We start from the raw sequence: 57,671 nt of genomic DNA, 5'->3' as shown, positions 1-57,671 counted from the left end.
GCTGGGAAAAACTTGCGGATTTATTCACCCCTATGAGCAAGTATTATGCTTCCGAAGGTTGTGTTTCCATCGCTTCCGAAGCTTTACAAATTCATGGAGGAAGCGGATATACCGAAGATTACGACGTAGCTCGTATATATAGAGACAGTCGTATTACGACCATCTATGAAGGAACCACCCAATTGCAAATCGTAGCCGCAATCGGAGGAGTAGTTTCCGGGATGTCTCCGACAGGAAGTCTTCGTCAATATATTGAAACCGAACTGGCTAGTTTTAAACCGTCCGAAGATTTGAAAAAACTTTGGGAATATGTGGAAACCACCGTTCAGAAATTCAAAGCGATCACAGACAGTCAGGTGAAAGATACGTTAGCTTTCGAAACGGTAGAGAACGCAGCTCGACTGGTATGCGGACTTCTTTTGGAAAAATCTCTCCTAAAATCAAACGGAGATTCCAAGAAAAAACGGGAAGAAGCATCCAAAGCCTATAATATAGATTCCTTAGCAATTGCCGAAGGAAATTTATTCAAACTAGAGAGAGCTTCTCGTCAGGCAGTCGCCGTTTAAGTCCTTTCATGGGATCATCGGCAGCGTAACAACCTATCGGTGATCCCGTTCTTGCATTGCGCTGCTGTCGGTTTTATTCCGAAAAAAACGATTCGTCACTAACTCGGAGTAAAATCGGCGGTAGTTCGACAGAAGACAAAAAATTCGTATTAAATTTCTTTAATCTTCTTTACTTTCTTTTTTTTCCGTCGGGAGACGGGGTATTTCACCGGTTGTGACCCCGACGACGATTCGATTCAAATTATGCTGATGCAACATCCTGCGGTAAGTCATTTCGGAAGTTAAGGCCGAAAGTCTTGCCGTAATCGATTCGATCCGGCTCGTTCTTCCCGTCCGATAACTCGCGACCTGTGATTGAGCGGTTTCCTGGGCTAAATTATATGCTTTTTCATATATGGTAAGAAGCCTCCGCGAATTCTTATATCCCTCGAACGCATTCCTAATCTCTTGAGACGCGGTCCTTCTAGTTTGAGACACGGTAAGTTTTGCCTGTTTCCGCTGGGAATCCGCGGCTCGATAGTTCTCAAGCTGTGCAAAAGGGGTGAGCGGAACCGTGACTTGGAATTGAGTAACGATATCCTTATTGTAGGTCGTTCCGGGAGTCGGAAAAGAATAATAATTGTTAAACGCAATTGTAGGTAAATATACGTTCGTCAATGCAACCGATTTATTCCATTCGCTCGCTTTGAGGCTTTTGTCCGAAGCAAGAACGTCGAACCGCTTCGTTAGAAATTCTTCCGGTTCCCGATCTACCGGAGCGTCGGGCAGATTATTACCTTGGTATCCGGCGACTTTAAGAGTCGGCTCGCTCCCGGCCATGGTAAACAATGTGATCCGCACCTGCTCCAATTGAAATTTAGTGTCTCCGAGCGAAGCTTCCGCATTCGATAATCTGGTTTCCGCCGAAAGAAGCTCGGACCTCATAATTCTACCTAAGGAATAAAGTCTCCTCCGTTCCTGCACGTCCTCCAATGTCAGATCGAAAGTTTGCTGCGCGAAGCGCAAGTTCTCCTCCAACATTAGAAAATTAAAATATGCTTGAGCTAATTCCAGATACATTCTACCGGCTTCATGTTTCGCTTCCAATCTTCTCTGCTCGGTGGTGAACTTTGCCGATTTAAAACTTAAAAACGAAGTGACCATCGTGTTGATCGGAACACTCAATAGAATACGAGAACCTGCCGTCGCGGTCGGAGAGATCGTGGTAGTAGAACCGCCCGAAGAGGACGGGATTAGCAATGCGCCGGGACCGTACTTGTCCAGATTGGCTTGCAACTGATTATCCGCCGAGATTTGCTGAGCCAAGGAAGCAGTCGGAGTCGGGTGGACTGGCGGCGTCGTATAAAATTTGTTATACACGTACGATAAAGTGGGAAGAAAGCCCGCGAATTGCGCCCATTTTTGAGCTTCCGCCTGTTCAACGGTTTCGTTTCTAAGAGCAATCCGTTCCGTCCTCTCTACGGCGAGAATGTATAAATCTTCCAGAGAGACCGCATAACGTGACGACGCCCTTTCCACATCCTGAGTCGTGACTCCGGTCACTTGCTTTAAATTATCTTCGACAATGCCGTCCTTTAGTTTGACTTCATCCGAAGTTAGCGAAGTCGAGGAGGCGCAAGAAACAAAAAAATGAAGAATGAAGCATATACAGACAGCGAGAAAAAAAAGATTTTTTTTATCTAGTATGGGATAACTTATCATTCGATTCCTTTTCCATAAGAAAATACGCGGCCGGCACCACGATAAAAGTAATAAGAGTCGAGAGAACCAGTCCCCCCAAGATGGTAATCGCCATCGGCACCCGAGTCTCGGAACCCGGTCCCAGCGCTAAAGCAGGCGGGATGGCTGCCGCAATTGACGCAAACGAAGTCATCAACACCGGTCGCAAACGAACAGGGCACCCTTCTCGAATCGCCTCCGCAATGCTTTTTCCTTGCGAACGGACATGGTTTACGAATTCGACTAATAGGATAGAGTTCTTCTTAACAAGCCCGAGTAACATGATTAAACCGATAAAGCTATACATATTGAATGATTGTTTCGTAATATAAAGCGCAATTAAGGCTCCGGAAAAACTGAAAGGCATCGCTAATAAAATATAAAGCGGTTGCTTTAAGCTATTGAACTGACTCGCTAAAATCATGTACGACATCACAATTCCCATAACAAGGGCGAATAACAGACTACTCGCTGACTCTCCGGCAGTCTTCGCGGAACCTGTCACATCCACCGAATACCCTTCAGGAAGCACTTCTTTTGCGATTCGTAGGGATTCTTCCGTCGATTTGTTTTGTCCGACCGCTACGGGAGGATTCCCGAATATTTTAATCGTACGGTCCCGGTTAACGCGAGTAATATTCTTTAGGGTATTCGTGGCTTGAAGTACCAGAACGTCTTTTAAGCGCACGAATTCACCATACGTGTTACGCACGCTTATGTTCGGTATGATATCCGCTTTTTCTCCCTGCTCCTTGTTAATCTTAACACGAACATCGTAACTTCTTCCGTTTTCGGTAAATCTACTGACTTTCTTTCCGCCCATCAGAGGTCCGATCGTGTTTCCTATGTTCGCCATGCTAACGCCTCTCAAGGCGGCCGATTCTCTATTAGGTAAAATACGGACTTCCGGTTGTCCTGAAACGTAATCCGTATCTATGTCCAATAGAACTCCGCTTTGATCCAAGCGATTTCGAATTTCGTCGGAGACTTTGGCTAGATTTGCCCAGTCCGGTCCTGATAGAACTAACTCGACAGGATATCCTCTTCCTGCACTAAAACCCCTTTGCGACAAGTCTTGAACGGAAAATTTACATTCAGGAACCAGAGCCTTTAAATCTTTCCGTAAATCCGCAAAGATTTCGTTCTGAGTTACCTCTCGCCCCGTCTTCTTACTCTTCGGCCGTTGCCCCATGTCTTTAACCGAAACAAAAAACATCGCCCCATTGGATTCCGTTCCGCCCATTCCGCCTATATTGGACATATACTTGGAAATTTCCGGTTTCTTGAGAAGATACTCTTCCACCTTCTTCATGGCTTCGTCCGTCCGGTAGATGGAAGAGCCGATCGGCATCTTTGCCCGAATGATGAAGCGCCCCATATCCTGAGGAGGAATAAATTCCTTTTTGAGTAGCAGTAAAAATCCAAGAGAGAGAGCGAACAAAAGTGTAGCCGCGAAAAGGATCGCTTTCGGATAAGCAATTACGTAATCGAGCACCTTACCATAAATACGCTCCGAAAATTGAAGGAATCTTTCGATAATCGGATCCATCTTTTTAAAGAAGGAAATCGGCGCGATCGCTATCTTAAGTTTGGAGATCGTTTGCTCGAATCGATTCTGACCGGACACGGGCTCGGGAAAGCGTATCGCCGTCTTTCCACCTCGTTTTTTGTGTTCTTGTAGTTTATGTTCCCGATAACGAGAAGCTCTCATCGGAGTAAAACTCAAAGCTTCGAACAAAGAAAGAGCTACGGCAACGGCGACCGTCACTCCGAATTCCAGAAAATATCTACCGATGATTCCGGACATGAAAGCGACTGGAAGAAAAATCGCGATAATCGCCAGAGTGGCGGCTAACGCGGCGAATCTGATTTCAGACGCCCCGTCCAACGCAGCTTGAAACCAAGTCTTCCCCATCTCTCGATGCCGGCTGATATTCTCTAGGACCATAATGGCATCGTCTACGACGATACCTACGGCAAGAGAAAGCCCGAGAAGCGTAAAGGTATTCAGCGTGAATCCCGCAAAATATAATATTAAGAAAGTTCCCATCACCGAAGTGGGAATTGCAAGCAGGACGTTCCAAGTACTGCTCCAACTTCCCAAAAACAATCTGCAGACAAAACCCGTAAGAAGCGCGGAAAGTACCAGCGTAAAGATCAGCTCCTCGACGGAGTCGCGGATAAACGTGGTATTATCATTGGCGATGGATAGATCGTATCCTTTCGGAAGTGTCGGTTTTAATTCCTGCATCTTCTTCTTGATCAAATCGCCGACCTGAACCGCGTTAGCGCCTTTGAGTTTTTTAATCCCTAATCCGACAGCCGAAATTCCGTTAAAGCGCGATATCCTTCGGATTTCATCCAAGCCGTCTTCGACATGGGCGACTTCGCGAAGACGGACGGGGCGAAACATCGCGGCCCCACTTCGTGAGTTTATAAAGATATTCGAAAATTGCTCGACCGTGGGAACGTCACCGACCGCTCTCAACGAAACTTCCGAACTTTTGTTTTCCACTCTTCCGGAAGGTACTTCTATATTCTGTTCGGTTAACGTATTCGTAATATCATTGACGGTCAATTCCGCCCGGGTCAACCGTATCGGATCCAAGAAGACGTTGATAGTCCTATCCACGTATCCGCCTAAAATGATTTCGCCGACTCCCGATATCTCTTGGAATTTATCTTTGAGATGCGATTTCACGAAGATCATTTTCTCTTGGTCCGTTCGGCCGGCGGCAGTCAGCGAAACCCAAATGATAGGCGTATCATCCGGGTTGGACTTCATCAAGATCGGTGGATCCAAGGCATCCGGCAGTTTATTTTGAACTTGAGCGATTTTCGTTTGAATTTCCTGGATCGCTACGTCGACATCCCTCTTCAATTCGAGTTCGACCGTGATTGTTGCGGAGTTATCGGTGGATACGGAGCGAACTTCTACTACGCCCTGAACCGTAAGTAAAACTTCTTCGATCGGATCGACCACGTCGGTTTCCATTACCGAAGCATTGGCGCCCTCTAGATTCAACGTAACGTTTACTATGGGGAAGTCCACGTCCGGCATTTGCGAAAGCCCCATTCGGGAAAAACCGATTGCGCCTAGTAAAATAATGCCGATCATCATCATCCACGCGAAGATCGGGTTACGAATGGAAACTTCTGATAATTGCAAAAGAGCCTCTAATTAATGCGGAATCGGTCCTGAAAAACGAGATTTACGTTCATTTTTCAGACCTCCCTTTTTATCGCCGGTGCCGGATTTTTTCTTGTCCAGAAGGAACATTCCAATATGAAATTCCCATGTCTTTTCGACTTCTCGAACCCGATAAAGGGATACTTCTTTCCGATGCAATCTCGACAAACACGATTCTAAAAGGGAAGGAATTTCCTCCAGGAACTTGGATCCTAGCTGACTTTCAGTCTCAAGGAAGGGGACGCAAAAATCGAGCCTGGGCAATACTAGGTGACGAGCCTTTCGTATTCTCTGGAAAGTTTCGTTCGACCGGAGAACTACCCTCCCCGAATCTTTTTTCCCTTTTCATCGGGGTCTCCGTCGCTAAAGCATTGTTATCAACCTATCCTTCATTACACCAATCGGGCGATCTTAAAATCAAATGGCCGAACGATATATTCGTGAACGGTAAGAAAGTTTGCGGAATTTTAATAGAAACCGAAAAAGAAGGAGAGGACTGGGATTGGATCGTCGGAATCGGGATTAATCTTTTCGGAAAAAGTTTCTCGGAAGAATTGCCCGAAGCCGGATTTGTGACGTCACTTGAGACCGAGTCTGGAAGAAGAAACCGTTTCTTAGAAACGCTCTTACCGTTGTTAAATGACGCGACTTTATCCCTCGCCGACGGAAAAACATATCTTTCATTTATTAATGAACGACTTCTATGGAAAGAAAATACGATCGCCTATACCGAAAACGGAGTTCCACAAACCGCAATATTATTGGGAGTAGATGATTCCGGACGCTTACTCGTTCGATCTCCTTCCGGGGAAATCACCGAATTCATTGACAGTCCGGAAGATTTTAGATCCCTGGGTTAGGAATGATTCTAGTTATAGATGTCGGTAATACGAATACCGTTTTCGGAATTTATAGGGACGGTTCCAAAGAACCTATCTTTCATAGGCGAACCGTAACGAGAAGGGATCGGACCTCCGATGAAATGGGCCTTTTTCTACGAGGGTTTCTACGGGAATTTGAAATCGATAGCTCGCAGATTCGCGGAGGAATATATTCTTCGGTAGTTCCACAATTGAATCCAATCTTAGAAAGAATGATCCAAGATTGGTTTAAGATCGATCCGATCGGAGTTCATTACCAAATGAAGCTCCCGTTCGGAATTAAATATCCGAGACCGTTCGAGATCGGAGCCGACCGTTTGGTGAACGCCGCGGCTGCGGTTGTCGATCATCCGGGAAAAAGTATCATCATCGACTTAGGCACTGCAACGACGTTTTGCGTAGTCGACGAATCTCCGAATTACTTAGGAGGAGTGATTGCACCCGGCTTAAAGGGATCCATGGATGCTCTCACAAGAAATGCCGCCCAGTTGCCGCCGATCATATTCCAGGCGCCGACGAAGATACTAGGCGATTCCACGATCGAATCCATCCAAGCGGGTTTTTTTTACGGATGGATCGGTTTATTGGAAGGTATCATACGAGAAATTAAAAAAAGATACGGACAAGAGTACACCGTGATCGGGACCGGCGGATTGGTTACTACAATTCACGCAGCTCATCCCGGAATTTTCGATAAAATCGAACCTTTGCTAACTTTACGTGGATTACAATTTCTATATGAATTGAATCATTAATGCGATTCGATGAAAGATTAGGATTAAAATGAACGATATCCAAGAATACACTGCCGACCTGCAGATAGACAATTTCAGCGTGGTCGAAACTTCGGCTCTGCATCCGACTCAACTCTGTCTTGGATTCCGCGAAGTTCAATACAGAATCGGACAATTTAAAGAAATGTCTCCGGACGATCTGGATGCATATTTAAAAGAGAATTATCTTCCTATCGTGATCGGCCCGGACAAGCGGCCTTACGTCGTCGATCATCATCATCGCGCTCGTGCGATCGAACTCACCGATATGCGCGATACGGTTTATATTAAAGTTTTAAAAAACTGTTCAGAGTGGCAAGAAAGAGACTTCTGGCTAATGATGCGGGAAAATGCTTGGGTATACTTATTCGACAAGGATGGAAACCCTGCGGAAACGGAGGAGATTCCTTCTCGCTTGGAAGATCTGCAAGACGATAAATATAGAAGTTTAGCCTGGGCGGTGCGTAAAGCAGGCGCTTACGAAAAATCGGACAAACCCTTTCAAGAGTTCCTATGGGGGGATTTTTTTCGACAGCGAATCGATTTTGAAGATACGGAAGACGGATTTCAAACGGCCGTAAATAAGGCGGTCGAACTTTGCAAAACTCATGATGCAAAACATCTCCCAGGGTTCATTAAAAAATAAGCATTCATACTCTATTCCGATCAAACTATACGTCATTCCGCATCCAACCGAAAAGCGATCTCGACTAAACCGACGGATCTATGTCGCTTAGCAAAAAGAAAATCCGGCAAAACGCGATGCATTGATCTGCTGAGAAATCGCCTAACGACCATTCCATCGTTTCAACTAGACCATGTTACAAATCCATTTCGATTTCCTAAATTACTTTTCGATTGAAAGCTCCGATCTTGGACCAGAAAAATATCAAGATTATTTCTAACTTTTTAGATTGCGAACTCGACCCAAAGTCCCTACACTTCACTTTGCAAAACAGGCCTATTATACGGAGGCATTCCGATGCGAAACGCAATTAGGAATAAAGTGGAAAATCTTTTTTCAGGAGCAGGAATTTCCTTTGGAGGAAATTCCCCATGGGATATAAAGATCAGAGACGAAGCATTCTACGAAAGATTAATCGCCAAAGGCTCGTTAGGTTTTGGAGAAGCCTATATGGACGGATGGTTCGAAAGCGAACAGTTGGATCAAACCGTCTATAGAATCGTCAAGGCGGGACTCGAAAATGCAGGCGGAAAATCCTGGAGGGATATTCTCCTACTCGTGCTTTCACGTTTGATCAATCAGCAAAATAAAAGCAGAGCGTTCGAAGTCGGAGAAAGGCATTATGATCTTGGAAACGATCTCTTCCAAGAAATGCTTGATCCGGAGCTAGTATATTCCTGCGCATATTGGAAGAACACGACTAACCTGGCCGACGCACAGAAAAACAAACTGGATTTAATTTGCCGTAAAATAGGATTAAAATCGGGGATGAAGGTGTTGGACATAGGTTGCGGTTGGGGAGGCTTTGCCCGACATGCCGCGCGCAATTATGGAGCGGAAGTTGTGGGAATCAGCGTTTCCAAAGAACAGTTAGCTCTGGCAACCGAACTCTCGAAAGGTTTAAAGATCGAATTTAGATTACAGGATTATAGGGACGTGAACGAACCATTCGATCGTATCGTTTCCATCGGGCAAATGGAGCATGTAGGATTTAAGAATTATAGGACCTATATGAAACTTGTGTTTAAGTGTCTTAAAGACAAGGGGCTCTTCCTATTGCATACGATAGGATCCAACGATACCGCAAGAGTTGGGGATGCCTGGATAGAAAAATATATATTCCCCAATTCCCTTCTCCCTTCATTGGCCCAATTAACGAGCGCGAGCGAAAATTTATTCGTGTTGGAAGATCTACAGAATTTCGGGAGCGATTATGATAAAACATTAATGGCTTGGTATCATAATTTCGAAAAATCCTGGAAGAAGATAGGATCTAAGTACGGAGAAAGATTCTATAAAATGTGGAAATTCTACCTTCTTGCCTGTGCAGGCGCGTTCCGTGCTCGTAAATTACAACTCTGGCAGTTCGTTTTCACTAAAGGAGTGGACGGAGTATACGAGGCTGCAAGATGATTCGATAATCTGGGATCGTTGAACGGTTCGAATTCGTCGATGTTAAATGAAGTGGGATAGGCTTACAAACCGACGGATCCGGCCATCGCCAAACCTACGTATGCGGAAGCCAACGCATCCCAGGAATCGTCATGTCCGGTCAAATCGCGCAATCCGAGCAGCAATCGTATGGCGGACTTTATATCTTTCTTATCCGCAGTTCCGCTTCCGGTAGTCCCTTTTTTAATTTGAGACGCGGTAGGCTCAACGACAGGAACATTATGTTCTCCTAAAGTGAGTAAAACGACTCCTCTAGATTCGTAGACTTTGGCCGCAGTGGATCTATTCTTCGCAAAAAAAAGCTCTTCCACACATGCTAGATCCGGCCGAAATTCGTCCAAAATTGCGTCTAACTGGCGGCGAATCGCGATTAAATTTACAGGACTTTTTGTACCGGGCGGAACTTCGATCGTCCCGTATGTGCGAACGAGAATAACTGACTTTACTTTTTCTAAAACGGCATAACCCATGCGATGGGAGCCCGGGTCGATGCCTAAGACTTTCATTCCGTCGCGAGAATTTTATCGTTCGATACTTTTTCGAACGATAAAAAATCCTTTATGAAGTATCCGCTCATTCATACTCTTTCTCCAATTCCGGAGCCAATTCGAAGTTGGAATTTACGCTTTGGACATCGTCGTGAGATTCCAGATTATCGATTAATTTCATCACTTTATCCGCGGTATCCTTGTCGGCTACTTCGGTGGTGACCAATGGAACGAATCGAATTTCGGATTCATCGGTTTTAATTCCTTTATGATTCAAGGCATTTTGGACCGCCTCATAATCTTCAGGGCTCGAGACTATTCGATAGACCTCGCCTTCATTTTGAACGTCTTCAGCGCCGGCGCCGGCCGCCAAATCAAAAAGTTCCTCCTCGCCGATCTGATCGGAAGGAACGATGATAACCCCTTTCCTTTCAAAAAGACGACTAACGCTTCCGGTTGTAGCGAGAGAACCTCCCAATTTAGTCAGAATGCTTTTGATTTCCGGTGTGGTTCTGGATTTTTTATCCGTTACAGCCTCGACCATAATCGCGATACCGCCAGGACCGAAACATTCATAAAGGCATTCCTCATAAACGATGCCTTCCAATTCTCCGGTTCCTTTTTTAATCGCTCGCTCTATATTGTCCTTAGGCATATTCGCGGATTTAGCCTTCAACACCGCGAGGCGTAAACGAGGATTCCCTTCTTGGTCCGATCCCCCCATTCTTGCCGCTACGGTGATCTCTTTTACCACTTTTGTAAAGATCGCTCCTCGTTTCGAATCGATCGCGTCCTTCTTGCGCTTGATTGTGGCCCATTTACTATGACCGGACATCGGATGTTCCCCTTTTTATCGAATTGAAAATTGATCGTTTGGAATTTTAAGCTCGAACACGAGTTTCAAACACGCTTTTTTCAACAAATCCCTATTTTTCAACCTTGTCCATCTTTTTTGAGGGATCGACTTCGCGCTAAGACTCCGCGGAAAGGCTTGGCAAAGAACCCAAATTCAGTATGATTGTTATGTGAATAAAAATAGATCCTCCTTCTTCCGCAAAATAATCCTCCAAGGGACTGCAATCGCAATTTTAGTCCAATTTTTTGCCGTTTGCGATCGTAATCAAGATTTGGAAAAAAAGGAAATTATTAAGACCCTCTTCGAGGAACTGCAGGCGGATTTGTTAAAAGAACTCCAGGAATCCATAAAGAAGAACGGAATTGCCTCGTCGATCGCAGTGTGTAAAACAATTTCTCCGGCAAAGGAAAGAGAACTTTCCGCAAAATATCCGGGCTTAAAACTGCGAAGAATTTCCGAGAAAAATAGAAACCCTGAACATGCGCCGAACCAGTGGGAAGCGAAGGTAATGGCAGATTGGAAACAATTCGCCAAAACGGGAAATCCCCCGTATATGTTTTTTGAAAGTACTCCGCAGGAACTTCATGCCATGAAGCCGATCCTGTTGGCCAACGAGACCTGCCTAAAATGCCACGGCCCGATGGAAAAGATGGATGCAAAGACTAGAGCCGCGTTAATTCGGCTCTATCCGGATGATAAAGCTACAGGATACAAACTAGGAGAATTGCGAGGCGCGTTTTCCGCTACTTGGAAACGTTTATAAACTAACCGCGCTTGTATTAGGACTCGACTTCCTCAGGCAACGGGAAGAGACGGGACCAAACTAGAGCAATCGTGATACCCGTTAAATACATCCAGATACTGAACACCGCCGACGGTAACGCAACCTTTGGACCGAAGAATTGAACAGCGAGAGTCATTCCTAGCGTGGTATTTTGAATCGCAACTTCGATCGAAATCGTTCGACATTGTCTCTCTCCTATTCGAAGAAATTTAGGAAGGAAATATCCGGCAGCAAATCCGAATGCGTTATGTAAGACGACCGCCGCCCCGACAAGACTAATCATATTCCAAAATTCGCTTCTATTTTTAAAGACGACGAACCCGACTACGAAAAGCAAAAATAGGATCGAAAATATTTTGTAAGGCCTTTCGATCGCGCGAGCGATTTTAGGAAACCGGTAGTTTACGCTCATTCCTATCGTAATCGGGATCACGATAATGATAATTACGGTCTTTAACATTTCTATAAAAGAGATTTCCAAAACTTTTCCCGACGGTGCGTCCAAAAAAGATCCGAAAAACGAAACGATAAACGGAGTCAGAAGCGGACAAAGTAGAGTGGAAACCGAAGTAATTACCACCGCCAAAGCTACATCTCCTTTAGCTAAATAATTGATGAGATTTGAAGTCGTTCCGCTGGGACAGGAGCCTACCAGAATGACGCCGAGCGCCAATTCATACTCTAAACCTAAAATCAAAACGACCGCGTAAGCGGCTAAAGGCATAATCACGAAATGCCCGATCGTTCCGACTAACGTTTGTAGCGGAGTAGTTAAGATTCGTCGAAAATCGCTCAGGCCGAGACCGAATCCCATTCCTAACATTACGATCGCAAGCAAACTAGGAAGTAAAGCTCGTTCGACAACGCCTAATTGCATCGGCAGTCTCCTTAAAATAACAAGTGTTCAAGCAATCGGGCGCTCGTATTCGGCTCCCTTTTATGTGGAGTGATATAAGAAGGATCATCGGAAAAGAAAGTCTTTTTTTATTTAGTTTCGGAATGTAAAAAAATCGGATCGGAATTTTCCGAGTGGACCGATCGATTCTAATCAAATTACGTTAGTCTTCTTTAACACAATACGCAAAAGTGATCAGTTTTTTAATGAAGCCTCTTCCCGCGTTTCAACCGAAAGGCTAGATAGACCGATCGCTTTCTTATTTTCCGGATCGAGTCGTAGTGCCTTCTCAAGAAGTTCGTGCCCTCTATCTCGTACGCCTAAGGATAAGTATATATCCGCCAAAATAATAAGCGTCTTAATATGTTTCGGACTTCTTAACAGCAAACGTTCGGCGACGTCGATTGCCTTACCCATTTCTCCCGCCATCTTATGAGCGTGAGATGCGTAGAAAAAATGATCTAAGGAAGCCGGGGATTCCGCGATAAAATCCTCCAAATACCGGGCCGCCTTGGAAAAATTTTTCTCCTTAAAATGCTGCTCTCCCAAAAGACGCAGTAAATTTTTATCGTTAGGATTGGCTTCTTGAGCTTTCTCTAAAAAATAAAGACCTTCTCGTTTTTCTCCCGTCTTAAGAAGACTTTTGCCCTTGTCATAAAACTCGAAGTATTCTCGACCGGATTGGGATTTATCTTCTTCGGATTCTCCCAAATACTCTGCCCTTAACAGGGTAAAATCGTCGTACAATTCTCCCTTCGTTTGAAGAATTTCAAAAATACGAGTCGGATCTCCCGAACCTTCTTCGACGATACCCAAAATTTGTTCGGTATCTTCGTTGATGATCGATTCGCCCGACGAATTGACCGTCTTCAAATCGTCCTTTCCGTCGGATCCGATGAATAATACGTCTTCAGGAGCAAGCTGAAACGTTTGAATGATTAAATTTTGTTCGTTCTCGGGAATCCCGAACTTGCGACAAGTTAAAGCGTCTTCGATGAACGTCGCCTTTCCGTCCCGATATAAAATCGTCCAAGGATGCTCCGCATTTATGTAATAAAGAAATCCCGACTTTTCGTCCAAAATTCCGATTACGGCGGATATATACATGGACCCGTTAAAGGATTCGTAAACTTGCTGCAATTCCATAAAGACTTGTTTCAACCACAGTTCCGGAGAAATTTCCCTTTCTTTAGTCATTTTGGATCTGCTGAGAATCGCGCGGAACACCACTCCTAACACTAAAGCGCCGCCTGCCCCCTGGATCGATTTTCCCATCGCATCGCCGTTTAAAAAAACGGAATATTTCCTGCCTTTCAATTCCAGATTCCCGGCAACGCAAATGTCTCCGCCGATTTCATAACTCTTAGTTTTGAACTCGAAATTCTTTTTCTGCTTAATGTAAAAATCGATCAGCACGTTGGAACTTTTATTTTCGTTTACCGTAAGCGGATTGATGAGCAATGTCGTAAGGAAATAGTCTCCGTCTTGCTGGACCTTTAAGCGCTGAACCTGTTCGAGAGTATTATTTAACTCTAATGTTCTTTCCTCGATCTTTTTTTCTAGAGAATCGTTCAGCTCCTCGACTTCCTCGTTTAGCCGTACGAATCTATTCGCAAGTATGATCGCCAGGCTTAGAATGAAGAAAACGAACGAGTATCCGACTAATCTAGGAAAAATAAAAATCCCTCGATCGGTAAGAATGTCTACGATCGTCGAAATTAATACCAGTCCCATTCCCGCTGCGACCAATAGAGCGTCCCTATTTTTCTTTCTGATTTCCTTTGCCAACCAATAAAACACAACGGCTACGTAGCCTAACCAGATCGGTTGGACGATATTCTGATTTACGAACATGTAATTTAAAACCTCGCCCGTCGCCAAGATATAGATCGCGATACCTATACAAAGAATATCCAAGACCTGAAAGAAGCGTAATCGGGGAATTCTAAAATAAGCCCGAAGGAAATGGCTAAAAAACGGGATAGTAAAAATAAGGACCAAGTATTCAGTCTTCTTCATAGCAAAGAAGGAAATGTCCAGATCGTATTTGATTTGATTTCTAAAGAATTGATAAGCGACTAAAAGAAGAGTAAACGCGGAAAAATATAAATTCTCCGATTCTTTTCGCCTGCGAATGAATAGGAACGCAAAATAAATTCCGACGGTCAAATAAACCGTTAAGAATAAAAGCTTTAAGTATTCCTCCCGATAAAATCGTGAAATTATTTCCTGGCTTGGTCCGATTTCCGTTCTGTCGTTTGTAATTCCGATATCGTTAGGAAAGTATTTCTCTACTTTCACAAGAAGAAGGTTTAAACTTCCTTTATTCAATAAATCTTCCGGAATCCTATAAATTCGAACCTTATCATAGGCTTGCGGCTTTTCCGCCCCGAAATTCCCCGTCTTTCCGATCAATGAACCGTTCCAATACGCCTCGTCCCTATCCGAAATAACGCCGAGTCTAATCGAGGCTTGTTCCCGAAAATTACGATCGCCGACGCGGATGACTCTGGCAATCCAGATCGTCCTAACGGAGGAATTCGATTCGGTTTTTCGGGTAAAATAATTGCCTGGAGCCGAATAGTCTTCCCATTCGGAAAAGGTTTCGGTTCCGTTCGAAAAAGATTCATAGACGGCCTTAGGATCGATCTTATTCGGAATCGATTTCCAACCTTGTCCATCCAAGGAACGTACCGTGGATAAGTCAGAAATTTCGGCAACGCTGATCTCGCTGGCGATTAACGGAAAGATACTAATGCAGAAGCAAACGCAAGCGAACCTGATAAGGGATTTCATCCCGAAACATCCATGGTTAAATTAGTTACGACGAAGTAAGGATCGCTTTCGATTTTTCGCTTTAATTCTAGTGGATAGATGTATCGGAAGGAACCTTTCGAGTCGACTATAAAACGATTAGAATCGCATAACAATTGCGTTTCGAAGAAATAGAATACTTACTTCGATCTATTTTTATTCGCATTCATGCTTTGGATTTATTCGAAAAAATTAAGATTAGAATGCGATCAAGAAAACTTCGAATCACTTATTCTCTAACGCGACCGACAATTCTTTCAATATTTGATGAATCGTAGCCGTGTGGCCGAAAAAGAAGCGTGAAAGAAAACGGAAGATCGGATTATAGATTTTTCCTTCTTCCCGAATACGAACTCGCGTTAAATAGGGACCGAGCTTTAAAAAATGATACTCCCAAGTTCCTTGGTAAGGTAATCCTTCGCTCAAGATCCTTACGAGTAAGGAGGAAGGACGATTTTCCGATTCAAAGCAATAACGAATATGATGACCGTGAGAATCTTTTTCCAACCAAACAGTGTCGCTCTCTTTTATAACGGAGCGAACTCCGGATCTCCAACGGGGATACTCTTCCGGATTTCGTATAACGGCAAACGCCTCTTCGATCGGCGCGGCGATTTCCCGTTCGCCTTCCGCTTCATGCTCCTGAGGCAGTAATAAGCCGATTACAACGATTATGATAACGATCGTCAGAAAAATTGCCGTTGAAATCGCCAACCAAAACATAAATCGATCCAAATCGTCCGTTTTCGTCCGGCGGATACAATCGATTTTTAGATCAGTTGGTTAATTTATTTTGCATTGTTTCGATGCCTTGGGCTTGAATCGTTTGAAGTTTCGTTTTATTCGTCCAAAGCCTATAGGCGCCGATCCCGGAAGCGAATGATACGCCTAGATATATTGCGGTCTGCATAAGTTCTTTTTTGAGAAGATAACCTGTGCCGAATAACGCCGCGTAGAGAGAAAGACTGGCCAAAATCCAGATCCAACAACGGGAATAAAATTCCTTCCGAACTTCCCGACCGCCCCATTTTCCCCAAAAGCCGAACGGTTGCGTTCTCATTACAAACTTGTTTAAGGTATCGTCTCCGATCGGAGCCGTTAGAAGCGTGACCGTAATGGAAACGACGACACTTCCGATCGAGGTCCAGAACAATAAATATTCGGATCGCACTTCGGGAAAAATGGGATATAAAACCAAGGAAAGGCCTAGCGCAGTCGACATACCCGATAATTCAGTCCAAGCGTTTGCTCTCCACCAAATCCATCTTAGAATTTGCGGGAGCCCAAGTCCGGATGCCATTGCAAGAAAGAATTTCCATGCGGATTCGATGGATCCCATTTGCGTCGCTACCAAAATGGAAATGCCCGCCATCAGTACGACCGCAATTCTGCTCGCTCTCACCGTTTCCTTGTTATTCGCAGACGGCTTTAAGAATCGAAGATACAAATCGTTTACGAGATAGCTAGCTCCCCAATTGATATGCGTATCGGCGGTGGACATGAACGCCGCCATCAAACTCACGAAAACTAGACCTAAAATTCCGGACGGAAGAATAATCTTCATCAATGCGGGATAGCCCATCTCTCGATCGTTTTGAACCATGCTTCCTTCGGGAAAAAGAAGATCCGCCTGGGCAAGAGGAAAAACGACAAGACAAACCAATCCCGTCAGGACCCAAGGCCATGTTCTTAGAATAAAATTCGCGATATTAAACCACAGAGAGCCCAACTCTGCGTCCTTAGGCGTTTTCGCGGTATGCAAACGTTGTGCTAAGTATCCGGATCCGTCCGAGTAGTATTGGATCCACCATTGCACTCCGATGAATATTAGAAATATTGTAAGCGGTAAATGATTCTCGCCCTCTCCGAAAGACGGCCAGAAAGAAAGCATCCCTTCGGATTTTCCGGGATACGTTAATTCCAACTTGGAATAAAGGCCGTCCAACCCGCCTACATAATTTACCGCGTAAAAAGCGAAAATGACTGCACCGCAAATCCCTAATGCAAATTGAAATAGATCGGTAAGAATGACGCCTTGAATTCCCCCCATGCTACTGTAAAACACGACTACGGAAAATAGAAGGAGGACGGTTAGAGTATTATTCAAATCGTCAAAAACCAAAAAGCCGGGCCAAACGGACGCAATGATCCGATATGCATTCTCTCCAAGAAGAATGTTCCAATCTAAAAAGGGTCGAGTGATTTTAGACATTGCCTTAAACACCCAGCCCAAAATAATCGAATTAATTAAGATGCTTAAAAAGAAGGCCTTGCTAGCCCGTAAAATCGCGGCGCCGATTCCCGAATAGCGAATCTCTACGATTTCGATATCCGTAAGAACTTCAACTCTCCTCCAGAGAGAAGCGAAGAATACGGTCATTGCCATATAACCGAGAGCCCAACTCCACCAAAGCCAATTCCCGCTCACTCCGTCTTTGGCAACGACGCCCGTGATTACTAATGGAGTGTCCGCCGCAAACGTAGTCGCAACCATCGAAGTACCTAACCACCACCAAGGAAGTTTTCGATCCGCGACGAAGTAGGAACTCAGACTTTCTCCCGCTTTGGAAGAAAGTAAAATTCCGGCTCCAAAAGCGAATGCAATATATACGCCGATTAATATCCAGTCGATAGTCGAGAAAATGGCGGCCGTCCTTCCTTCCTTGTCGGGAAGTCTTTTTCCTTAAGATCGGCGGGAAAGCTTGGAAAACAAGGATTCTTTCGATCTTAGAAATCGATTTCTCTTGATCCCGTCGGAAGTCGCGTAAACATGGCCACGAGGCTATGGCAACCATCATCGTCCAAAAATACGGAGGCACATCTGTAGGAACTCCGGAAAGAATTCTAAACGTTGCAAAACGCATCAAACGTTATCATGATCGAGGCGATCACGTAGTCGTAGTCGTTTCCGCGATGGGACATACGACGGATGAACTCGTCGACTTAGCCGAACAAATTAGTAAGAATCCTCCCAGACGTGAAATGGATATGCTTTTATCTACGGGAGAGCAGATTTCGATTTCTCTACTGGCAATGGCTCTTTGGGAAATCGGAGTCCCGGCTAAATCATTTACCGGATCGCAAGTAAAGATGATCACGGACGGGAACTTCTCCAATGCCAAAATCGAAACGATAGATAGAACCAGAATCGATTCGGCTTTGTCCGAAGGTAGAGTGGTTATCGTCGCGGGATTCCAAGGAATCGATAAAAACGAAAATATCACGACTCTGGGAAGAGGCGGCTCGGACACTTCTGCAGTCGCGCTTGCCGCCGTATTAGGCGCGAAGGAATGCGAGATCTATACCGATGTAGACGGGGTCTATACCGCCGACCCAAGAGTAGTCAAGCAAGCAACGAAGCACGTACAAATCACGTACGAAGAAATGCTCGAGCTTGCCAGTCTTGGAGCGGGAGTTTTACATTCCCGTAGCGTGGAACTTGGAATGAATTATGACGTCGTCATTCATGTTCGTTCCAGTTTTAACGATAATCCGGGCACTTTGGTAGTGAGCGAGGACAAGATTATGGAAAAATTAAAAGTCAGCGGGGTTACCGCAAAGAACGATCAGGCCCGAATCACTCTCGCGAACGTCCCCGATAAGCCGGGTCTCGCGGCCGATCTATTCGGTAAATTGAGCGGTAAAGACATTCTCGTGGATGTGATCGTACAATCTTCCCCTTATGACGGTCGAAACACTATTTCCTTTACCGTTCCTAAAAAAGATCTGGTCGAGGCGCTACCGATTCTGGAGTCCTTTGCAAATTCGCACGGAACCGCTAAGCCCGAAATTAACGAAAATATCTCCATCGTATCCGCAGTCGGGATCGGAATGAAATCCCACGTAGGAGTTGCCGCACAAATGTTTCAAGCATTGGCCGACACCGGCGTAAATATCGAAATGATTTCCACGTCGGAAATTAAGATTTCCTGCGTCATTCCTAAGGATAAGGCAGAAATCGCGGTAAACAAGATTCACGACACCTTCGGACTATCGAAAAACGGTTGAACGTTCGGCACTAGGCGGGAATTTCTTCTTGTGCCCCATACTTTTGGTCCATTTTTTACGTCTCCTCGGAACCGTCGTCGCCTAGTAGCCTCGACTCTGATAGCCGTTTCTCTTTTTTGGGCTCCGAATTCCTCGGAATCGGCAGAATCCATCAATCGAATCATCGCGACGATCGGCAGCCAATCGATTTCGGAATTGGACTATGACGACGCATTGGACAAATACTTAAAACTTTCCCGATTTCTTAAAAATGAAGATATGCGTAAGTCCCAAAGGACTCGTGTAATCGATTTTCTTATCGATAGAGCGATCGTCGATGCAATTGCCGATGAAGAATCCATTCAAGTGAACCAAAAAAGATTGGAAGGAGAAATCGACAAAAGAATGGAATTGATGGGGATTACGTCTCGAAAGCAGTTCGAACGAGCCATCGAAGCTAGCTCCGGAATGTCCTACGATCTCTGGATCACCGAACTTCCTTATCAAATTAAACGCGGTCAGTTACTCCAATATAAGGTTCCTATGCCTCCTCCGGCGGAAAAGGATGTGCGAAATTGGTACGCTCAAAATAAGGAGAAGGTCGGTTTCGAAATTCAGTATAGATTGATAGCGATCGCACCCAATAACGACAGCATCGCCGAGGAAGCTCGAATTTATAAGGAAGCCACTGAACTTCGTAAAACGTTACAATCCGACACAAATTCATTTTCTCTAATCGCCGGATCTCCTAGAAATAGCGACGTCAAACTGCGTGGTCGAAAAGGTTTGGTGGATTGGATCTCTTCATTCGAATTATATAAAATCAGTAAATCTTCCGCAATCGCCGCTTCGCCGCTCCAAGCGGGCAGCATTTCCGAGGTGTTTCGTGACGAGTACAAACGCTACTGCATCCTTAAAGTGGAAGGGAAGAGAACCACTCCCTTCGACACGATCAAGGCGGGAATTATGAATATTCTGGCTCGCGAAAAAGAGGAAGAAAATTTCCAAAAATGGGTTCGAGAGCAAAGAAGCACTGTCCCAATTCAAATTTTCGACGATGCTTATAAAAAGGAAAATAAGATTCCGGACCAAAAAGAATCCATCCATCTCGATTGATTATCGTTTCCTTGCAGCTTAAGTCAGAAATAAAAATATGAAATTTCCTCCCCAAGCGATCGCATTTTATATTCCTCCGTCGAAATCCCGATTCGTCTCCGCGAGAGCGACTCAAGAAACCGCAGAGCATCTTAGAACTACACTTAGCAAACTGGCTCAGGTGTTTCCTAAGCTACCAATCTATTCCAATACATCGTTTAACGGGAATTTATCCTTGCATGATCTCGCTCATGAATTCGGTTTCTCGGAATTTACGATATTCGAGTCGGAATCGGAGATTCGGTTTTTTTCGACAATCGTCGATCGATTACCATCCTCTAGAACCGGAGATCCGGACTGGGATGAAGCCAGTTTTATCGTTCTGGACGGAATCTTTCCATTATTGGATACGAAACTCAGTTTAGAGATCGCCGAGAGACACGATACTTTCCTCGCACAGTATTCTTATTCTGAAAATCTTCCGATCGGCATCGTTCCTCGTATCCTTTCGCGGGAATTCGTCCGAAGTCTTCCCGCTAATTTTACGGGAAGCACTCAGGATTTCTTGGCGAAGAATATCAATCATTACGATACGGAAATTTTTTATCATTCACCCGACTTGAGACAATGGCGTTTGGATTTTTCTCTTCTCGACCTTCGTTCCGTTTTACTCGCAAACTCTTTCCTGGCAAAAAAGAACGACTGGAAGTACGAGGAAATTTTACCGTTTTTGCTTTCTAATCCGGAAGCGTTTCGAGTCGGACCAAGTTATTTGGAATTGGAACTTTTCGGAGGAAGACTTCGGGAATCCCGGATTTATCCCGCGAGTATACTCAGTGAGAATCGAACGGAGAGCCGAATCGAACCTGCCCTTTTGAATTCGCTGATCGAACAGCAACAATCGAGTTTCGGAACGGAATATAGTGTTTGCTTCGGCGGTTTAGGGGAACCCATACTACATCCTCAATTATCCGAATGCATAGACATTGTCCTAAAATCATCGTCGTTAAAAGAATTATTTATTGAAACGGACTTGGTAGACGATATTCGAAAATTGAAACAAAGTTTCGAGAATAGAACGAAAGAGGAATTGTCAAAAGTCAGTCTTATAGTCAATTTAAGCACCTGGAATAAAAAAACGTATTCGACTTTATACGGGCACGATGGATTCGATGCGGTCATTCGAAACTTAGAAGATATTTCTCAAGTTCTTCCGAAATCCTCCATTTATCTTCAATTCCTAAAATTAAAGGAGATCGATGCCGAAGTCGACTCCTGGTACGAGACTACCGAGAAAGCGGGTTACGGAATCATTCTTCAAAAGTATAATTCTTACGCGGGGAAATTACCGGAACGCAGAGCCGCAGATCTGACACCGCTGGAAAAAGAGTTTTGTTGGCATCTTGCAAGAGATCTCTATATAAATTCGGACGGATCGGTCGCAATATGCAAGCAGCAGCCCGGGTCAAAGTCTAGAACTCTCGGAAATCTAAATTCGCAAACCTTACTTGATATTTGGAAAAAAGGTCACCCATTCTTTGCATTCTCCGCAAACGGAAAGCACGAAGAGATCCCTGCACCTTGCCTTTCTTGCGATGAGTGGTACACTTTTAACGCGTAAAAAACCGGGCTCACTGTATGCGTTCATACAGGCGAGAACGAGTTCGACTCGCTTACCCGGGAAAGTACTAAAGGAACTTCCGAAAGGTTCCGGAAACATCTTACTGGATCACATTCATTTTCGGCTCGGTAAGGTTTTACCGCAATCCCGTATCGTTTATTTGATTCCTGAAGGCGACTCCGAGTTGGAAACCTTTCTCACTTCAAGGAAAAGACAGGTCTTCCCAGGACCGTTGGAAGACGTAAGGGCTCGATACATTCTTGCTGCCTCGAAATTCAACGCCCAAGCCATCCTTCGCTTAACAGGAGACAATCCGTTTTACGACGTTAAGCATCTAAGTTTGCTTTTATTATCCTTCTTAGAAGGAACTTCGCATCTATCTTACGTCAGAGGACTACCTTTAGGAACAGGAGGGGAGGTATTTAGGACGGAAGCTCTTCTCTGGGAACCGGAAAGCGGATTGGAAGAGCGGCATAAAGAACACGTTAGCCTGCATATTAAGGAGAATCCCGAAAAATTTCGAATTACTTCAATCCCTTCGTTGATTGGAGAGAAGGGCAGCGATAGGGTTCCGCATTTCCGTCTGACAGTCGATACAATGGAAGATTTCCGAACAATGGAGGCGATCTTAGAAGGGCCGGCAAAATCGATCCCGAATACGAATACCGATGTTCCCGATTTCGGCGTAGAAGATCTACTCCGATGGGAAACAAATTTTCCAAAGCTATTCCAGGGAAATGCGAATGTTCCCCAGATAAAGTTTTCTCTTCCCACATTAAACCGGAACACGAAAGGGAAAGTCGCTCTCTTAATCGCCCCCTCGAAGGAATTCGGCAGCGGCCATGAAGCAAGATCGCATATTTTATACTCGATGCTTCCGGACCGGGATTGGGAACCGGTATTGGTCTCCGAATTCCCGAAGGACGACGAATACCAGGGATTGATAATCGACTACAGAGATATAAGCATTCCGATAGAATATAAGAAAACGAAACTATTGCTTCTGGACCATTTCGGAATCGAACGGAAAATTCATCCGCACTTCGATTTACTACCCCACCCTCTCAATCGCGGAGACTTTGACTGGAATCATATCCTGCTCCCCCCATCGCTCACGAGCCAATCCCTTAGGCCGAATGAAGATGAAGTGAAACAATATGAATTCTTTTGTTACGCTGGTGCAATCGAAAAGAAAAAATGCGACGATTTGGATGAAATTCTAGTTCGGCAATCCGAATCCGGAAATATCCTGCGAGTTGGCGGAACTCCTCCTGCCGCAAAGAACCCGAGAATCGAATATGTCGACCGACTGTCCGCGAACGATTATTTAACGGCTATTAGGGGATCAAAACGATTCTTTGGATATTTCGGACAGAGTCTATTCGAAGCCTTGTATCTCGGAATTCCTTCCGCCACGTTCGGGATATCCCCCATCCATGAGACGCTTTCGTCCATAATGGAGGAAGACGTCGGAATTCCTTATTATAAAAACAAGGATTCCCTAGAATTTTCCATCGGAACAAAAACGCCGGGAGAAAAAGGATATGAAAATATATTAGAATATATTGATTTTATTTTTCATTCCGAAAAGTGATCAATTTAGGCACTATTTCAAACCTGAATTTTTATTCAAAAGATAGATTATTAATTCATTTTTCCGAAAACGACAGCGCATTTGCGTTAATACGCCGTTTCAACTCGCTAAAACGAAATTCATTTATTCGATCTCTTAAAATATCCGAATCCTGAAAACGACAAAATAAAAACGATGCGGGTGCATTTTAGAATAAGATCCTCGAAAGCTTCATGAAAATAATCTCGCTTCTTTCTTTGAAACATTTCTTACATTAATATAACTGCATACTGGAAGGAATCCGTGAAATTAAATCTGAGGATAGTTGACCGACTAATAGGACTTTGTCAGACTGTCTTCGATTTACATCATTCATTTAGAAAATTATTATAAACCATTACAGCTAACGGTAGTTAGTCGAATCGACTTATCGCCAACTTATGGATAGGTGGAAAAATATTTGTTTCACCTTCCCTATTGGATTTTGAATGATTTTAAACCGACCGTCAGTCCAATTCCAGACAGAAAGGCAGGAAACAATATATCTTACGTTTGTTTCCTATGTACTTTTTTTACGTGCACTTTAGAAAAGAGTTTGACCAAAACTTGTCGAAAGGGCACATTCAAACCGACCGTCGGTCCATACCGACGGTCGGTTTGAATGGAGAACTCTCATGATTCCACCTAAAGTTTCCACAAGAGAAAGAATTCTTAACGAATCCAGAAAACTATTCTTCGCAAAAGGATACGAAACAACATCGATTCAGGATATTCTCTCCGCGCTTGATATCGCGAAGGGTACATTTTATCATCACTTTCAATCAAAGGAAGAATTGTTGGAAGAGATTGCCGTGAAGTTTGCTCAAGAAGCTCATTCCACTATGCAAGCCGAGATCGGCGACCTTGGAAACGAGGGAACCGGTTTGGATAAAATTCGAAGAGCGTTGATCGTTACTCATAATTGGAAGAAAGGAAAAGCGGAAGAAATTCGCTTCTTATTAGAATCTCTCTTTTCGGCAGGCAATCTTCAATTGAGGGATAAGATTCATAGAAAATCGGTCGACCTTAGTTTTCCGCTTTTCGTATCTTTAACGTTAGAAGGCCAACAAGACGGTTCTCTACAAAGCAAATTAAGAGCGGATCATTTAACTTCCATCATCTTCGATCTTTCTGATGCATTAGGAGAAAGAGTCGCTTTCTTCCTTTTAGGAAAGAGCAAAGAGAGCGACGATGAAATCTACGAGCTAATGCTTTCGTATCATAAAACGATCGAAGAATTGCTCGGATGTCCGGAAGGCGGATTGGATTATTTCGATCGAAACGAATGGACGGAGTTATCTAGATTATTCAGAAAACCCGAACCGATGGCTGAAAGTTTCTCGGAACCCGCTCCACTAGTTGCAAATGCCAGTTAACGTGCCAACGGCAATTCGATTGCCGAGGATAGAATATGCTACTCTATGCTCTTGTTCCCACACTCCCAAGAATCGATTGGGAAACTCCGATCGATTCCGGAATTGAAGATTATATTAAGCGATCGTCCGAAATTCGGAAAAGTAGAATGCAAGAATTACTCGATTTTATGCGAGCCGAATATCCCGATCTTCGAGAAAGTTTAAAATACAAGATGCCGACCTTTGAAAGAAACGGAAAAAGTATTTCTTTTGCGAACCAGAAAAACTATCTTTCCATTTACTTTCCGGAAGAATCTTTTATTCGAGCCTTTCGTGCGAAAGCCGGCAGCATCGCCAGCGGAAAAACCTGCATCAACTTAAAGGATAAAGACAAGGTCCCGATGGTATATCTGAAAACTTTAATTAAGAAGGCTCTTGCGGATAAATCGAAGCGAAACTGATATCGATTGTTCCTCAAACCCAAAAATTAAATACGACCTTCGAAGGTGTTCGATCATCTTCAAGGTCGTATTCCATTCAACCGTCTGCATGGTGAGTGAACGAAGAGAATTCGGCCCGAAGGAGGATCGAATCGGATCAATTCCGAAAACAGTGTTTCCATATTGCAGCTCCAGCTTCTATAAAGAAATATGTGACATAATTACGGAGGAATTTACGAGTTCGAATCGAATGGTTTCTATTCACTTGACCTCTCCCTTCCTCGGAAAAATCTATCCGAACGAAGGCCATGAAGAAGCAGATAAGCGATCGTTACGAACCCACGAGCGTCGAGCCAAAATGGATTTCCCTTTGGGAAGAACGTAAAAGCTTCCAGCCAAACCAATCAGCATCTCCTTCCTTTACGATCGCGCTACCTCCTCCGAACGTAACAGGGAGCCTCCATATTGGGCACGCGCTCAACCATACGATCCAAGATATTATCATTCGAATCGAACGGAAAAAAGGAAAATCTGCGCTCTGGATTCCCGGAATGGATCATGCCGGAATTGCAACCCAAGTCGTCGTCGAACGTGAATTAGCGAAGGACGGAAAGAAACGTACCGATTTTACCCGGGAAGAATTCGAAAAAAAAGTTTGGGAATGGAAAGAGCATTCGGGGGGAATGATCCGAAATCAACAGAGACTCTTGGGAGAATCCGTTGATTGGTCTCGCCAAAGATTCACAATGGACGAAGGCTTATCCAAGGCGGTCGTCAAAGTTTTCAAATCCCTGTACGACGAAGGTTTGATTTATCGAGGGGAACGCATCATCAACTGGTGCCCTAAAACTCTAACGGCAATTTCCGATTTAGAAGTCGAATATAAGGAAACAAAAGGGAAATTATACCATCTTCGATATCCGATCGCGGGACAACCGGGAAAATACATCGTCGTCGCCACGACCAGACCAGAAACCATGTTCGGAGATGTCGCGGTAGCCGCGCATCCCGATGACGAACGTTATAAAAATTTAAAAGGAGCTATGGTGGAGCTCCCACTCACGGATCGTACGATCCCGATCGTGTTTGATAGTTTCGTTGATAAGGACTTCGGTTCGGGCTTGGTGAAAATCACTCCTGCGCACGATCCGAACGACTTCGAAGCCGGGCAACGTCTCGGTCTCAAACCGTTGATCGTAATGAACCCGAATGCGACTTTAAACGAACACGCGGGAAAATACGCCGGACTCGATCGCTTTATCGCGAGAAGAAAGATAGTCGCAGATCTGGAAGGGTCAGGATTAGTCGAGAAGATCGAAGATCATATTCATTCCGTCGGACACAACTCCAGAGGCGGAGAAATTATCGAACCATATCTCTCCTTGCAATGGTTTTGCAAAATGAGATCGATTGCGGATCTGGCCATCGAGGCCGTTCGCTCAGGTGAAACCGAATTTGTTCCCAAACTTTGGGAAAAGACTTTTTTCGAATGGATGAACAATATCCGCGACTGGTGCGTTTCAAGACAACTTTGGTGGGGACATAGGATTCCGGCTTACCATTGCAAAAACTGTAAGCATACCGAAGTCTCCGAATCAAAAGTGGAAGTCTGCCCAAACTGCAATTCCGGAGATGTAGAACAAGATCCCGACGTATTAGATACCTGGTTTTCCTCCCAACTCTGGCCGTTTTCGACTTTGGGTTGGCCGGAACTCACTCCCGACTTCGAAAAATTTTATCCTACTCAGGTTCTCGTAACCGGATTCGACATCATATTCTTTTGGGTAGCCAGAATGATTATGATGGGGAAAAAATTCACGGGTAAAGCCCCTTTTGCAAAAGTAATCATTCACGGACTCGTCCGAGATAAGGAAGGAAAGAAATTTTCCAAATCGATCGGAAACGTAATCGATCCTCTCGACATGATGAATAAGTACGGAACCGATTCGTTCCGTTTCTTTTTAGCCGCGACATTGCCCGAAGCAAAAGACGTTCTCTTTGATGAAAGTCGATTGGACGGCTATCGCTCCTTCTGTAATAAAATCTGGAATTCGAGCCGATTTATCCTGATGAACTTGGAAGAAGCGTTTCAAAAGAAGGAATTAGAAACTTCTTACGCCTCCGAATTGGAACCCATGGATAAATGGATTCTTCACAAATTCAACGAAACTCTTGCCAATTACGAACGGGCTTATTCCAAATTTCTTTTCTTTGAAATGGCTTCGGAAATTTACGAATTTGTTTGGGGCGATTTTTGCGATTGGTATATCGAACTTGTAAAACCCAGAATTTACGGTAAATTAGGGCCGGAATCGCAGGAAGTAGCTAAGCAAGTATTAGTGGATATCCTCGTTCAAGCATTAGGATTATTGCATCCTTTTATGCCTTTCTTAACCGAAGAACTCCACGAAGTATTGGGAGAAGGGGAATTCCTAATTGGAACCCCTTTCCCGACCGAATATTCCGTTTCCGCAGATGACGAGGGAGTCGTTAAGACGAATATTATGCAGGAAGCCGTTAAGCAAGTCCGAATTCAAAGGACGGAAAACGGGGTTCCGTTGGACAAAAAATGCCAAGCCATATTAAAATCGGCTAATCCGTTAGTCGCCTCTTCCGTTAAAGATTTCGAAGTTTCGATTTTACAACTTGCTCGACTGGAAAACATTCGCGTAGACGGGGCTTACCCGATCGAAAAAACGGATTCAGTCGGTGCGTTCCGATTCGGCGAAGTGATTCTTCCTTTAGCAGGAATGATCGACTTCGAAAAAGAAAAGGCGAGATTGGAAAAAGAACTCCAAAAAATCGCGCAAGAAGAAGAGAAACTCTCAACTAAGCTCGAAAATGCGAACTTTCTTGCCAAAGCAAACCCCGATGTTATCGAAAAGGAAAAAGAAAAGCTCAGGCTTTTAAAGGAAAAAGTAGAAATTATACGAAAGGGAATTCAAAAGCTTTCTTGAATAAATAAGAGAATCGATTTCGCATGGGGTCCTTAAACCGATCCGCACGGAAATAGGGTTCGACTGGCTTTTCCTAATTCAGCTTATTTCAAATGAAGGACTTCCTGCCCCGCAATGTTTTTTGCTATGGTATTGATATCTTAAAAATCCTGGAACGGTATTTTATTTTATGTCTCGTGTTCTTTTAATCGGCTCCGGAGGTAGGGAAAGCGCCATCGCCTACAAACTGAGGCAATCTTCGAAATTGACATCCCTTCACGTTTTTCCGGGAAACGGCGGCTTTCCCGACGCGGAATTGCTCCCGAAAGACTCTTTCGACTTAAAGCAAAAAATCTCCGTCCAAGAATTCGTTAAAAAAGGAGGTTACGACCTAGTAGTCGTAGGACCTGAGGATCCTTTGGTGGACGGTATCTGCGATTGGCTTCAGGAAATAAACGTGCTGACTTTCGGACCGTCCGCTTATTGCGCTCAAGTGGAAGGATCCAAAGAATTTGCAAAATCTTTAATGAAAGAAGCCGGAGTTCCGACTGCGAAATACGGATCATTTTCCGATTTTGAATCCGCGTTAGATTACACCCGAAGAGAGGGAGTTCCCATCGTAATTAAGGCGGACGGGCTTGCCGCCGGAAAAGGCGTAACCGTTTGCTTCCGGATCGAAGAAACCGAAATTGCACTTAAAGAAATTTTTTTAGACAAGAAATTCGGAGCGAGCGGAAGTAAAGTCGTTATCGAAGAATTTATGGAAGGTCAAGAAGCTTCCATCTTTGCGATCAGTGACGGTGTCCGATATTTTACGTTACCTGCCGCTCAGGATCATAAGCGCGCCTATGACGGTGATAAAGGTCCGAACACCGGAGGAATGGGCGCTTACTGTCCTACGCCTATCGCCACTTCTGATACATTAAAAAAAATTAATGCTACCGTTTTCGACCCGATGTTTGAAGTATTCCGAAAAAAAGGTCATCCTTATAAAGGATTGCTATACGCTGGATTAATGATCACTCCACAAGGAGAACCGAAGGTAGTCGAATTTAATTGTCGCTTCGGCGATCCGGAAACGCAATGCGTGCTTCCGATGCTTGACGGTGATCTATTGGAGATTTTCATAGCAAGCGCCAAAGGAAACCTTTCCGGCGTGCAAACAGGCATCCTACCGGGTGCATCTACCGTGGTCGTTTTGGCCGCAGACGGCTATCCCGAATCTTATGCAAAGAATATTCCTTTGAATCTCCCCGAAACAGGTAGCAAAGATATCGTCGTTTTTCATGCGGGAACTTCAAAAAAGGATGGAAACATAATCTCCACGGGTGGAAGAATTTTAGGAGTTTCGGCCCGAGGAAAGAATCTGAAAGATTCTGTGGAAAAAGCTTATTCTTATTTAAGCAAACTCGCCGCGCCCAAAACCTTTTACCGAAAGGATATTGCTCATAAAGCATTATAGACTATGCCGTTTCTCGTATCTGGAAATATAGATTTAATCGATCAGGCCAGCCTTCGTAAGTTAGAGAAGCACCTGGGGGTCATCTTATCCCCGCATCAATATCCGATCGAACAATACAATTTAATTCGAAATTCCTTACGTTCGAAACTAGATTCGGAAAACTTAATCCGAAGAATGAGCAGGAAAGAATTGCTGTCCTTTATCTATATCCTCACTCAGTTCGGAGACGTCGTTCAAGGGGAGACTCCTCAGGAATATCTTGACGTCGATAATATCCCCGTCGTTTTAGAATGGCAAAAGGGACATTTTATGGTTCCTTACGAAGTCTTGGATTTTCTCGCTCATTCTAGAGTGTTTCGAAATCAAAATTACCTGTTTGCACTGATCCCTCCCCTGCCTTCTAAGGAAAAGAAAGCTTGGATTGAATGGATCGGAGCGGGATACGGGAAAACGTTTCCGAGAGAAATCAATCACGAGCTTTATTTTCAATGCCGACATCTGCAAAAACCCTTTCAAGGAAAGAGTCTAGTCCAGGAAGAAGTCATTCGGATCGACCAGTTATGGGCTCCGGGAAAAAATGAAGTCGCCGACTGGTTTTATAAAGGAATTACTCCGTTCTATACTGCGATGAAGGAACTCCAACGGGTTGAAAGAGATCCTTTCCTATTGCATGTTTTAGATTTAATTCGCTCCGGAAAACTTGTCCTAAAACGCACCCCGGAGGAATTTGGTAGAAGAGAGGAGTTTGATCTCGTCTCGACTGTGGAAGGTAATACTCCGCAACTACGGGACACCGTATTTAGTTGGGAAGTAGAACGGGAAGAACGCGAAGACTTTCTTTTCCGTTGAAGAGCTATCTTTTCCTTCCCTCTTTTTCCCACATCTAAACTATAAAGCAGTAAAAAATCGATCCGTATGGAAGTAAAGAACGCCAAGGAACTCAAACGTCTTTCTAAAGAATTGCAGGAAAATTTCCTGAATCGATGGAAACTCTTGAATCTGGATAAGGATCAAGACCAATTAAAATCCTTTAACGACAGAATATCCGATCCCTCATTTTGGGATAACCCGGATCAGGCAAAATCCATCAGCCAAAGAAAAACCGAATTGGAACGAAAGCTTGCGCCTTGGATTGCGATACGCCAAGACATCAATGATTTTCCCGATTTGGTGGAATTGACCTTCGAAGAAAAAGGGGAAGACGGGGTCGACGAGCTTAGCTCCGAATATTCCCGTCTGAAAGATGAATTTGAAAGATTGGAACTCCTAGGGGCTCTGAACGAACCGGAGGATATGAAACCCGCATTCCTGAATATCCATCCCGGTGCAGGCGGCACGGAGAGCCAGGATTGGGCGGAAATGCTTTTTCGAATGTATCTAAAATACTTCGATAAGAAAGGCTATCAGTATAGTGTCGTTGATTTTCAAGAAGGTGAAGGCGCCGGTATCAAGAATGCGACGATCCATGTGATCGGAGATTTCGCTTACGGCTTTTTGAAATGTGAAAACGGAGTCCATAGACTCGTGAGAATTTCTCCCTTTGACGCAAACAAGAGACGACATACGTCTTTCGTGTCGGTCCACGTCAGTCCGGAGTTAGACGACGATATCGATATAAAAATCGAAGATAAAGATCTGAGAATCGACGTATACCGTTCCTCCGGAGCCGGAGGGCAGCACGTCAATACGACCGACTCTGCAGTCCGGATGACGCATATTCCGACAGGGATCGTCGTTGCCTGTCAAAATGAACGCTCGCAAATTAAAAACCGAGACACCGCGATGAAAATGCTCAAAGCTCGTTTATACGAAATGGAACAAGAGCGATTAAAAGAGGATTTGCAGAAGAAATCCGGTGAGAAGAAAGATATCGCCTGGGGGAATCAAATCCGTTCCTACGTATTCCATCCGTACAATATGGTTAAAGATCATCGGACGGATTATGAAACCGGAAACGTTCAGGCGGTTATGGACGGCGATATAGAACCGTTTATCATGGCTTATTTAAAAACTCTCTGATCGCAGTGCTGTTACGCGGAAGTTTCGATCAATACAAAGGTCGAAGTCAATTTTACTACCGAACATGCATCCATCGAACAAATCGAAAGGCGAGAATCTTTTCGTAAAACAATCGGATTCTCGCTCTAATAAATATATTCTTTAATCGATCGGCAATAAGTACTTCGCATTCTTACTCAGAACCGGTTCATAGATTTCCATTAGATAGCGACTTTTTAAATCGCATCCCCGCTTTTCGCAAGCCTCGAAAAGTTTCGGATATATCTTGTATATTCCGAGAAATATGGAGAAAAAGTTTTTAAACGGAAAATCTACGACTAAGTATTTACGCACCGGGATTGTGCGTTCTTCCAACGTTAGCGAAATCCCTTGAGGTTTAGCTTTTAGCGGCTCCGAAAATAGCGCCCCAACTTCCGATCTAAGTTGTTCCTTCGGCACCTTGTTCGGGTTATCCAAATAAATTGCAAACATCCTATAGTCTTTTACTCCGCTTGCAGGAAGCTCTTTCATAAGAATTTGAAACGTCTCCCCGACCTTTCGATATTCACCGGTTTGCTGATGAGAGACCACATAGAAAGGACCCTGAACTTCTTCCTTGACTTCAACGGTATTAAAGGCGCCTAAATACCCGAGAAACGCAATTAATAGGAGAAGTATAACCCCTGCGATAGATAAACCGATTTTCATAGAAACCTCAAACGAACTACATTTATGCGAACGATCGGAATCCTAGGTCGGCAATAAGATGCCTTTCAACGACTCGGGGTTCCGAAACACATTCTCATAAAGATATTTCTCAGGTTAAAATTAGACTTCGGATCGCTCTTCTTGCAAACAGAATTAACGTTTTCGAATATTCTTAGGCATTGATAAAACTCAATTGGACCGGAATTTATTCGGACAAAAGGAGATAATTTTCTCTAAACTTCGTATCCGATATTCCGTAAGCCACGATTATGAGTTTTGCGGACGGGAACTAACGAACTCCGTATTTTTCTTTTACCCGTTTGATTTTAACTTCCATATCCTTCCACAAAGTCTCTTTCTGCGGATGGAAAGTGGCATAGACTCCTTGCCGAACAAGATCTATGATTTCTTCCAATGAGAAGTCTAGAAAGCGCCAAAGTTTAAAATATTCGTATGTAAGATTGACGTTAAAGATTTCGGGATCATCCGTGTTGATGCAAAGAGGCAGCCCCTGGTCATAATAATAACGAACGGGATGGTTCTGTTCCTTACGGACATATTTCCCGGTGAACACGTTAGACGTTACACAGATTTCGATCGGAATTTTGTTTTCCCGGAGATAATTGACTAATTCGGGATCCTGGATTGCAGAAGTTCCATGCCCGATACGCTCCGCTTTACATTGCTCCACGGCTTCCCAAATCGCCCAAGGGCCGTCGTCTTCGCCTGAATGTGCGACGACTCGAAGTCCCGCTTCCCTGGCTTTTTTAAAGACTTCGGCATAGTCACGCGCAGGGCCCATCAATTCGGCTCCGCCTAATCCGATCCCTATAATTTCCTTTTGTTTGAGCTTGAGAACCCGATTTAGATTATTCATCGCGTTCTCCGGACCGAAAGAACGAGACACGTCGACTAGGATTCGAATTTCAATTCCGTCCTTGGCTTTTTCTTCTCGGATCCCTTCCACAAGCTGACTGACCATCTCGTCGAAGTCTAAACCGTTCTGAATAAACTTGGAGGGTGCAAAGAAAACTTCGGTATATAGGATATTGTTGGTCCTCATATACTCCGCAAGGCTACCTACGAAATAATATAAATCGGAGGGTTCCTTGACTAAACTTTGAATAAAGAAGAATACTTGAATGAATCCGTTCAGATCCTTGAAATTGAACTTAGCTTCGAACTCTTCTTCGCTTAAAGAGATACCGTTCTTAACCATGAGCTTCTTCATGGTTTCCTTGTTTACGCAAGCTTCCAAGTGTAGATGGATTTCGGTCTTCGGAAGTTCGCGAATAAAATTGATGACGTCTTGATCTTGGAGTTTTTGGCCCGAAAGATCTGCGGGTTCCAGCAGCGCCGAAGCGGTCGACCTGCCGGATTCATGCGCTTCCGAATCTCCTAAAAGCCAAGAGGGTGGACGGTCGATTTCTAATTCAAGGAGTCGTATCCGCTCGTTGAGTAGATTATTGATCTGTTTATCGAAGGAAATTTGTAGAGACGATGAATACGGCCTGTCGGCGGGAAGCCGACTTTTTAATCGATTCAGTTCCGTTACGTCACGGTCGAGGATCCGGATTCGATCCAGGATGTCGGCGAAGGTTAAACCCACGGGAGCAGGATAGGGAATCGCCTCTCGGATTTCAATTCAGAAAAAGATTCCTGCGGTTTTCCCCTTATCTTTTCCAAAAATTCGCCGATCTTATAGGAAGTCCCGGAGGATTTTGTCGCATGATAACAGCGAGAAAGACTTACTTACCTTTTGCGCTACCGCTGATCTCGGAAAAAGCCGTCGAAGAAGTTTCTGCAGTACTTCGCTCCGGCTGGATTACCTCCGGGCCGAAAGTGAAAGAATTCGAAGAGGAATTCGCCAGATACACCGGCTCGGCGTACGCACTCGCATTAAATTCCGCGACCGCAGGACTTCATTTAGCGCTGGAGGCTATCGGACTTTGCTCCGAAGACGCCGTCTTTGTTCCTGCGGTGACTTTTACCGCGACTGCGGAGACGATTTGTTACTTCGGGGCAGAGCCGATCCTGACCGACGTTGATCCTATTTTCAACCTGATGACCGAAGGCACGTTGAGAGAAGCGATAGATCGGGAATGCGTTTCCTCCAAAGGAAATCTGGTTCATAAAAAAACCGGTAAGACCGTTAGAGCGCTGATGCCCGTTCACTTAGCCGGGGCGATGTGCGATATGGACGCTTTAAATTCGATTGCTCGAGAATATCACCTCTACGTGATCGAAGATTCGGCCCATGCATTTCCGGCAACGTATAAAGGAAGAAAAGTCGGAACTCACGGGGATTTTACGGTTTTCAGTTTTTATGCGACCAAAGGAATCACTACCGGCGAAGGCGGCATGGTAACGACACGTCACGCTCATTTTGCCGAGCGGATTAAATTAATGAGATTGCACGGAATCAATCGGGAAACTTTCGATCGTCCGGGTTGGTACTACGAAGTGGTTTCCCCGGGCTTCAAATACAATATGAGCGATATCTCCGCGGCAATCGGCGTCGTTCAGTTGTCCGAAGCGGATGAACTTTGGAAACGAAGAATTTTGATCTCGGATATTTATCGTTCTGAGTTTTCCGAATTACCTTTTCTTCATTTGCCTCTACCGGCAAAATCCGGCGAGCATTCCTGGCATTTATTTAGAATCGAAGTGGATCGCGTAAACGGAAAGTTCGATCGGGATATCCTATGTTCCGAATTAAAGAAAAGGAATATCGGCTCGAGCCTACATTTCATTCCGTTATACGAACATCCTTTCTATCAAAGATTCGGTTTTGAAAAGAAATACTATCCGAATGCCGACTCGATGTATCAAAGAACCTTATCGCTCCCGCTATTTCCGGGGATGAGTGACGGCGATATAGAGGATGTGGTCTCGGCGATTCGCGATATCTTTTCGCGTTTATAGTGAAATCGGAAAAACCGTTTCGCTATAAAACGACAAATCTCCTTCGTCCTAATTAAAGAAGACGAAAAACAGGAATACTTTTACGAACAGAACAAGTATTCCTGCTTCTAGTTCGCTCGCCTCTTGCGCTTTATCGAAGGACGTTAATGCCAACATCCACTCCTCAACTTCTTCCGCGATTTCGGCATCGTCAAAATCAACTAAATTGATTTTTTTATAACCGCCTTTCGGAATAACGACACCGCAGGTGGAGCAAAGGTCGGAAAGGATTTCCATGGATTCTTCCCGAACGATCGTTGAGAATTCTCCCATTTCCCGAGTCTCGAGCAGAACCGCTTCGCCAAGCTCTAGAATTTCTTCCATAACCGCTTCGCTTCCCTCTTCCTCGGCAAGTTCTCTCCATCCGCGTAAGCAGTCCAAAAGTTCATCCGCAAATTCCAAAATCTTGTCGGAGGCTTCCTTTCGTTGTTCGTCCGAAAGCGAACCGGGAAAGCCTTTCATCCAAGATTCTTGAACCGCATTCAAGGCGCCCTCTCCACTGCTTAAAAAGCCTAAGAGTAAATAGATCAACGCCCAAGGATTTTCAGGATGACCGTTTGCGGCGCAGAATTTTTGAAAAGACTGAAACTCTTTAAGCGGGAATGCCATACGTTCTTACAGAATCTTTTTCCGACGCCTACGCGCAAGCAGATTGCTCTTCACAAATCGCTTTCCATTTTACGAGGCTATAATAGGATCAGTTCCATAATGGCTAAGTACAAGGCTGCGGTAATACAAGTAAATAGTAATGCAGATCCTTCCGCTAATTTAACGAAAGCCGGAGAACTGATTCGAAGCGCCGTCGATAAAGGTGCGAAGCTGGTCGGTCTTCCTGAGAATTTTCCGTTTCTCGGATCGGAAAAGGAAAAACTGGAACGCGGAGAGGAACTTCAAAGATTATCGGAGAATTTTCTCAGTCAAACTTCCCGAGAGCATCGAATCTATCTCTTAGGAGGCGGATATCCTGTCCCGACACAGAAAGGGAAAGTGTTCAATACCGCCTCTTTTTATGATCCGAATGGAAATAAAATATTCAGATATTATAAAATTCATTTATTCGATACGGACCCGGGAGACGGAGTCGAATACAGGGAATCTCGAAGCGTAGAAGCGGGAACGGAACCGTCTCCGATATTCTTTTCCTCGGATTTGGGTAATATCTCCACCGTGATATGCTACGACCTTCGTTTCCCGGAGCTATTCCGGGTGTTGGTTTCGAATGGAGCGGAGATTTTATTCGTTCCATCTGCATTCACGAAACTGACAGGCCTTGCTCATTGGGAACCTCTTTTGAGAGCTAGAGCAATCGAGAATTTTTGTTATATTCTCGCTCCCGCACAAACAGGTTCGCACGAAACCGGCAGAGAAACCTACGGGCACTCCATGATCGTTTCTCCCTGGGGAGAAATTTTGTCCGAATCCGGAGTGGAAGAGGGAATCATTTACGCGGAAATCGATACCGATGAAGTTAAAAAAGCTAGGAAAAAAATCCCTTCGCTAAAACACCGTAAGTTCATTACCGATCGGGAAAAGTAGGCGAGTAAATTCATTATGAGCGAGAAAACCAAAGAAATTCAAACGATTCCGTTTCGTTCCCAAAAAGAATGGGAAAAATGGCTGAAAGGAAATCACTCGTCCGTTTCGGGTATCTGGCTTAAAATCGCCAAAAAGAAATCGGGAATAGAAACGGTTACTTACGAAGAGGCGATCGAAATCGCTCTCTGCTACGGTTGGATAGATGGTCAGAAGAAACCTTTTGATACGGAGCATTGGCTTCAGAAATTTTCTCCTCGGGTTGCGAGAAGCATTTGGTCGAAGATCAACCGAGATAAGGCGGAAAAATTGATAGCTTCCGGTAAAATGAAATCCGCCGGGTTGAAAGCGATCGAAAATGCCAAGCAAAATGGATCTTGGGAAAAAGCGTACGAATCCCAAGGACGGATCACTATCCCGGAGGATCTAAAGAAGGCTCTGGATAAAAATAAAAAAGCGAAAGCATTCTTTGAAACTTTGGATAGCACGAATCGATACGCTATATTATTTCGAATTCATAATGTAAAAAAAGAAGAAACGAGAATGAAACGACTTAGACAATTCGTGGAGATGTTGGAACGTAACGAGAAAATTCATAATAAAAAATCGTAACTTCTTGCTTCCGAAATTTCGACGGAATTGAGCACGTTTCCTAGCTTCCCGCTTCTTTTCGCGCGGAACTTACTCATTTTTTTTTCGGAATACGAACAGTTGGAACGAAAAGAAGTCAGAGTCGAAGAACCGGAAGGTCCGGCGGTAGCCAAAGACTTGATCGTAAAGGCTTTGGAACTATACCGTCGAACCTTTCCCAAATAGACGAATTTAGGTTAATTCCGATGAATGTCTTCGAGAAAATCCTGAAGGAGAGGAAAGAATTCGTTCGGCGTGTCCAAATGTAGCCAATGACCTACTCCTTCCATGACTCGATACGGAAATCCTATGCCTAATTTATGTAATGATAAAGGACCGTTATTTTCGGTTGTCACGACCGCATATTTCGGTCCGGTAAAGTTTTCCAATGCCGGACTCGGATCGTAATCCAACAGATTTTCGGTCACTGCGATTACGGTTTCCTTTGGCATGCCCGCGAGCTGTTTCCAAATCCGCGTCTTTATTGTCGGATTCGATTTAGCAAGAAGTTGTTCCCAGTATCCGTACGTCGTTTGTTCATACGCATCCGAATGTAAAGCTGCCTTTACACCGTCACGAATGCTATCCGGAATTCCCTTTGGATCGCCGCCCGAATCCACGATAAACAAACCTAATACTTGTTCAGGATGTTTGCCTGCGTATTCAAGCGCGATAGAACCTCCCATGCTATGCCCGACCAAAACGAATTGATTCAAGTGCAGGAATTTCGCAACGGCCTCGATGTCTTTTGTCATTGAGGAAATCGAAAAATCTCCGTCGTAGGGCGGGCCGGAGCGACCATGCCCTCGAAATTCGATCGAGATCACTCGTCGGCTCTGCGACAATCTTCTTCTCACATCTTCCCAATGAGAAACCTCGCCTCCGAACGAGTGCAAAAGAATAACCGGTATTCCACCCTCTCCTTCGTCTTCGAACGCGATTTTACTTTTTGCCCCGTCGATAATTCGAGAAGTCCCTCGACAAAATACGATTCCTAATACCGAACACGCTATCATCATCATATATAAAATCCTGAATTCATTTTTCGTTCTAATCGCAGCTCTCACCGAACGTCTTAAGAACCCGGGAGTGATGGCGAGTGACGTCTCCGAAAGGTTGCAATTCTTTGGGCAGACAATGAGCTAGATTTATAATGGAAGATTTTGTCAGACCGTACGGCAAATTTCCCCTATATCTATAATCCGTGCCGTCGGTAACTTCCACTAAGAGACTCGATCCCTTTTCAATCATCCCATCAGCATACGACAATGCAGTTGTCATCTTCTGTCATATTTAAAAGATCGAATCCCGAGTAATATTCCCCGTAGAGAGAATCGGCAAAGAATTTGAAATTCGATTCGGAATATAAGGATTGCAATATATGACAGAAGATGTCTTATATTGCGTATAAGATTGTTACATGCGAGCAGATCGTCTTCTGAATATTCTTTTGCATCTCCAAGCGAAGGGGAAAACCACCGCAAAAGAACTTTCTTTTAAATTAGAAGTTTCGGAACGAACCGTTCACCGGGATATGGAAGCGCTTTCCGCTGCAGGAATTCCGATCTACGCAGAACGAGGTGTCGGCGGCGGTTGGATCCTGAGTGACGGGTACAGAACGAATTTAACAGGGATGAAGCGCGAAGAAGTACTCTCTTTGTTTCTTCTTCAATCGTCTCGAATCTTAGAAGACCTAGGAAGGAAAAAGGATTTCGATTCCGCATTCTTAAAACTCTTAGCGGCTTTACCACCGGCCTATAAAAAAGATGCAGAAACAGTTCGTCAAAGGATCCATATCGACGGGGCCGGCTGGAACCAAGCGATCCGGGATCTTCCTCTGCTTCCGATTTTACAAGATGCAATTTGGGAAGATAGAAAAATAGAAATATTATATGAAAAAGAAGGCCAGGCTTCTCCCAGACTTTTGGAACCTTTGGGACTCGTTGCGAAGGACACCGTCTGGTATCTAGTCGCGCGTAGAAGCAGAGAAATCCGCATTTACCGAATTTCACGGATTATAAATACTCGCCTAACGGAAGAAAGGTTCGATCGCCCGAAAAAATTCGATCTCGCAAAATACTGGGAGTTGTGGTTGCAGGATTTTCAATCACGGCTACCGCAGTATCTGGTTCGAATTAAGATCGCAGCCGCTTCCGAATCTCGTATACGGAAAATTCCATACGCTAAAATCACGAAGACGTTTCCTCCTAAAAAGGGCTGGAGCGAAATGGAGCTGGACCTAGAAACTCAAGATTGGGCCATAGGAATATTGATGCGCTTCGGATCTGAAATAGAAGTGCTCCATCCGCCTGAACTGAAAGAGTCGATAGTCAAGAAGGCAAAGGAACTCCTGAGTCTCTATGAACCTTAGGATTCGTGAAATTTCTTCCGCCAATAATCAATCCCCGGTTTTATCCCGCCGAAAGTCTTCTTTTTAAATTACGAATCGTTCTTTGTTGCGGCATGCAAAATTTAGGTTTTTAATCTTCTCGGCTGAAATATTTTAGGCCCGCTGTTCTTAAAATTTTCGAAAAAGCGATTCTAAGACGGCAGGAATCCGCTCCGAAATCGTTGATTTTTGCATCTTCCGCCTTCTAATGAAAGTACCCATCCCGGTTACGAATTTTGATGCTACTGAACCCTGAGAGCGAACATACGCAAGTTAGAAATTTCCTGGAGCTTACTACCGACGCGGTTATTCTAGCGGACTCCGAGGGTCGACTCATTGAATTTAATTCCAACGCAAAGAAACTGGAGTTAATCTCCGAAAACGATTCCTTGTTGGAAAAAGATTGGTATCCGGCTCTAAGATTCCTTCCTCCGGGCGAAGCCGTTCATATCTTTTTAAGGACTTCCGTTATTAAACGACTACTCGAAGTTAAAGTGGCAGCGATCTGCCTGGCGGATTTTCCGGAGAAAATTATAACCGCTTACGTATTTCAGGACAGAACTCCATATCGTAAGCTTGAAGTCACGATAAAGAGATTAAAATCATTAAATCATCGGGACCGAAATAGAATTCGAGATCTTGAAATAAGAGATCCTTTAACCGGCTTGTTTAATAGAAATTACATGATGGAAACCTTCGCCGCGGAACTTTCCAAAGCCTCCAGAAACGATCATTCGATAGGAATCATACTCATGGATATCGATCGTTTGAAAGGAATCAACGACGCCTTCGGAAATAGTAAAGGAGATATGCTCATCGCCGAAATAGGGAAAATTCTTTTGGAAAATTCTCGAAAAAGCGATATCGCATGTCGATTGGGCGGAGAAGAATTTTTACTTTTATTGCCGGGTGCAAAAAGAGAAATCGTTCTTGAGCGAGCCGAGAAGATCCGAGAATTATTCTCCAAGTTTTTTATGGAAGATTCCACGGGTCCAATTAACGGAACTCTTTCCGCCGGAGTCGCGATGTTTCCGGCAGACGGAACCTCCGAAGACGATTTGATCTATGCCGCGAATTCCGCGCTATATGTAGCGAAACGTTCCGGCAGAAACAGGGTTGTTTCGACCGGAACTAAGGATTAAAATCTTACGAGACAGCTTGGAAAGAAAATTCTCTTCTTACATATATGGAATACGTAGAATCTTTCGAAGGCGAACGAGCAAAAGCTTACGATGAGCGAATCGTAAAAATGATCCCGTTTTACGACGGGATTAAGGAATTAGTGGCGACGTTCCTCTTAGAATTCGTAACGGAAAATTCTAAGATACTTTGTGCCGGATGCGGGACAGGTGCGGACTTTCAAAAATTATTAGAAATCGCACCGGATCGATACTCGCTTACCGGTGTAGACCCATCTCCTGAAATGATTTCCCAGGCTAAGGCAAAATACCCTTTTCTAAATTTCGAGTGCTGCACCGTTCGGAATCTACCGCTTGATATCGTTTATTCGGGAGCCACACTGTTATTCGTCCTTCATTTTCTTTCCGACGACGGCACAAAACTTTCCTTACTGCAAGAAATAGGAAAAAGACTCTTACCGGGAAGTATATTCATATTATTCGATCTCTGCGAGCCGGAACCTCATAACCGAAATCTCGTTTTCCAAAGTATAGAATCTTATTTAAGAAATTTTAAAGAATGGACAGCCGGCGAACTGAAACTTTATATCAAGAGAGTCAAACAGCTGCCTAGAATTTCAGGACCTCGCTATGAGGAATTATTGCAGGAGGCCGGGTTTTCGAAGATACAGCTAGTCTTTCAGGCCCTGCATGTTTGCGGTTGGATCGCTTTCAAGAATTAAAGTGACAATTATCAATCTTTCGCAAATACCGTAACTCTAAATTATAATAGCTTCGATATTATAATTTGGAATGATTTAATTAATCTAAATTCATATAGGAAGGTAAGGATGAATTCCTTAAAACCTAAAAACGCAAAATACTGGTGGATTCATATAATCGTAGGAATTCTTTGGATTGGAGTCGGCATCGTTACTTTATTCTTCCCGATCCAAAGTTATTTAGGCCTAAGCATGGCATTTTCGGCAATACTTGCGATGACGGGTCTATTTCAAATTTCATTCGCAATATCAAATCGGAATCGATTCTCCGGCTGGGGCTGGAGCCTTGCATTAGGAATTTTAGATATAATTGTCGGATCCGTTTTGCTGATCCATCCCGAAATAACGGCAATCACACTCCCTTTCATTTTAGGTTTTTGGTTGGTCTTCCGCGGAGTTTCTTTGATATCTTTCGCCCTTGAAGTCCGATCCATTCAATCTTATCCATGGGGCTGGCTATTATTTAGCGGAATCGCAACCGTTTTGTTTGCATTAGGAATACTTTTTTTTCCGTTGCTCGGGATGTTCACGATCCTTGTTTGGGCTGGCGCCGGATTCATGATTTCAGGTTTTGGAAATATGTATCTAGGATGGAAGGAATGGAAAGCTTAAGCTTTCCATAACGAAGAATAAGATTACAACAACTCGTTGAGCGAGTTTTCCTCATTCATTCGATTATCGTTCGATTGACGGTATCCATTTGGGCTTAAACCGGTTAATTTTTTAAATTCTAAGTTGAATGCGGATTTGGAGCTAAAACCTGAGCGAACTCGTACCTCCGTAATTGATAACTTCGGTGCTAGAAGAAGCAATTTTTTAGCCTCTTGTATCCTATATTGATTCATTAACGAGGGAAAATTCGTTTTGAATTCTACGTTTATGATTTCCGAAAGTTGATGAATTCCGATTCCTAATTCCTTGGCTAAATGCTCTTCCTTTAACGAATTTTTTAAATATATTTTGTCTTCCTGAATCAGCGCGCGAATACGGGAGACTAGACTTCCCACTTCTAAAGAGGAAACCGTACTCTTTCGATTTCCTAACCTAGGCCGTTGAGCATCGAAGTCTTCCTCTGCAGTAATCAAATATAAACAGAAACCGGCAAGAATGGAATGAAAGGGTGCAAAAAAAACGAAAGAGAAGATAGCGATTTCGTTATAGGGATAAAAATCGAAATGATAAAGGGATTTAGCCAGATTCAATAGAAAGAAAACGACCCAAGAAAATAAATAAGCGAGTATAACAGGTTTTCCTGAACGCAATATCGGTTTGTGAAATTTTATAAAAAAGTAAATTGTCAAAGCCGCCGATGCCGACAGAATAAGAATCCGATATTCGAAGACCGGCTCCGAAATCGGAATCAACAAGAAAGAAAATCCGAAAAGCGGGGCGGGTAAGGAAAACCAATTAAATTTTTGCTTTCCGTTCCAAATTCTTTCCGCCGATAAAAGAAACGGGAACAAAGAAATGTAGGAAGCCGCCTGAAATAGAAAATACGGATACGCTACGATTCTTCCGGTGATTCCCCAGAATAATATAAACGATTTTACGTGCAGAAAATAAAAGGAAAATATCGAAACAAAAATATGCACGTTTAACGTAAGGAAAACCATTCTTTTGCGCCTAAGCCAATAACCCACCGCCAAGGCCGAAGAAAATGCCGTTAGTAAGAAAATGAAAATGGTGAAAGCTTTGCGTAACGATTCTCCTGTCTCTAAAGTCTTACGATCTTGGAGTTTAACGGGAAAATTCACGTACGTAATGTCTTCAGTAGAATAAATATAGTAATAGAAAGTCTTTACTTCTCCCGGACGTAATCGTATGGAGAAAGACGGAAAGACCGAAACAAAGAACTTTCGAAAATTCTGATCATTATTCGGAAGATAAAGACCCTGTTCGAATTTCCCTTCGGCAGAAAACGCACAGGATTCGATTCGAGAGAGATTAGTCGAAAAGAAAGTTAATCGCTTATCGATTTCATTTTCGGACTCATTCTTAAATGTAAATCTCAACCAATTGCCGAAACTCGTCCTACGGACCCGTAAAGTATCCGGAATCGGGTTAGTATGCCATTCCAGCCCTCGTACCTTCTTTAAGCCGGCGCTCGAACAACCGATTACTTCCGTTCCCCTGTATCGATATTCCGCCTGTGAACTTACGTTCAGTACATCCGGGCTAATCGGGGTAATTGAAATTGAATCTGCAAATATTATCTCAGGAAATAACGATAGAAGAATAAAGAATAGAGAGATGAGCGAAAGGAAATATTTTCGAATCTTCATATTTTATTAGGTTATATTCGAAGCAATAAATTAAGACCAACGATTGCATTCCGAAAAATCCAAAAATCTCGGAATAATATCGCTCTCTTGATATTCAGCATAGAATCGGCGTCAAACAAAAATGCGAGTTTCTCTTTGAAAGACGTCTCTTAACAAAGAAAATGCGAGAAATAAAATTGGCTTCGAACATTTCGCCCGAATTTAAACACTGAACGTTCGAATTAAATCCTCACATTCATTATTCAAAATGCGTCGATCGAAAGTTTTAGATCGTAAAAGCTTCTATACGACTAGTCTTATCGGAATATAAAATCTTATTAATATATCATGTCCAACTTTTTAAATATGGACAACTTTTTCGATCATTTCGAGTAAGGAAATGCAAACTCACTTGACTCGGAGAGGATCAAATAAAACGAAGATGCTAAGGTTCGATAAATCGGTGGAAAAATTCATAGGCAGGCTATCAGTGTGCAGTTCGATTGCGCTCATCCTATGCTTATCCGTTAACTTTAGCTTTGCAAAGCCTTTCTCACAGAAGGAGAAACTTCGTACCGAAATCGAAACGGAAGACACGATAGAAGTGCGCGAGGAGCACCCTGAGCCAAGCCATTTCGGTCTTTCCCTTTCGGGTTGTATCCCGGCGGAATATATTAACTATCCTAAATTAGTGTACGGGCTTACCTTCAGTATAGGTGTTCTTACCTCTTCTTTATACAACATTCTCCTTTTCCCTTCTCTATTAAACATTCCTCCTCCTTCGCTTACAGTGTGAAGGACGTAAACCAACGCGCTCGTTGATTTCGAATTTTATTCTAATTTAGAATTAACCTTCATTAGTTTATTTTTCTAAATCCACACGAGTTGCCGGCCACTTATAAGAATAAGAAATCGCGGGCGAGGTACCCAATGAATCAAAAGAATAAAAATATTCAAACCATCCCCATATCGAGCGGGCACGATTTAAGAAACGGTGTAGCTCCCGAATCTTATGCGGATGCAGTTAAACAAGTTAGCCAAGCCGGTATTGCCGCGTTTTCCGTAAAGAATCCTCACTTGATGATCGCCGGCTGTATCATCGTTCTCGTTTTGGGCGTTTTGGCTATGTTCCAAATGCCAAGAGATCTTCTACCTCCATCCAAACAACCGGCAGTTCAAATTCTAGACGTGTACTGGGGAATGCCGACTTCAAGTACGGAAACCATCCTTACTTGGAAATTCGAGAGGTACACCGGTCAAGCCCCCGGACTGATTCATCAAGAGTCGAAGTCCTATCCCGGCGTAAGCGTCGTTAATAACTTCTTCGATGAAGATTCCACCTCCAGATCGGAAGCAATGGGATCGACGGTAGGTTATATAATGTCGGTACTCAGAAGATTACCCCCCGGTGCAATGCCTCCGATCGTTCTGCCCTTCGATCCGATGGGTTCTACTCCGGTTTGTCTAGTCGCGGTTAGCGGAGACTTCGAAGTAAACGAGCTATATGACAGAGGACAGTACGACGTTCGTCGCGCTTTGCAGGGAACGCCGGGAACCATAGCCCCTACCGTTATGGGCGGCGCGGAAAAGCAAGTCATCATCGAGTTAGATCCGCTTAAGCTGAAGCAGTATGATATGTCTGCCGCCGAAGCGATGGATAAGATCGGAAGACTCAATACCTTCATTCCCGCCGGGGACGTCAAGATCGGTGACTTCGACTATCCGATCTATACTAACGGAGTAGCCGACACGATCCAAGCATTCGATGATTTTCCCCTTAGAAGCAGAGAAGGAGTATCGGTTTTTGTCAAAGATGTAGGTAAGACAAAGGAAGCTAGCATTGTCCAAACCGAAATGGTCACATTAAACGGTAAGGAAATCGTATATGTTCCGGTATTGCGGCAACAGGGAGCGAACACGTTAGCTGTCGTTGATTCTGCAAGGGAAGCAATGAAAAATCTGGAAAAGGAAATCAAAGGCCTGAAGCTAAACATAGTCGCCGACACTACGGTATTCATTCGCAAGGCGGTTGAAACCGTGGGAGAAGAAGCGATGTTCGGCGGCGGCTTGGCCGCATTGATGGTATTTCTTTTTCTTGGTAATCCTCGTGCGACATTCGCTACATTACTTTCTCTTCCTTTTTCCACCCTATTCGTGTTGATGGGTTTAAAAGCCACCGGTTCAACCATCAACATTATGACGTTAGGGGGGATGGCTCTTTCTATCGGTCTACTCGTCGATAACTCGATCGTCGCAATCGAAAACATTATGCGACATCTCGCCGAAGATAAAGATCCAAATAGGGTTCGAGTGGTCGTGAGAGCAGCACAAGAAGTCACTCCTCCGATTATTGCCGTGACCCTTTGTAACGTAGTTGTGCTTTTTCCGATCTTACTTACCAAGGGAGTCGTAAACGTCCTTTTCGGTGCAATTGCAAAAACCGTAATGCTCGCGATTACGGGATCACTACTTTCGGAAACGGCGATTATCCCTCTTTTCGCGAGTCGTTTCCTTACAGGCGAACCGCCAAAGTTGCCAAAATTCTTTCAGATAATCCAAGATCTCATTGCCGGCCTCACTGAAATTTACGGCAGGGCATTAGAAAAGATAATAACTCGTATCAAAGAGGTAATAATCGGCATATGTGTATTGTTCGTTATCGGGGGCGCTGCATTGCCGTTCATAGGAACGGAACTTTTCCCCAGAGCCGATGCCGGTAGCTTTGTTTTGCACTTACGATTTCCGTCCGGTCTTCGAATCGAAGAAACGAGCGAGAAGGCCAAGCAGGTGGAAGCAAAGCTCAAAGAATGGATCAAAGGTGATTTGGAAATGGTACTTTCCGATTCGGGACTTTATCAAGGTTTTCCAGCAGCATTTTCTCAAAACGGCGGAACACAAGATGTGACCATGACTGTGGAGTTAAAAGAAGACAGGAATAAAACTTCGCAGTACTACGCAAGAATCATTCGGGAGAAACTGCCGCAAGAATTTCCGAATATAGATATCGGTATCGAACTAGGAGGACTTCTTTCCTCTTCCCTAAACGGAGGAGCTCAGGCTCCGATAAACGTTCAAGTGAAAGGCGCAAACGCCGGGCAGGCTTATGATATCGCGAAAATTTTATTACCCGATATTAAGAAGGTTAAAGGAGCCGCCGACGTCCGTATTTTAGAAAGTTTTGATACTCCTGCAATAGAAGTTAATATAAACAGAAAGAAAGCCGATGCTCAAGGGGTTCTTACCGACGAAATCGTACAGAATATCGTAAGCGCCTTAGCTGGGAGTATCGTTTATAAGCCTACGATTTGGGTCGATCCGAAAAGCGGTATCGACTACGCCTTAGGCGTTCGCTTTCCTGAGGAAAAATTTCAAACGATGAAGGATTTTGAAAGTATTCCTGTAACCGGAAAATTCCAGGAGCGAGCGATCCCGCTTTCCCAACTTTCCGACATCGAACAAACAAAAGGTCCGACGGTATTAAGCAGAGTGAATATGAAGCGAACCGTTAACATTATGTTGGATTCGCAGGATCGGGACGTCGGAAGCGTCTCTTCTGATATTGAAAAGATTATAAAAAGCTTCGAGGCGCCGGACGGATATAAAATCACGATCGCGGGAGAAATCGAAAAGATGAGAGATGCTCTTTCTCAACTAGGAGGCGGGTTCTTCCTATCGGCATTCTTAGTCTACATGATTCTTGTAGTGCAGTTCCGATCCTTCATGTTGCCGGGAATCATGATGCTGACGGTACCGTTAGGAATGGTCGGAATTGTCTTAATGTTCTCCATTACGGGAACATATTATAGTCTGCAGGCGGGAATCGGGACTATTTTTCTTATCGGCATCGCCGTTTCTAACGGAGTGCTCCTAATCGAATTCATTCTTCATAAGATTGAACATGACAAGATGAACCTTGACGAGGGGATCATAGCCGGAGCCAAGGCAAGGTTGCGACCGATTATGATGACATCGTTGGCTTCAATGTTGGGCTTAACTCCAATGGCCATCGGTTTCGGAAAAGGGGCCGAAGCGAATATTCCGCTGGGCAGAGCCGTTATTGGAGGGCAATTTCTCGCGACCTTGCTTACATTGTTTGTCCTTCCGACAGTCTTCAGATATCTATACCGCAAATTCTATCTGAACGGGAATTAGCTTCAGCGAAATTTTCAGGATAAAATATGAAATCAATATTAAAAAAACTTATAAACATAATTATAATATTCACAACTATCGAATCTTCCGCCATGTATTCCGAATCCGAAACGATACTTTCGATCGAGGATATGATGCTAAAGGCGGAGAAAACTAGTCCAGAGGTTGCCGCAAAGATTTTTCAGGCAAAACAGGCCGAAGAGACCATTGGCGTCGCCAAATCCGCCTATATGCCCACCGCATACGCATCCGGTATGATCACTTCCGGACTGCCCGGCTCATACGGAGAGCCGGGGGTTATGGTGCCGAGAGGAGTAATGGTTTCTCCATTTCATGCCGGTCCTTCCGCCGGTATTTGGGGCCAATACACTCTATATGATTGGGGTCGAAGATCCAATGACGTAAAATTCGCGGAGAGCCAAGCGAAAGAACGTAAGGAAGAGATTCGACTTACCCGAATAGAGGTATTAGATACCTCTGTTCGAAGCTATTACTCCTGTTCTAGAAATAGAAGCATGAAAGAGTTATGGTCCAGTCTTACGGATGATCTCGAAACGATCCGAAGAGAAGTCCTAAGATTCGTCCGGAATGGACAAAAATCGGTGGTTGATAAATATTTAATCGAATCGCAAGTCGAACAAATCAAAACGCAAACTAGCGACTACGATCTGAGGTTACAAAAAGCAAGAGAAGAGTTGGGCTTACTGATACAAGAAGATTGGAATAATTTTTCCTGTCCTCCAATTCTTTCCATCAATCTGGGAAAACTACCCGAGCACGAAGCGCCTAACATAAAAACTTCCGATCCGGCATTAGGATTGGGAAACGAATACGATAATTCACCGATTGTCAGCAGAGCTAAGATGGAACTAATTTCCGCAGAAGCGAAGCTGGATCGCTCAAAGGCCGACTTTATGCCTGAACTTAAATCGTCCTATTCGGTCGGTTCGTTCAAGGAAGCTCGTCTAGTGCCCTACCAAAATTATTCCGCGAACCTTTCCTTTGTCGTCCCGGTATTCGAAGGGCTAAAAACGGTTAAGGAGGTAAGAGCCGCCGAACACGATGTTTCTGCAAAAAGAAAAGAACTGGAGGCTGCCAGAAAGAAAGTAGCCGAGATAAATATAGGCCTTGGAAAGACAATCGATTCGGCTTCGTTAAGAATCAAGCACCTCCGTACCGAGGTCGACCTAGCTAAAACGGCGTACGAGGTTGCAAGAAGTCGATACGCAAATTATCAGGGAACGTTAGTCGATTTTCGAGAAGCCTTTCGAAATCTCCTGAGAACCCAAGGTGAACTGATCGACGCATATACCGAGTATTTGATCTATACAAAAGCAAAAGACTTAGTTAACGGAAAAATATAAGGAAATACCGATGCGTTATATTAAGACTATCATCATTTTTAGCTTCATTTTTTTCCTTTTTAATTTCACGAATTGCATGAAGGGAAATTCCGATTATACAAACCAAAAAGATGCAAAAAAAATAATATTTCAAGTCGGAATGGTCAAATGTCTATCTTCGGGAGGACAAACAGGCGACTTAGCAAACGTCCAATCTTTGGTCTCGGAAGTAATTTCACAAAATCCGACTATCTCTCCGTCGGATGAATCGGATCAATATTTTAAAACAAGCGCAGTTCATGATTGCGAGCTGGCAATCATAGCCGCATCGATCTCAAGTTGCGACTTCAAGGATTTTATTGCGACGGATTATTTTTCCGGTCACAGGATCTGCCACTTAACCCCAAGTAGGGAATTTCGAATCGATCGAATGAATCATTAATAAATTCAAAGAGGGGCGGGATTATCTCGTTCCTACACGAAATCTTTTCGGACTTTTTTGTTATGCGGAAATGGACAATTCTATTCGTTTTCTCGGCAATCCATATCGTATTATTCATATCGTCCCAATCGGCTCAGGCTACTTCTACCGAAACGAAGCCGGGTTTACCCGAACAAACGGAGCCAAAACCAACGGAAATTTTATTACCGGGAAGACTCCGTATCCAGGGAATGATGCAGATTAGAGGGATCTCTGCGCAGAGAGATTCCGCCTTTTCGAACGGCCATCGTGATTTTAATTCTGTCGATACGAATTTTCGGAGAGTCCGATTGGGAACCGACTATCGTGTCCAAAATTGGGGATTTACCGTAAATCTTCGTTTGGAAGATTTAATTAATTCTCCAAACACGAAAGAACAGAAAAATGCGACAGGAAACGTAACAGACGTATCCGTCAAGACGGACGGTGGAATTTTACAGTCCGGATATTTTTGGTTTCAGTATCCCGTTTCCTGGATTAGAACAACGATCGGACAATTTAAAACACCATTCCAGAGAGAACAATTAACGAATGCAAACCGATTAGCTTTGCCAGAACGAGCATATGGAACCTATCTCCTCCCCCGATACGATATCGGCGGAATGATCGAATTTGAACCGTTAAATATAATCTCCACCGAATATTCAAAATACATAATTTTCTATCTATCGGCTACGAACGGAAAGGGATCCAGTCCGAACGGAATCGGAAACAAACAAGTTCTTACCTCGTATAACACTACTGATACTCCTCTATTAATTTCGCCGCAATTATCTTGGAGAGTCGAACTGAATCCGTTCGGTGGAATAATTAAAGACGGTAAAGATACGGGTTGGATCGAGGGTGAGGAAGTTTTTCACCGAGAAGCGAAGCTTTCGATCGGATTCGCGGGAATTCAGACGAGAGAATTATCGACGTTAAATCAACTAAATCCGCAAATTCGCGGAGTTACACCCTTTAATTTGGAAATTCAACAGACGACCCCTTCGAATGGAACCGGAATCGGCCCACCCGCTAAACAAATCGGAATTACAGGAGCGCCTTCGGATCAGACCGGAACCTTTCGACCTTCGTTCGGATTCGGCGCCCATACGGTCGACTTTACATTCACTTCGCATGGCTTGTATTCTTCCGGCGCTTATACTAATAGCTACGGAGCCGCTTCTTTAGGTACAATTTCTTATACTGGAACGATAGGTTATTCCTTTCGGTTAAGAGACATGATTCTTTTGCCGCTTGCACGATATGATCGAATCTGGGGCGACTTTAACGACGATCGGAAATTAGAACCATACGAGAATTTACAAGCCTGGTGGTTGGGCTTCGATCTGTTTTTAAAAAGGAACGATTTAAAGATTCAAGTATTTTATAAGGAGCAGCATGATTCTCTAGGAAAGCATATTTACACAGGCACGCCATACGATTCTCACGATGGCACGCTATACTTACAATTACAAGGAGCTTTCGATGCGGAGATATCCGCGAAATAGATCGTAGTACGATGACTTCCACTTACAAATTTCTATAAATCTTCCGAGCCGGAAATCGCCCACATTAAATCTTGATAAACTTATTTCTCAAATCAGCGACGAAACTCGAAAAATACCTTACGGCTTTTACGCAAGAATTGTTTCCTATCTCAACGATCCTTTTTTCGGGCCGCAAGTTTTTGTTCATAAAAATCCTTACTCGCGGCATAAATCGACTTTTCGAATACGGCAAAGACGATCCCGTCTTCATTCTCGTATTTTAAAGGAAGATCGAACGTGGTCTCTCCGTTTTGAGAAATCTTTTCCTTTGTTTCGGCAATCAGTTCTTCCGATATGAGAAAACGAGTCTTAATTCGTTCGGTGATCGGTCGAACAAACTTGACTTTGGCGGCTTTGTCCCAAACAACATAATCTTTTCCTAAAATCCACATCATCAAGAGCATGAAATAAGGATCGACCGAACTGTAAATACTTCCCCCATAAACGGTGCCGACCCTATTTAAAGTCCGCCAATTCAACGAAAGTCCGACGTGTAATTCCCTGAAATCGGAAGATATAAATTCGATTTTACCTCCCGTACACCAAATACAAGGCCAATAGTTCAATTTGAATCGAAGCCAGCGGGACTCCCAAGATTCCTTACGCTCGGTTGAAAATAATTTCATGAAGAAACATTCTCCTTCAGTTCAAGTTTTAAAAGAAGCTTCTTTAATAATCTGGATAATTCGCTCCTCTCCTTTTCGGTCAAGGCGGTCAAGAGATGCGTTTCCGCTTTCACGTGTTCTTGGATTGCGCCGGAAATCGCCTCTTTTCCCGAATGTGTCAATCGAATCAAAACCCCTCTTCGATCTTCGGGATCGAGATCTCTTACAACTAATCCGGAAGACTCCAAACGATCGATACGGTTGGTCATTGTTCCTGAAGTTATCATCAATGTGGAAAGAAGTTCGCCCGGAGATTTACGATACGGCTTTCCGCTACGTAATAAAGCGGCTAAGACGTCAAAGTCTTGATAAGTCAATTCGTGTTTATCAAAGATAGGCTTGTGAACATCGGTGAAAATAATCTGCGATAACCGATGAATGCGACCGATCAAAGCGATCGCCTCAACGTCTAAATCCGGCCGTTCCCGCATCCATTGTCCGCGAATAGTATCCACATGATCCGTTTTTCCGCTCATTTTTCCTTTTTAAGATAAAACTATCTTGACGTCAAGATAATAGAAGATTGAATCCATTCTCATATCTTGACATAAAGATACTTTACATGAAGATAAAGGTGGGCAAGAAATGAAACTCAGCGTTATTTTAAGTCTAGTCGGGACGGTCCTTTGCGTGTTTTTAGCGCCGATGCAATCCTATATTTGGAACGGGGACGATTCCCCTACCGTCATTTTGAGCATCCGATCGAATGTCGAAACTTTCTTGGATTTCGGAAAGGTTCTATTCCCAAAATCCGCAGAATATTATGTTTTTGGAAAGTTATTTCTGCCAGTATACGCAGGCATACTTTACGGACTTTATCGGTTATATGCGATAGGAAAAATTCCCGAATCGTCGAATCGACGGTATCGTAATTTAATGATCTTATTCGGGATAGCCGCTTTGGGAGATTCACTCGCCTATTGGTTTGCAGATTCTTGGGGCGAAATCCTTAGAACGATCGGATTCAGATACATCGAAGCGCCTGCAATTCTACTTTCTTTAATTTCTTTCATCTTTTTAGGAAATTCCATACGTAAGAACGATCGGTCTCTCGGGATCTCATTTATGCTTCTTCCGATATTCATGATCGGATCTACGATTTTTTTCCGCTATCTTCCTCACGGAGCGATATTGCCGGTCAGTATATTTATTTCCGGATTGCTTCTCTCCTCAAGCGAAGCTCCTTCGCTTATTCGACTCCGAACCTCACTCTTTCATTTAAGTTCGAATCGGTCGATTCTTCTGCTAGCTTTAGCTGCGCTGGCATGTGCAGGAGGAATGCAATTACTGGAAAGAATGATCCCGATATCGGACGGTAATGGCCCGCCCATTAAAATGGATTTTCGCCCCTTCTCGACCGTCGATGACGCTTTAGCTGTCTTCACTGCTTACGGTCAAACGGGCAGGCTCTTATATTTCTGGATCGATATGGTCGATATGATTTTTCCGGTTCCCTTATTTTTAGCAGTCGGGGCAATTACGTTCAGATTCTGTGCCGGAACGGGACTAACGACTTCTTTAAGCTTGATCCCGCTAGGATTTTTAATTTTCGACATACTGGAAAATTCAATAATCTTGTTAGTCATATTCGAATTTCCGAATATACCTCCTATAGTCGCGGCATTTGGCGGAATCATTACGGCCTACAAACTCGGATTCTTGTCCGCGTCTCTTTTGCTTTTTATAATTTCTCTTCTTGGTTTGGGTTATATTCGGGTTCGAAAAATCCGTTCATAAGCGATTAATCATTTCGGCATCGGACGACGGGGTTAAGGTTAGTCCTAAATCAAGGCCGCAATCATAAACGATTCCGGAAAGGAAAGGTATGAAAATCCAAATAATCCGGTTGCAGTATTGATTTACCTCTTCAAATTTGTATTCCTTCGGGGGCCAAATATGCTCACTCCTTTTTTCGGAGAATTCTTAGGAACATTCGTTTTAATTCTGTTGGGTGATGGCGTCGTCGCAGGCGCTTTACTGGAACATTCCAAATCAAAAGATAGCGGCTGGATAGTGATCACAGCCGGATGGGCTTTTGCAGTATTACTGGGAATCTTAACCGCAAACGCTTTCGGCAGCGTTGACGCGCATTTGAACCCGGCAGTAACGTTGGCTTTCGCCGTTCAATCGGGAGATTACTCAAAGTTGATCACGTATGTTCCCGCCCAGGTTTTAGGCGCATTTCTCGGCTCCATTTTCGTTTACATTCATTATCTTCCGCATTGGAAAGAAACGAAAGACCCGGCACGAATTTTAGCCGTATTTTCGACGGAGCCCGCCATTCGACACAAGGTTGCGAATTTCACGAGCGAGCTTCTCGGCACGTTTATATTGATCTTAGGTGTGTACGCTATTTTCTCTCCGCAAATCAAGGGTTTAACGTCGCATCTTGGAGCCTTTTTAGTGGGACTTTTAGTTTGGAGCATCGGACTTTCCATGGGCGGCACAACCGGATATGCAATCAATCCGGCACGGGATTTCGGACCTAGGCTTGCACATTATATACTACCGATTCCGGGAAAGGGCTCCTCAAGATGGGAATATGCCTGGTTGCCGGTAGTGGCTCCTCTTTGCGGCGGAGCTTTTGCGGGATTCTTACTGCGATTTTTATGACTTCGGATGAAATTTATTTTTAACGATTTCCGTTAAAGGAAGCCACATGTCATTTTACAAAAACTTCATTAGTCTTTCCGAATATAATTTATGGATGAACGAAAATATCTATAGTTCGGCGGAAAAATTAAGCGATGAGATTCGAAAAAAAGATATGGGGGCCTTCTTCGGATCGATTCACGGTACTTTAAACCATATCCTCTGGGCCGATAAAAATTGGTTGGGCAGATTCGTCGACGCAGGCTATGGGTCTGCAATTTTGGATCGTAGCATCGCCCTCGTAGAACGTACTCAAAGTTCAAATCATCATTATGAAATTCATTCCGATTTTTCAAAGCTCAAATCGGAAAGAAAGAACTTAGACGAGAAATTGGTTCGTTGGGTAAAGGAAGGTCTTTCGGAGGAGATTATCCGAAAGAATCTCGAATATAAAAATACGAAAGGTGTTTCTTTTTCCGATCCGATTTACGAAGTTCTAACGCATTTCTTTAATCATCAAACTCATCATCGAGGACAGATCACTACCCTCCTATTTCAAAACGGAATCGATCCGGGAATCACCGATTACATATTCTTCACTCGAAGCAGACACTAATCCTTTATTTTATATACAACTGCCAGAACTCCGCCTTGGACGGAGCGGCCATGAAAGTCACATATACATCGAAAGAAATTTCCCGATAGGTCAATATTTCATCGGTATGAAACTCGATTTCCAACGTTCGAGTTTCCGTATCGTAACCGATCGCCTTAATTAGAGGTGAAGTAACGAAATGTCTTTCCAATGTCCGGTCCACCGCCGAGAATTCCGTTTTGATCAGCAAAGTTTTTCGCCTTAAAAAGAGTTAGACATCCTTTTAAAAACTCCGTACTTTGCGTAATCTGTGAACGTATTTTTTATCATATTTTTCGCCTTTATTTTATTTCAAGGTAATATGCATGGCTCTCCTTTGCAAAGCGGGATATTCGAAATCTCCGCCAGCGAGGAGGAGAAGGAGGAAGTCACACCTTTAAAGGGGGATTGGCAGTTTGTTTACGGAAGCTTCATCGATCCGGAGCAAGCGGCGAATTTTACATCTTGGGGAACTCTTTCAATTCCGGAATCATGGCAGGGTAAAACCGTCGGAAACAAAATCCTTCCACGCGAAGGAATCGCAACTCTTCGATTAATTCTCCATTTCTCTCCGAACTCTTTCGGAAAAGATTATCAACTTTTTCTCCCGGATTTTGCCTCCGCGTATCGTCTCTACATCGACGGAAAATTGACGTACTCGTCCGGGTTACCAAGTACCGAAGCGAAGCAAGAAATTCCCCGTCTGAAACCTGTGTATATTCCGATTCGCCCACATTCGTCTTCCGTAGAAATCCTTTTGCAAGGTTCGAATTGGGTAAATAATTTCGGAGGATTTTGGCAAGTGCCGAAAATCGGAACCGCCTCTGCAATGGAACTTGAAAAAACGTTTGCTCAGTCAAGGGAGGCGTTTCTTTTCGGGGGTTTGCTTTTAATCGGTTTATATCATATAGGATTGTTCCTATTTCGACGCAAAGAATTGTCGATATTATATTTTGCGATCTTCTGTTTTCTTTTGTCGCTTCGAATTATCCTAGTAGGAAATAGGTTGCTCCTGGATATTCTGCCCGAATTCGCATGGGATTCCCTTTTCAGATTGGAATTTTTTTCGTTTTATACTGCAGTTCCGATATTTCTCCTATTTTTACATTCCCTATTTCCGTCGAATACGCATCGATCGGTCGTGATAAGCGCCATCGTTTTATCAGGGATTTATAATATTTCCTTATTATTTCCCGTTTCTTTCTTCACAAAGATAATCGATCCGTTCCAGATGGCAACGGCTTTCTGTATCGTATATACCATTATGGCCGCGGGTATTGCCGCGTACCGCGAGCAAGAGGATGCGATTCTTTTCTTAGGCGGATTTGTCGCCTTCGGAATAACCGTAGGTACGGATTTAGTTTGGGATCGATTGAATATTCGAGGAATGAATTTATCTCCGTACGGCTTACTGCTATTTACCCTTTGTCAATCCTTGGTTTTATCCCGAAGAATAGCAAGAGCATTCAGAAAGTCGGAAGAATTGACCGAAAACCTTCAGATTTCCAACAACGCGTTAAATATACTAAAGGATAATTTAGAAGCGTTGGTCCTCGAAAAGACATCCGAACTGAATCGTTCATTGGACCATATTCGTAAAGATTTATTGGTCGCACAAAGCATCCAAAAGAAACTATTCCCGGAAAATTCGGAAGCGTTCCGTGAAATAAGATATTCGGTAAAGTATCTTCCTAAAGACGAAGTGGGCGGCGATTTTTACGATTTATTCGAAATTTCTCCGGGGATTTTTCGCGTTTTCTTAGCGGACGCTACGGGTCATGGAGTACAAGCAGCGTTAGTCACGATGGCAATCAAGGCGGAATACGAAGGAATTAAATACGGAGCTAAGGACCCGGCTTTTTGCTTATATCTTCTGGATGATAAATTTCAAAGAAAATTCTCCTCCCTTGGAACCATTTTTTCTTCGTTTATCGTGGATATTTATACGAAGGAAGATCGAATCGTGTACGCCTCCGCAGGCCATCCCGATCAGGTTCTTCTAGTGTCATCCGAATTATTGCCTTTACGCCGTACAGGACCTATCATCGGACTCCGAAACAATAAAGGTTATGAAAATTCGGAGAGACCGTTTCGCTCCGGAGACAGGTTATTTCTATTTTCCGACGGAGTTTTTGAGCAATTTAATTCCTGGAGGGAAGCGTGGGGAGAACGTAGATTGCAACTTCGATTAACGGAACTCGCTACGAAACCTATAGAAACTATTCCCGATATCATTCTTCAAGATATTGAAGCTTGGTTAGGGCAAACACTTCCTCAGGAC

Annotated in this window: 48 protein-coding genes and 1 pseudogene (2 of these 49 running past the window's edge); 32 read left to right on the top strand and 17 right to left on the bottom strand. The window is 43.8% G+C overall.

Annotated features, from left to right (window positions below; all coding sequences use genetic code 11):
* Positions 1-566, top strand: partial view of an acyl-CoA dehydrogenase family protein gene (locus LEP1GSC058_RS16650; protein ID WP_016549987.1) — the final stretch only. 1,195 nt of this gene lie to the left of the window's left edge; only the last 566 of its 1,761 coding nucleotides appear in the window; the start codon falls outside the window, past its left edge; the stop codon is at positions 564-566.
* Between the two features lie 159 nt (positions 567-725).
* Here the strand turns inward: LEP1GSC058_RS16650 and LEP1GSC058_RS16645 are convergent, their stop codons facing one another.
* Both LEP1GSC058_RS16645 and LEP1GSC058_RS16640 read right to left on the bottom strand, forming a co-directional pair.
* Positions 726-2,267, bottom strand: a complete 1,542-nt coding sequence (locus tag LEP1GSC058_RS16645; RefSeq protein ID WP_016549394.1) for a TolC family protein — start codon at positions 2,265-2,267, stop codon at positions 726-728.
* Positions 2,242-5,409: an efflux RND transporter permease subunit gene (locus LEP1GSC058_RS16640; RefSeq protein WP_016550560.1), complete on the bottom strand. Its 3,168-nt coding sequence runs from the start codon at positions 5,407-5,409 to the stop codon at positions 2,242-2,244. The genes LEP1GSC058_RS16645 and LEP1GSC058_RS16640 overlap by 26 nt, the downstream gene beginning before the upstream one ends.
* A 173-nt stretch (positions 5,410-5,582) precedes the next feature.
* Between LEP1GSC058_RS16640 and LEP1GSC058_RS16635 the strand changes: the two genes are divergently transcribed.
* From LEP1GSC058_RS16635 to cfa, 4 genes are all read left to right on the top strand, one after another.
* Positions 5,583-6,335, top strand: a complete 753-nt coding sequence (locus LEP1GSC058_RS16635) for a biotin--[acetyl-CoA-carboxylase] ligase (RefSeq protein ID WP_016550758.1) — start codon at positions 5,583-5,585, stop codon at positions 6,333-6,335.
* 2 nt (positions 6,336-6,337) lie between these two features.
* Entirely contained in the window at positions 6,338-7,111 is a 774-nt protein-coding gene (locus LEP1GSC058_RS16630; RefSeq protein ID WP_016550737.1) for a type III pantothenate kinase, read from the top strand.
* A 28-nt stretch (positions 7,112-7,139) separates the two neighbouring features.
* Positions 7,140-7,775, top strand: a complete 636-nt coding sequence (locus LEP1GSC058_RS16625) for a ParB-like protein (RefSeq protein ID WP_016549563.1) — start codon at positions 7,140-7,142, stop codon at positions 7,773-7,775.
* 336 nt (positions 7,776-8,111) lie between these two features.
* Positions 8,112-9,227 carry a cyclopropane fatty acyl phospholipid synthase gene (gene cfa, locus LEP1GSC058_RS16620; protein WP_016550596.1) on the top strand — a complete coding sequence of 372 codons (1,116 nt, stop codon included), beginning with the start codon at positions 8,112-8,114 and terminating at the stop codon, positions 9,225-9,227.
* 62 nt (positions 9,228-9,289) lie between these two features.
* Here cfa and LEP1GSC058_RS16615 read toward each other — a convergent pair whose 3' ends face one another.
* Both LEP1GSC058_RS16615 and LEP1GSC058_RS16610 read right to left on the bottom strand, forming a co-directional pair.
* Positions 9,290-9,772, bottom strand: a complete 483-nt coding sequence (locus LEP1GSC058_RS16615; RefSeq protein ID WP_016549427.1) for a crossover junction endodeoxyribonuclease RuvC — start codon at positions 9,770-9,772, stop codon at positions 9,290-9,292.
* Between the two features lie 67 nt (positions 9,773-9,839).
* Positions 9,840-10,589: a YebC/PmpR family DNA-binding transcriptional regulator gene (locus tag LEP1GSC058_RS16610; RefSeq protein WP_016549369.1), complete on the bottom strand. Its 750-nt coding sequence runs from the start codon at positions 10,587-10,589 to the stop codon at positions 9,840-9,842.
* 190 nt (positions 10,590-10,779) lie between these two features.
* On the opposite strand from LEP1GSC058_RS16610, the gene LEP1GSC058_RS16605 reads away from it, so the two are divergent.
* Entirely contained in the window at positions 10,780-11,373 is a 594-nt protein-coding gene (locus tag LEP1GSC058_RS16605) for a Tll0287-like domain-containing protein (RefSeq protein WP_016550152.1), read from the top strand.
* 16 nt (positions 11,374-11,389) lie between these two features.
* On the opposite strand, the gene LEP1GSC058_RS16600 is transcribed toward LEP1GSC058_RS16605, so the two are convergent.
* The 4 genes from LEP1GSC058_RS16600 to LEP1GSC058_RS16585 form a co-directional block, all read right to left on the bottom strand.
* Complete coding sequence (locus LEP1GSC058_RS16600) at positions 11,390-12,271, bottom strand: bile acid:sodium symporter family protein (RefSeq protein WP_016550115.1); 882 nt, start codon at positions 12,269-12,271, stop codon at positions 11,390-11,392.
* Positions 12,272-12,484: 213 nt separating this feature from the next.
* Positions 12,485-15,085, bottom strand: a complete 2,601-nt coding sequence (locus LEP1GSC058_RS16595; protein WP_016549661.1) for a SpoIIE family protein phosphatase — start codon at positions 15,083-15,085, stop codon at positions 12,485-12,487.
* A 243-nt stretch (positions 15,086-15,328) separates the two neighbouring features.
* Positions 15,329-15,838: an LIC10604 family protein gene (locus tag LEP1GSC058_RS16590; RefSeq protein ID WP_016550485.1), complete on the bottom strand. Its 510-nt coding sequence runs from the start codon at positions 15,836-15,838 to the stop codon at positions 15,329-15,331.
* 40 nt (positions 15,839-15,878) lie between these two features.
* Positions 15,879-17,747 (bottom strand): sodium:solute symporter family protein, encoded by a 1,869-nt coding sequence (locus LEP1GSC058_RS16585; protein WP_051133808.1) that lies wholly within the window; start codon positions 17,745-17,747, stop codon positions 15,879-15,881.
* A gap of 140 nt (positions 17,748-17,887) precedes the next feature.
* Between LEP1GSC058_RS16585 and LEP1GSC058_RS16580 the strand changes: the two genes are divergently transcribed.
* From LEP1GSC058_RS16580 to prfB, 10 genes are all read left to right on the top strand, one after another.
* Positions 17,888-19,111, top strand: coding sequence for an aspartate kinase (locus LEP1GSC058_RS16580; protein WP_016550637.1), 1,224 nt, complete (start codon positions 17,888-17,890; stop codon positions 19,109-19,111).
* Positions 19,112-19,207: 96 nt separating this feature from the next.
* Positions 19,208-20,206, top strand: a complete 999-nt coding sequence (locus LEP1GSC058_RS16575; protein WP_232224736.1) for a putative peptidyl-prolyl cis-trans isomerase — start codon at positions 19,208-19,210, stop codon at positions 20,204-20,206.
* Positions 20,207-20,243: 37 nt separating this feature from the next.
* Entirely contained in the window at positions 20,244-21,806 is a 1,563-nt protein-coding gene (locus tag LEP1GSC058_RS16570) for a spiro-SPASM protein (RefSeq protein WP_016550329.1), read from the top strand.
* Complete coding sequence (locus LEP1GSC058_RS16565) at positions 21,781-23,400, top strand: cytidylyltransferase domain-containing protein (protein WP_016549402.1); 1,620 nt, start codon at positions 21,781-21,783, stop codon at positions 23,398-23,400. Before LEP1GSC058_RS16570 ends, LEP1GSC058_RS16565 begins: the two co-directional genes overlap by 26 nt.
* A 653-nt stretch (positions 23,401-24,053) precedes the next feature.
* A complete protein-coding gene (locus LEP1GSC058_RS16560; protein ID WP_016549791.1) occupies positions 24,054-24,794 on the top strand; it encodes a TetR/AcrR family transcriptional regulator in 741 nt (246 codons plus the stop codon).
* Between the two features lie 35 nt (positions 24,795-24,829).
* On the top strand, positions 24,830-25,234 hold the full coding sequence (locus LEP1GSC058_RS16555) for an iron chaperone (protein ID WP_016550243.1): 405 nt from the start codon (positions 24,830-24,832) through the stop codon (positions 25,232-25,234).
* Positions 25,235-25,521: 287 nt separating this feature from the next.
* On the top strand, positions 25,522-28,170 hold the full coding sequence (locus LEP1GSC058_RS16550; RefSeq protein WP_016549531.1) for a valine--tRNA ligase: 2,649 nt from the start codon (positions 25,522-25,524) through the stop codon (positions 28,168-28,170).
* A 169-nt stretch (positions 28,171-28,339) separates the two neighbouring features.
* Positions 28,340-29,611: a phosphoribosylamine--glycine ligase gene (purD, locus tag LEP1GSC058_RS16545; protein ID WP_016550873.1), complete on the top strand. Its 1,272-nt coding sequence runs from the start codon at positions 28,340-28,342 to the stop codon at positions 29,609-29,611.
* A 3-nt stretch (positions 29,612-29,614) separates the two neighbouring features.
* On the top strand, positions 29,615-30,460 hold the full coding sequence (locus LEP1GSC058_RS16540) for a hypothetical protein (RefSeq protein ID WP_016550332.1): 846 nt from the start codon (positions 29,615-29,617) through the stop codon (positions 30,458-30,460).
* 66 nt (positions 30,461-30,526) lie between these two features.
* On the top strand, positions 30,527-31,630 hold the full coding sequence (gene prfB, locus LEP1GSC058_RS16535; RefSeq protein WP_016550704.1) for a peptide chain release factor 2: 1,104 nt from the start codon (positions 30,527-30,529) through the stop codon (positions 31,628-31,630).
* 141 nt (positions 31,631-31,771) lie between these two features.
* Here the strand turns inward: prfB and LEP1GSC058_RS16530 are convergent, their stop codons facing one another.
* Positions 31,772-32,317, bottom strand: coding sequence for a GyrI-like domain-containing protein (locus tag LEP1GSC058_RS16530; protein WP_016550326.1), 546 nt, complete (start codon positions 32,315-32,317; stop codon positions 31,772-31,774).
* A gap of 289 nt (positions 32,318-32,606) precedes the next feature.
* Complete coding sequence (gene add / locus LEP1GSC058_RS16525; protein WP_016549504.1) at positions 32,607-33,926, bottom strand: adenosine deaminase; 1,320 nt, start codon at positions 33,924-33,926, stop codon at positions 32,607-32,609.
* Between the two features lie 119 nt (positions 33,927-34,045).
* On the opposite strand from add, the gene LEP1GSC058_RS16520 reads away from it, so the two are divergent.
* Positions 34,046-35,242, top strand: coding sequence for a DegT/DnrJ/EryC1/StrS family aminotransferase (locus LEP1GSC058_RS16520; RefSeq protein WP_016550216.1), 1,197 nt, complete (start codon positions 34,046-34,048; stop codon positions 35,240-35,242).
* Positions 35,243-35,290: 48 nt separating this feature from the next.
* Here LEP1GSC058_RS16520 and LEP1GSC058_RS16515 read toward each other — a convergent pair whose 3' ends face one another.
* Positions 35,291-35,890 carry a hypothetical protein gene (locus LEP1GSC058_RS16515; RefSeq protein WP_016549757.1) on the bottom strand — a complete coding sequence of 200 codons (600 nt, stop codon included), beginning with the start codon at positions 35,888-35,890 and terminating at the stop codon, positions 35,291-35,293.
* A 99-nt stretch (positions 35,891-35,989) separates the two neighbouring features.
* Between LEP1GSC058_RS16515 and LEP1GSC058_RS16510 the strand changes: the two genes are divergently transcribed.
* Both LEP1GSC058_RS16510 and LEP1GSC058_RS16505 read left to right on the top strand, forming a co-directional pair.
* Entirely contained in the window at positions 35,990-36,817 is an 828-nt protein-coding gene (locus LEP1GSC058_RS16510; RefSeq protein ID WP_016549818.1) for a carbon-nitrogen hydrolase family protein, read from the top strand.
* Positions 36,818-36,832: 15 nt separating this feature from the next.
* Positions 36,833-37,426 carry a YdeI/OmpD-associated family protein gene (locus tag LEP1GSC058_RS16505; protein WP_016550373.1) on the top strand — a complete coding sequence of 198 codons (594 nt, stop codon included), beginning with the start codon at positions 36,833-36,835 and terminating at the stop codon, positions 37,424-37,426.
* 215 nt (positions 37,427-37,641) lie between these two features.
* Here the strand turns inward: LEP1GSC058_RS16505 and LEP1GSC058_RS16495 are convergent, their stop codons facing one another.
* Positions 37,642-38,466 (bottom strand): alpha/beta fold hydrolase, encoded by an 825-nt coding sequence (locus LEP1GSC058_RS16495; RefSeq protein WP_039948475.1) that lies wholly within the window; start codon positions 38,464-38,466, stop codon positions 37,642-37,644.
* A 51-nt stretch (positions 38,467-38,517) separates the two neighbouring features.
* Positions 38,518-38,695 (bottom strand): annotated as a pseudogene (locus LEP1GSC058_RS16490) (short-chain dehydrogenase); the annotation flags it as partial.
* Between the two features lie 169 nt (positions 38,696-38,864).
* On the opposite strand from LEP1GSC058_RS16490, the gene LEP1GSC058_RS16485 reads away from it, so the two are divergent.
* From LEP1GSC058_RS16485 to LEP1GSC058_RS16470, 4 genes are all read left to right on the top strand, one after another.
* The gene (locus LEP1GSC058_RS16485; RefSeq protein ID WP_016550487.1) at positions 38,865-39,815 is read left to right on the top strand and encodes a helix-turn-helix transcriptional regulator; all 951 of its coding nucleotides are present in this window, start codon (positions 38,865-38,867) and stop codon (positions 39,813-39,815) included.
* 257 nt (positions 39,816-40,072) lie between these two features.
* Entirely contained in the window at positions 40,073-40,975 is a 903-nt protein-coding gene (locus LEP1GSC058_RS16480) for a GGDEF domain-containing protein (RefSeq protein ID WP_016550251.1), read from the top strand.
* A 44-nt stretch (positions 40,976-41,019) separates the two neighbouring features.
* Positions 41,020-41,694: a class I SAM-dependent methyltransferase gene (locus LEP1GSC058_RS16475; protein WP_016549535.1), complete on the top strand. Its 675-nt coding sequence runs from the start codon at positions 41,020-41,022 to the stop codon at positions 41,692-41,694.
* A gap of 108 nt (positions 41,695-41,802) precedes the next feature.
* Entirely contained in the window at positions 41,803-42,345 is a 543-nt protein-coding gene (locus tag LEP1GSC058_RS16470) for an HdeD family acid-resistance protein (RefSeq protein WP_016550333.1), read from the top strand.
* 23 nt (positions 42,346-42,368) lie between these two features.
* Here the strand turns inward: LEP1GSC058_RS16470 and LEP1GSC058_RS16465 are convergent, their stop codons facing one another.
* Positions 42,369-44,015 carry a helix-turn-helix domain-containing protein gene (locus LEP1GSC058_RS16465; protein WP_016549506.1) on the bottom strand — a complete coding sequence of 549 codons (1,647 nt, stop codon included), beginning with the start codon at positions 44,013-44,015 and terminating at the stop codon, positions 42,369-42,371.
* Positions 44,016-44,457: 442 nt separating this feature from the next.
* On the opposite strand from LEP1GSC058_RS16465, the gene LEP1GSC058_RS16460 reads away from it, so the two are divergent.
* The 5 genes from LEP1GSC058_RS16460 to LEP1GSC058_RS16440 all read left to right on the top strand — a co-directional run bounded on the left by LEP1GSC058_RS16460 (position 44,458) and on the right by LEP1GSC058_RS16440 (position 51,460).
* On the top strand, positions 44,458-44,790 hold the full coding sequence (locus LEP1GSC058_RS16460; protein WP_039948738.1) for a hypothetical protein: 333 nt from the start codon (positions 44,458-44,460) through the stop codon (positions 44,788-44,790).
* 134 nt (positions 44,791-44,924) lie between these two features.
* A complete protein-coding gene (locus LEP1GSC058_RS16455) occupies positions 44,925-48,146 on the top strand; it encodes an efflux RND transporter permease subunit (RefSeq protein WP_016550689.1) in 3,222 nt (1,073 codons plus the stop codon).
* Positions 48,147-48,172: 26 nt separating this feature from the next.
* Entirely contained in the window at positions 48,173-49,510 is a 1,338-nt protein-coding gene (locus LEP1GSC058_RS16450; RefSeq protein ID WP_016549908.1) for a TolC family protein, read from the top strand.
* A gap of 10 nt (positions 49,511-49,520) precedes the next feature.
* The gene (locus tag LEP1GSC058_RS16445; protein WP_016549660.1) at positions 49,521-49,931 is read left to right on the top strand and encodes a hypothetical protein; all 411 of its coding nucleotides are present in this window, start codon (positions 49,521-49,523) and stop codon (positions 49,929-49,931) included.
* Positions 49,932-49,993: 62 nt separating this feature from the next.
* Positions 49,994-51,460, top strand: coding sequence for a porin (locus LEP1GSC058_RS16440; protein WP_016550580.1), 1,467 nt, complete (start codon positions 49,994-49,996; stop codon positions 51,458-51,460).
* 149 nt (positions 51,461-51,609) lie between these two features.
* Here LEP1GSC058_RS16440 and LEP1GSC058_RS16435 read toward each other — a convergent pair whose 3' ends face one another.
* Both LEP1GSC058_RS16435 and LEP1GSC058_RS16430 read right to left on the bottom strand, forming a co-directional pair.
* Positions 51,610-52,125, bottom strand: a complete 516-nt coding sequence (locus LEP1GSC058_RS16435) for a DUF4442 domain-containing protein (RefSeq protein WP_016549408.1) — start codon at positions 52,123-52,125, stop codon at positions 51,610-51,612.
* Positions 52,122-52,640 carry a MarR family winged helix-turn-helix transcriptional regulator gene (locus LEP1GSC058_RS16430; protein ID WP_016549995.1) on the bottom strand — a complete coding sequence of 173 codons (519 nt, stop codon included), beginning with the start codon at positions 52,638-52,640 and terminating at the stop codon, positions 52,122-52,124. Before LEP1GSC058_RS16430 ends, LEP1GSC058_RS16435 begins: the two co-directional genes overlap by 4 nt.
* A 109-nt stretch (positions 52,641-52,749) precedes the next feature.
* Between LEP1GSC058_RS16430 and LEP1GSC058_RS16425 the strand changes: the two genes are divergently transcribed.
* The 3 genes from LEP1GSC058_RS16425 (at position 52,750) to LEP1GSC058_RS16415 (ending at position 55,372) form a co-directional block, all read left to right on the top strand.
* Entirely contained in the window at positions 52,750-53,901 is a 1,152-nt protein-coding gene (locus LEP1GSC058_RS16425) for a hypothetical protein (protein WP_016550985.1), read from the top strand.
* A gap of 159 nt (positions 53,902-54,060) precedes the next feature.
* Entirely contained in the window at positions 54,061-54,777 is a 717-nt protein-coding gene (locus LEP1GSC058_RS16420) for an MIP/aquaporin family protein (RefSeq protein WP_016550595.1), read from the top strand.
* Positions 54,778-54,823: 46 nt separating this feature from the next.
* Complete coding sequence (locus tag LEP1GSC058_RS16415) at positions 54,824-55,372, top strand: DinB family protein (RefSeq protein WP_016549417.1); 549 nt, start codon at positions 54,824-54,826, stop codon at positions 55,370-55,372.
* Between the two features lie 4 nt (positions 55,373-55,376).
* Here the strand turns inward: LEP1GSC058_RS16415 and LEP1GSC058_RS16410 are convergent, their stop codons facing one another.
* On the bottom strand, positions 55,377-55,601 hold the full coding sequence (locus tag LEP1GSC058_RS16410; protein WP_016550374.1) for a KTSC domain-containing protein: 225 nt from the start codon (positions 55,599-55,601) through the stop codon (positions 55,377-55,379).
* A 60-nt stretch (positions 55,602-55,661) separates the two neighbouring features.
* Between LEP1GSC058_RS16410 and LEP1GSC058_RS16405 the strand changes: the two genes are divergently transcribed.
* Positions 55,662-57,671: the 5' portion of a PP2C family protein-serine/threonine phosphatase gene (locus LEP1GSC058_RS16405; RefSeq protein ID WP_016550102.1), read on the top strand. Its footprint extends 33 nt past the window's final position; 2,010 of the gene's 2,043 nt are visible here — the first part of the coding sequence; the start codon lies at positions 55,662-55,664; the stop codon falls past the right edge of the window.

This window comes from Leptospira fainei serovar Hurstbridge str. BUT 6, from assembly GCF_000306235.2.
GTDB classification, from domain to species: Bacteria; Spirochaetota; Leptospiria; order Leptospirales; family Leptospiraceae; genus Leptospira_B; species Leptospira_B fainei.
Note: the sequence above shows the minus strand (reverse complement) of the source record. Positions and strands in the feature narration are given on the sequence as shown.

Coding starts and splice junctions, on each gene's coding strand:
- LEP1GSC058_RS16475 (WP_016549535.1), top strand. CDS start 41,020: ATGGAATACGTAGAATCTTTCGAAGGCGAACGAGCAAAAGCTTACGAT.
- LEP1GSC058_RS16450 (WP_016549908.1), top strand. CDS start 48,173: ATGAAATCAATATTAAAAAAACTTATAAACATAATTATAATATTCACA.
- LEP1GSC058_RS16550 (WP_016549531.1), top strand. CDS start 25,522: ATGAAGAAGCAGATAAGCGATCGTTACGAACCCACGAGCGTCGAGCCA.
- LEP1GSC058_RS16425 (WP_016550985.1), top strand. CDS start 52,750: ATGAAACTCAGCGTTATTTTAAGTCTAGTCGGGACGGTCCTTTGCGTG.
- LEP1GSC058_RS16645 (WP_016549394.1), bottom strand. CDS start 2,267: ATGATAAGTTATCCCATACTAGATAAAAAAAATCTTTTTTTTCTCGCT.
- LEP1GSC058_RS16635 (WP_016550758.1), top strand. CDS start 5,583: ATGTCTTTTCGACTTCTCGAACCCGATAAAGGGATACTTCTTTCCGAT.
- LEP1GSC058_RS16625 (WP_016549563.1), top strand. CDS start 7,140: ATGAACGATATCCAAGAATACACTGCCGACCTGCAGATAGACAATTTC.
- LEP1GSC058_RS16435 (WP_016549408.1), bottom strand. CDS start 52,125: ATGAAATTATTTTCAACCGAGCGTAAGGAATCTTGGGAGTCCCGCTGG.
- LEP1GSC058_RS16600 (WP_016550115.1), bottom strand. CDS start 12,271: ATGCAATTAGGCGTTGTCGAACGAGCTTTACTTCCTAGTTTGCTTGCG.
- LEP1GSC058_RS16560 (WP_016549791.1), top strand. CDS start 24,054: ATGATTCCACCTAAAGTTTCCACAAGAGAAAGAATTCTTAACGAATCC.
- LEP1GSC058_RS16455 (WP_016550689.1), top strand. CDS start 44,925: ATGAATCAAAAGAATAAAAATATTCAAACCATCCCCATATCGAGCGGG.
- LEP1GSC058_RS16420 (WP_016550595.1), top strand. CDS start 54,061: ATGCTCACTCCTTTTTTCGGAGAATTCTTAGGAACATTCGTTTTAATT.
- cfa (WP_016550596.1), top strand. CDS start 8,112: ATGCGAAACGCAATTAGGAATAAAGTGGAAAATCTTTTTTCAGGAGCA.
- LEP1GSC058_RS16465 (WP_016549506.1), bottom strand. CDS start 44,015: ATGAAGATTCGAAAATATTTCCTTTCGCTCATCTCTCTATTCTTTATT.
- LEP1GSC058_RS16570 (WP_016550329.1), top strand. CDS start 20,244: ATGAAATTTCCTCCCCAAGCGATCGCATTTTATATTCCTCCGTCGAAA.
- LEP1GSC058_RS16580 (WP_016550637.1), top strand. CDS start 17,888: ATGGCAACCATCATCGTCCAAAAATACGGAGGCACATCTGTAGGAACT.
- LEP1GSC058_RS16555 (WP_016550243.1), top strand. CDS start 24,830: ATGCTACTCTATGCTCTTGTTCCCACACTCCCAAGAATCGATTGGGAA.
- LEP1GSC058_RS16430 (WP_016549995.1), bottom strand. CDS start 52,640: ATGAGCGGAAAAACGGATCATGTGGATACTATTCGCGGACAATGGATG.
- LEP1GSC058_RS16445 (WP_016549660.1), top strand. CDS start 49,521: ATGCGTTATATTAAGACTATCATCATTTTTAGCTTCATTTTTTTCCTT.
- LEP1GSC058_RS16470 (WP_016550333.1), top strand. CDS start 41,803: ATGAATTCCTTAAAACCTAAAAACGCAAAATACTGGTGGATTCATATA.
- LEP1GSC058_RS16440 (WP_016550580.1), top strand. CDS start 49,994: ATGCGGAAATGGACAATTCTATTCGTTTTCTCGGCAATCCATATCGTA.
- LEP1GSC058_RS16510 (WP_016549818.1), top strand. CDS start 35,990: ATGGCTAAGTACAAGGCTGCGGTAATACAAGTAAATAGTAATGCAGAT.
- LEP1GSC058_RS16565 (WP_016549402.1), top strand. CDS start 21,781: ATGAGTGGTACACTTTTAACGCGTAAAAAACCGGGCTCACTGTATGCG.
- purD (WP_016550873.1), top strand. CDS start 28,340: ATGTCTCGTGTTCTTTTAATCGGCTCCGGAGGTAGGGAAAGCGCCATC.
- LEP1GSC058_RS16615 (WP_016549427.1), bottom strand. CDS start 9,772: ATGAAAGTCTTAGGCATCGACCCGGGCTCCCATCGCATGGGTTATGCC.
- LEP1GSC058_RS16630 (WP_016550737.1), top strand. CDS start 6,338: ATGATTCTAGTTATAGATGTCGGTAATACGAATACCGTTTTCGGAATT.
- LEP1GSC058_RS16595 (WP_016549661.1), bottom strand. CDS start 15,085: ATGAAATCCCTTATCAGGTTCGCTTGCGTTTGCTTCTGCATTAGTATC.
- LEP1GSC058_RS16495 (WP_039948475.1), bottom strand. CDS start 38,466: ATGATGATGATAGCGTGTTCGGTATTAGGAATCGTATTTTGTCGAGGG.
- prfB (WP_016550704.1), top strand. CDS start 30,527: ATGGAAGTAAAGAACGCCAAGGAACTCAAACGTCTTTCTAAAGAATTG.
- LEP1GSC058_RS16515 (WP_016549757.1), bottom strand. CDS start 35,890: ATGGCATTCCCGCTTAAAGAGTTTCAGTCTTTTCAAAAATTCTGCGCC.
- LEP1GSC058_RS16640 (WP_016550560.1), bottom strand. CDS start 5,409: ATGATGATGATCGGCATTATTTTACTAGGCGCAATCGGTTTTTCCCGA.
- LEP1GSC058_RS16505 (WP_016550373.1), top strand. CDS start 36,833: ATGAGCGAGAAAACCAAAGAAATTCAAACGATTCCGTTTCGTTCCCAA.
- LEP1GSC058_RS16415 (WP_016549417.1), top strand. CDS start 54,824: ATGTCATTTTACAAAAACTTCATTAGTCTTTCCGAATATAATTTATGG.
- LEP1GSC058_RS16485 (WP_016550487.1), top strand. CDS start 38,865: ATGCGAGCAGATCGTCTTCTGAATATTCTTTTGCATCTCCAAGCGAAG.
- LEP1GSC058_RS16480 (WP_016550251.1), top strand. CDS start 40,073: ATGCTACTGAACCCTGAGAGCGAACATACGCAAGTTAGAAATTTCCTG.
- LEP1GSC058_RS16540 (WP_016550332.1), top strand. CDS start 29,615: ATGCCGTTTCTCGTATCTGGAAATATAGATTTAATCGATCAGGCCAGC.
- LEP1GSC058_RS16610 (WP_016549369.1), bottom strand. CDS start 10,589: ATGTCCGGTCATAGTAAATGGGCCACAATCAAGCGCAAGAAGGACGCG.
- LEP1GSC058_RS16520 (WP_016550216.1), top strand. CDS start 34,046: ATGATAACAGCGAGAAAGACTTACTTACCTTTTGCGCTACCGCTGATC.
- LEP1GSC058_RS16530 (WP_016550326.1), bottom strand. CDS start 32,317: ATGAAAATCGGTTTATCTATCGCAGGGGTTATACTTCTCCTATTAATT.